The 57344-nt window shown below is 60.2% G+C and carries 52 protein-coding genes, 2 tRNA genes and 1 pseudogene (1 of these 55 running past the window's edge); 16 read left to right on the plus strand and 39 right to left on the minus strand.

Annotated elements, in window-relative coordinates:
- Positions 1-310: 310 nt before the first annotated feature.
- The 4 genes from tuf (ACP15S_RS11010) to rpsL all read right to left on the minus strand — a co-directional run bounded on the left by tuf (ACP15S_RS11010) (position 311) and on the right by rpsL (position 4639).
- A complete protein-coding gene (gene tuf / locus ACP15S_RS11010; protein ID WP_425037267.1) occupies positions 311-1486 on the minus strand; it encodes an elongation factor Tu in 1176 nt (391 codons plus the stop codon).
- A 78-nt stretch (positions 1487-1564) separates the two neighbouring features.
- On the minus strand, positions 1565-3682 hold the full coding sequence (gene fusA / locus ACP15S_RS11015) for an elongation factor G (RefSeq protein WP_425039692.1): 2118 nt from the start codon (positions 3680-3682) through the stop codon (positions 1565-1567).
- Between the two features lie 15 nt (positions 3683-3697).
- Positions 3698-4168: a 30S ribosomal protein S7 gene (rpsG, locus tag ACP15S_RS11020; RefSeq protein ID WP_425039693.1), complete on the minus strand. Its 471-nt coding sequence runs from the start codon at positions 4166-4168 to the stop codon at positions 3698-3700.
- Between the two features lie 99 nt (positions 4169-4267).
- Entirely contained in the window at positions 4268-4639 is a 372-nt protein-coding gene (gene rpsL / locus ACP15S_RS11025) for a 30S ribosomal protein S12 (protein ID WP_024809820.1), read from the minus strand.
- A 333-nt stretch (positions 4640-4972) separates the two neighbouring features.
- On the opposite strand from rpsL, the gene ACP15S_RS11030 reads away from it, so the two are divergent.
- Entirely contained in the window at positions 4973-5803 is an 831-nt protein-coding gene (locus ACP15S_RS11030; RefSeq protein WP_425039694.1) for a putative rhamnosyl transferase, read from the plus strand.
- On the opposite strand, the gene ACP15S_RS11035 is transcribed toward ACP15S_RS11030, so the two are convergent.
- The 17 genes from ACP15S_RS11035 to ACP15S_RS11115 all read right to left on the minus strand — a co-directional run bounded on the left by ACP15S_RS11035 (position 5744) and on the right by ACP15S_RS11115 (position 26713).
- Entirely contained in the window at positions 5744-6628 is an 885-nt protein-coding gene (locus ACP15S_RS11035) for a DMT family transporter (protein ID WP_425039695.1), read from the minus strand. The two genes, ACP15S_RS11030 and ACP15S_RS11035, sit on opposite strands and share 60 nt — an antisense overlap.
- A 140-nt stretch (positions 6629-6768) precedes the next feature.
- Positions 6769-11001 (minus strand): DNA-directed RNA polymerase subunit beta', encoded by a 4233-nt coding sequence (gene rpoC, locus ACP15S_RS11040; protein WP_425039696.1) that lies wholly within the window; start codon positions 10999-11001, stop codon positions 6769-6771.
- 71 nt (positions 11002-11072) lie between these two features.
- A complete protein-coding gene (rpoB, locus tag ACP15S_RS11045) occupies positions 11073-15227 on the minus strand; it encodes a DNA-directed RNA polymerase subunit beta (RefSeq protein ID WP_425039697.1) in 4155 nt (1384 codons plus the stop codon).
- A 245-nt stretch (positions 15228-15472) separates the two neighbouring features.
- Positions 15473-15853 (minus strand): 50S ribosomal protein L7/L12, encoded by a 381-nt coding sequence (gene rplL / locus ACP15S_RS11050; protein ID WP_425039698.1) that lies wholly within the window; start codon positions 15851-15853, stop codon positions 15473-15475.
- Between the two features lie 69 nt (positions 15854-15922).
- Positions 15923-16435: a 50S ribosomal protein L10 gene (rplJ, locus tag ACP15S_RS11055; protein ID WP_425039699.1), complete on the minus strand. Its 513-nt coding sequence runs from the start codon at positions 16433-16435 to the stop codon at positions 15923-15925.
- Between the two features lie 342 nt (positions 16436-16777).
- Complete coding sequence (locus ACP15S_RS11060) at positions 16778-18592, minus strand: ATP-binding protein (RefSeq protein ID WP_425039700.1); 1815 nt, start codon at positions 18590-18592, stop codon at positions 16778-16780.
- 19 nt (positions 18593-18611) lie between these two features.
- Positions 18612-19019, minus strand: a complete 408-nt coding sequence (locus ACP15S_RS11065; protein ID WP_425039701.1) for a molybdopterin-dependent oxidoreductase — start codon at positions 19017-19019, stop codon at positions 18612-18614.
- 271 nt (positions 19020-19290) lie between these two features.
- Positions 19291-19989: a 50S ribosomal protein L1 gene (gene rplA / locus ACP15S_RS11070; protein WP_425039702.1), complete on the minus strand. Its 699-nt coding sequence runs from the start codon at positions 19987-19989 to the stop codon at positions 19291-19293.
- A 1-nt stretch (position 19990) separates the two neighbouring features.
- A complete protein-coding gene (gene rplK / locus ACP15S_RS11075; protein ID WP_425039703.1) occupies positions 19991-20416 on the minus strand; it encodes a 50S ribosomal protein L11 in 426 nt (141 codons plus the stop codon).
- Positions 20417-20684: 268 nt separating this feature from the next.
- Positions 20685-21368 (minus strand): HTTM domain-containing protein, encoded by a 684-nt coding sequence (locus ACP15S_RS11080; RefSeq protein WP_425039704.1) that lies wholly within the window; start codon positions 21366-21368, stop codon positions 20685-20687.
- Positions 21365-21766: a hypothetical protein gene (locus ACP15S_RS11085; protein ID WP_425039705.1), complete on the minus strand. Its 402-nt coding sequence runs from the start codon at positions 21764-21766 to the stop codon at positions 21365-21367. The genes ACP15S_RS11080 and ACP15S_RS11085 overlap by 4 nt, the downstream gene beginning before the upstream one ends.
- 103 nt (positions 21767-21869) lie before the next feature.
- Positions 21870-22841, minus strand: a complete 972-nt coding sequence (locus ACP15S_RS11090) for a hypothetical protein (RefSeq protein WP_425039706.1) — start codon at positions 22839-22841, stop codon at positions 21870-21872.
- Between the two features lie 139 nt (positions 22842-22980).
- Positions 22981-23514 carry a transcription termination/antitermination protein NusG gene (gene nusG / locus ACP15S_RS11095; protein ID WP_425039707.1) on the minus strand — a complete coding sequence of 178 codons (534 nt, stop codon included), beginning with the start codon at positions 23512-23514 and terminating at the stop codon, positions 22981-22983.
- Between the two features lie 135 nt (positions 23515-23649).
- Positions 23650-23850, minus strand: a complete 201-nt coding sequence (gene secE, locus ACP15S_RS11100; protein ID WP_425039708.1) for a preprotein translocase subunit SecE — start codon at positions 23848-23850, stop codon at positions 23650-23652.
- A 28-nt stretch (positions 23851-23878) separates the two neighbouring features.
- Positions 23879-24559, minus strand: a complete 681-nt coding sequence (locus ACP15S_RS11105) for a CatB-related O-acetyltransferase (RefSeq protein WP_425039709.1) — start codon at positions 24557-24559, stop codon at positions 23879-23881.
- Positions 24560-24606: 47 nt separating this feature from the next.
- Positions 24607-26496: an SLC13 family permease gene (locus ACP15S_RS11110; protein ID WP_425039710.1), complete on the minus strand. Its 1890-nt coding sequence runs from the start codon at positions 26494-26496 to the stop codon at positions 24607-24609.
- A gap of 141 nt (positions 26497-26637) precedes the next feature.
- Positions 26638-26713, minus strand: a tRNA-Trp gene (locus tag ACP15S_RS11115).
- 497 nt (positions 26714-27210) lie between these two features.
- Here ACP15S_RS11115 and ACP15S_RS11120 point away from each other — a divergent pair.
- From ACP15S_RS11120 to ACP15S_RS11130, 3 genes are read left to right on the plus strand one after another with little or no spacing between them, the layout of a single operon-like run.
- A complete protein-coding gene (locus ACP15S_RS11120; RefSeq protein WP_425039711.1) occupies positions 27211-27429 on the plus strand; it encodes a hypothetical protein in 219 nt (72 codons plus the stop codon).
- A 50-nt stretch (positions 27430-27479) separates the two neighbouring features.
- Positions 27480-27698: a hypothetical protein gene (locus tag ACP15S_RS11125; protein WP_425039712.1), complete on the plus strand. Its 219-nt coding sequence runs from the start codon at positions 27480-27482 to the stop codon at positions 27696-27698.
- A gap of 47 nt (positions 27699-27745) precedes the next feature.
- Entirely contained in the window at positions 27746-27964 is a 219-nt protein-coding gene (locus ACP15S_RS11130; RefSeq protein WP_425039713.1) for a hypothetical protein, read from the plus strand.
- Positions 27965-28077: 113 nt separating this feature from the next.
- On the opposite strand, the gene ACP15S_RS11135 is transcribed toward ACP15S_RS11130, so the two are convergent.
- From ACP15S_RS11135 to ACP15S_RS11145, 3 genes are all read right to left on the minus strand, one after another.
- Positions 28078-29316 (minus strand): CoA transferase, encoded by a 1239-nt coding sequence (locus tag ACP15S_RS11135; protein WP_425039714.1) that lies wholly within the window; start codon positions 29314-29316, stop codon positions 28078-28080.
- Positions 29313-30167 carry an FAS1-like dehydratase domain-containing protein gene (locus ACP15S_RS11140; protein WP_425039715.1) on the minus strand — a complete coding sequence of 285 codons (855 nt, stop codon included), beginning with the start codon at positions 30165-30167 and terminating at the stop codon, positions 29313-29315. Before ACP15S_RS11140 ends, ACP15S_RS11135 begins: the two co-directional genes overlap by 4 nt.
- Positions 30168-30622: 455 nt before the next feature.
- Positions 30623-31156 carry a hypothetical protein gene (locus ACP15S_RS11145; RefSeq protein ID WP_425039716.1) on the minus strand — a complete coding sequence of 178 codons (534 nt, stop codon included), beginning with the start codon at positions 31154-31156 and terminating at the stop codon, positions 30623-30625.
- A gap of 160 nt (positions 31157-31316) precedes the next feature.
- On the opposite strand from ACP15S_RS11145, the gene ACP15S_RS11150 reads away from it, so the two are divergent.
- Complete coding sequence (locus ACP15S_RS11150; RefSeq protein ID WP_425039717.1) at positions 31317-31850, plus strand: TetR/AcrR family transcriptional regulator; 534 nt, start codon at positions 31317-31319, stop codon at positions 31848-31850.
- A gap of 389 nt (positions 31851-32239) precedes the next feature.
- Here the strand turns inward: ACP15S_RS11150 and tuf (ACP15S_RS11155) are convergent, their stop codons facing one another.
- Entirely contained in the window at positions 32240-33415 is a 1176-nt protein-coding gene (tuf, locus tag ACP15S_RS11155) for an elongation factor Tu (RefSeq protein ID WP_425037267.1), read from the minus strand.
- A gap of 90 nt (positions 33416-33505) precedes the next feature.
- A complete protein-coding gene (locus ACP15S_RS11160; protein WP_425039718.1) occupies positions 33506-34240 on the minus strand; it encodes a hypothetical protein in 735 nt (244 codons plus the stop codon).
- A gap of 133 nt (positions 34241-34373) precedes the next feature.
- Between ACP15S_RS11160 and ACP15S_RS11165 the strand changes: the two genes are divergently transcribed.
- Positions 34374-35744: a cytochrome P450 gene (locus tag ACP15S_RS11165; RefSeq protein ID WP_425039719.1), complete on the plus strand. Its 1371-nt coding sequence runs from the start codon at positions 34374-34376 to the stop codon at positions 35742-35744.
- A gap of 7 nt (positions 35745-35751) precedes the next feature.
- Here the strand turns inward: ACP15S_RS11165 and ACP15S_RS11170 are convergent, their stop codons facing one another.
- From ACP15S_RS11170 to dapF, 3 genes are read right to left on the minus strand one after another with little or no spacing between them, the layout of a single operon-like run.
- Positions 35752-36408, minus strand: a complete 657-nt coding sequence (locus tag ACP15S_RS11170; protein ID WP_425039720.1) for an FMN-binding negative transcriptional regulator — start codon at positions 36406-36408, stop codon at positions 35752-35754.
- Positions 36409-36441: 33 nt separating this feature from the next.
- Positions 36442-37701: a tRNA (N(6)-L-threonylcarbamoyladenosine(37)-C(2))-methylthiotransferase MtaB gene (gene mtaB, locus ACP15S_RS11175; protein WP_425039721.1), complete on the minus strand. Its 1260-nt coding sequence runs from the start codon at positions 37699-37701 to the stop codon at positions 36442-36444.
- Positions 37691-38530 carry a diaminopimelate epimerase gene (dapF, locus tag ACP15S_RS11180; protein ID WP_425040884.1) on the minus strand — a complete coding sequence of 280 codons (840 nt, stop codon included), beginning with the start codon at positions 38528-38530 and terminating at the stop codon, positions 37691-37693. The genes mtaB and dapF overlap by 11 nt, the downstream gene beginning before the upstream one ends.
- A 96-nt stretch (positions 38531-38626) precedes the next feature.
- On the opposite strand from dapF, the gene ACP15S_RS11185 reads away from it, so the two are divergent.
- The 3 genes and pseudogenes from ACP15S_RS11185 to ACP15S_RS11195 all read left to right on the plus strand — a co-directional run bounded on the left by ACP15S_RS11185 (position 38627) and on the right by ACP15S_RS11195 (position 40495).
- Positions 38627-38702 (plus strand) — tRNA-Lys (locus ACP15S_RS11185).
- A 472-nt stretch (positions 38703-39174) separates the two neighbouring features.
- Positions 39175-39542, plus strand: a pseudogene (locus ACP15S_RS11190) (transposase); the annotation flags it as partial.
- 311 nt (positions 39543-39853) lie between these two features.
- Positions 39854-40495, plus strand: a complete 642-nt coding sequence (locus ACP15S_RS11195; protein ID WP_425039722.1) for a sulfotransferase family protein — start codon at positions 39854-39856, stop codon at positions 40493-40495.
- Between the two features lie 36 nt (positions 40496-40531).
- Here ACP15S_RS11195 and ACP15S_RS11200 read toward each other — a convergent pair whose 3' ends face one another.
- Together ACP15S_RS11200 and ACP15S_RS11205 are read right to left on the minus strand one after the other, a co-directional pair.
- Positions 40532-41437: a LysR family transcriptional regulator gene (locus ACP15S_RS11200; RefSeq protein WP_425039723.1), complete on the minus strand. Its 906-nt coding sequence runs from the start codon at positions 41435-41437 to the stop codon at positions 40532-40534.
- A 70-nt stretch (positions 41438-41507) separates the two neighbouring features.
- Positions 41508-41801, minus strand: coding sequence for a Dabb family protein (locus tag ACP15S_RS11205; protein ID WP_425039724.1), 294 nt, complete (start codon positions 41799-41801; stop codon positions 41508-41510).
- An 837-nt stretch (positions 41802-42638) separates the two neighbouring features.
- Here ACP15S_RS11205 and ACP15S_RS11210 point away from each other — a divergent pair.
- The 7 genes from ACP15S_RS11210 to ACP15S_RS11240 all read left to right on the plus strand — a co-directional run bounded on the left by ACP15S_RS11210 (position 42639) and on the right by ACP15S_RS11240 (position 49987).
- Complete coding sequence (locus ACP15S_RS11210) at positions 42639-43727, plus strand: ABC transporter ATP-binding protein (RefSeq protein WP_425039725.1); 1089 nt, start codon at positions 42639-42641, stop codon at positions 43725-43727.
- A gap of 9 nt (positions 43728-43736) precedes the next feature.
- Positions 43737-44831 carry an ABC transporter ATP-binding protein gene (locus ACP15S_RS11215; protein ID WP_425039726.1) on the plus strand — a complete coding sequence of 365 codons (1095 nt, stop codon included), beginning with the start codon at positions 43737-43739 and terminating at the stop codon, positions 44829-44831.
- Positions 44828-45700 carry a carbohydrate ABC transporter permease gene (locus ACP15S_RS11220; protein ID WP_425039727.1) on the plus strand — a complete coding sequence of 291 codons (873 nt, stop codon included), beginning with the start codon at positions 44828-44830 and terminating at the stop codon, positions 45698-45700. The genes ACP15S_RS11215 and ACP15S_RS11220 overlap by 4 nt, the downstream gene beginning before the upstream one ends.
- Complete coding sequence (locus tag ACP15S_RS11225; RefSeq protein WP_425039728.1) at positions 45700-46557, plus strand: carbohydrate ABC transporter permease; 858 nt, start codon at positions 45700-45702, stop codon at positions 46555-46557. Before ACP15S_RS11220 ends, ACP15S_RS11225 begins: the two co-directional genes overlap by 1 nt.
- Before the next feature lie 18 nt (positions 46558-46575).
- Positions 46576-46848 (plus strand): DUF2160 domain-containing protein, encoded by a 273-nt coding sequence (locus tag ACP15S_RS11230; protein WP_425039729.1) that lies wholly within the window; start codon positions 46576-46578, stop codon positions 46846-46848.
- A gap of 76 nt (positions 46849-46924) precedes the next feature.
- Positions 46925-48649 (plus strand): carbohydrate ABC transporter substrate-binding protein, encoded by a 1725-nt coding sequence (locus tag ACP15S_RS11235; protein ID WP_425039730.1) that lies wholly within the window; start codon positions 46925-46927, stop codon positions 48647-48649.
- A 189-nt stretch (positions 48650-48838) separates the two neighbouring features.
- Positions 48839-49987 carry an iron-containing alcohol dehydrogenase gene (locus ACP15S_RS11240; RefSeq protein WP_425039731.1) on the plus strand — a complete coding sequence of 383 codons (1149 nt, stop codon included), beginning with the start codon at positions 48839-48841 and terminating at the stop codon, positions 49985-49987.
- A 13-nt stretch (positions 49988-50000) separates the two neighbouring features.
- Here ACP15S_RS11240 and ACP15S_RS11245 read toward each other — a convergent pair whose 3' ends face one another.
- From ACP15S_RS11245 to hpaD, 8 genes are all read right to left on the minus strand, one after another.
- The gene (locus ACP15S_RS11245) at positions 50001-50789 is read right to left on the minus strand and encodes a carbohydrate ABC transporter permease (protein WP_425039732.1); all 789 of its coding nucleotides are present in this window, start codon (positions 50787-50789) and stop codon (positions 50001-50003) included.
- Positions 50786-51667, minus strand: coding sequence for a carbohydrate ABC transporter permease (locus ACP15S_RS11250; protein ID WP_425039733.1), 882 nt, complete (start codon positions 51665-51667; stop codon positions 50786-50788). The genes ACP15S_RS11245 and ACP15S_RS11250 overlap by 4 nt, the downstream gene beginning before the upstream one ends.
- Before the next feature lie 135 nt (positions 51668-51802).
- Complete coding sequence (locus tag ACP15S_RS11255) at positions 51803-52594, minus strand: aldolase/citrate lyase family protein (RefSeq protein ID WP_425039734.1); 792 nt, start codon at positions 52592-52594, stop codon at positions 51803-51805.
- Positions 52595-52605: 11 nt separating this feature from the next.
- Complete coding sequence (gene hpaH, locus ACP15S_RS11260; RefSeq protein ID WP_425039735.1) at positions 52606-53406, minus strand: 2-oxo-hept-4-ene-1,7-dioate hydratase; 801 nt, start codon at positions 53404-53406, stop codon at positions 52606-52608.
- A complete protein-coding gene (locus ACP15S_RS11265) occupies positions 53403-54257 on the minus strand; it encodes a fumarylacetoacetate hydrolase family protein (RefSeq protein WP_425039736.1) in 855 nt (284 codons plus the stop codon). Before ACP15S_RS11265 ends, hpaH begins: the two co-directional genes overlap by 4 nt.
- Positions 54254-55651: a pyridoxal phosphate-dependent decarboxylase family protein gene (locus ACP15S_RS11270; RefSeq protein ID WP_425039737.1), complete on the minus strand. Its 1398-nt coding sequence runs from the start codon at positions 55649-55651 to the stop codon at positions 54254-54256. Before ACP15S_RS11270 ends, ACP15S_RS11265 begins: the two co-directional genes overlap by 4 nt.
- 3 nt (positions 55652-55654) lie before the next feature.
- The gene (locus ACP15S_RS11275) at positions 55655-57118 is read right to left on the minus strand and encodes an NAD-dependent succinate-semialdehyde dehydrogenase (protein WP_425039738.1); all 1464 of its coding nucleotides are present in this window, start codon (positions 57116-57118) and stop codon (positions 55655-55657) included.
- On the minus strand, positions 57115-57344 hold the 3' end of the coding sequence (gene hpaD, locus ACP15S_RS11280; protein ID WP_425039739.1) for a 3,4-dihydroxyphenylacetate 2,3-dioxygenase. 754 nt of this gene lie beyond the right edge of the window; only the last 230 of its 984 coding nucleotides appear in the window; the start codon falls outside the window, past its right edge; its stop codon occupies positions 57115-57117. The genes ACP15S_RS11275 and hpaD overlap by 4 nt, the downstream gene beginning before the upstream one ends.

Genomic DNA, 57344 nt, shown 5'->3' on the forward strand with positions numbered 1-57344 from the left:
GTGCCGCGCCGGGAGGGGCTGTCTTGTGGGTTTGCATCTCGCTGAAAGTAAAAGCGCGTCCGGACAGGGCGCGTTTTGTTTTGGTTGCTCCCGGGTGGGGCGGGGCTGCGGTCTTGGGCGATTTTTCCCAGAAGCCACTGCCAGCCGCGTGCCAAACAAAGGTGTTGTTTCATACGTGAAAAGGCCGCCCGGGTGGGGCGGCCTTTTTTGGTTTTCCCAGAATGTCGAGTGTGTGGGCTCTCAGGCGCTTTTCTTCGAAAAGCCCTTGCCGCCCACCCTCCGTGTTTGGGCTGACGCCCAAGCCACGGTGTTACTCAATAATCTTCGAGACAACACCCGAACCGACTGTGCGGCCGCCTTCGCGGATGGCGAAGCGGAGCTTCTCTTCCATCGCGATCGGCGCGATCAACTCAACGTTGAACTTCAGGTTGTCGCCCGGCATCACCATCTCGGTGCCCTCAGGCAGAACAACCGTCCCCGTCACGTCCGTCGTACGGAAGTAGAACTGCGGGCGGTAGTTCGCGAAGAACGGCGTGTGACGACCGCCTTCATCCTTCGTCAGGATGTAGGCTTCCGCCTCGAACTTCGTGTGCGGCTTGACCGAACCCGGCTTGCAGAGAACCTGCCCGCGCTCGACGCCTTCACGGTCCACACCGCGCAGCAGCGCGCCGATGTTGTCGCCCGCTTCGCCGCGATCCAGCAGCTTGCGGAACATCTCAACGCCCGTGCAGGTCGTCTTGGATGTGTCACGAATACCAACGATTTCAATCTCATCGCCAACATTGATCACGCCGCGCTCGACACGACCGGTCACAACCGTACCGCGACCAGAGATCGAGAACACGTCTTCGATCGGCATCAGGAAGGGCTCATCAACAGCGCGCGGGGGCTGCGGGATGTACTCATCCACGGCCGCCATCAGCTCTTTGATCTTCTCTTCGCCGATTTCCGGGTTGTTGCCTTCCATCGCCGCCAGAGCGGAGCCCGCGATGACGGGAATGTCGTCGCCGGGGAAGTCGTACTCGGAGAGCAGCTCACGGATTTCCATCTCGACGAGCTCCAGGAGCTCTTCGTCGTCGACCTGGTCCACCTTGTTCATGAAGACAACCATGGCGGGAATACCAACCTGACGGCCGAGCAGGATGTGCTCACGCGTCTGGGGCATCGGGCCGTCGGCCGCGTTCACAACCAGGATCGCGCCGTCCATCTGCGCCGCACCGGTGATCATGTTCTTGACGTAGTCGGCGTGGCCGGGGCAGTCGACGTGGGCGTAGTGACGCGCCTCGGTCTCGTACTCCACGTGCGCCGTCGAGATCGTGATCCCGCGGGCCTTCTCCTCCGGCGCGCCGTCAATCTGGTCATACGCCTTGAAATCACCGAAATACTTCGTGATCGCAGCCGTCAGAGTCGTCTTCCCGTGGTCAACGTGCCCAATCGTCCCGATGTTGCAGTGCGGTTTGGAACGCTCAAACTTTTCCTTTGCCATGATGGCCTCCTTGATGTGTGTTGGCGTGCATTTGCCCGCCAAACGGTTGGGGGCGGGCGGCCCACGCCGCCCCGCCGTTTATGCGAATTTCGCTTGGATCTCTTCAGAGATGTTCTGCGGAACCGGATCGTAATGGTCGAACTGCATCGTAAACTGCGCGCGGCCCGACGACATGGAGCGCAGGTTGTTGATGTAGCCGAACATATTGGCCAGCGGCACGAACGCGTCGATGGCAATGGCATTGCCGCGCGGTTCCTGACCGGAAACCTGCCCACGACGGGAGGTCAGGTCGCCAATGATACCACCGGTGTATTCTTCCGGTGTGATCACTTCCACCTTCATGATCGGCTCGAGCAGCTTGGCGCCGGCTTTCTTCATGCCTTCGCGCATGCCCATGCGGGCAGCGATTTCGAAGGCAAGAACGCTGGAGTCCACATCGTGGAACTTGCCATCGATCAGGGCCACTTTGAAGTCGATCACAGGGAAGCCCGCGAGCGGACCGCTGTCCATGACGGACTGGATGCCCTTCTCAACACCGGGGATGTATTCCTTGGGAACAGCACCACCGACGATGCGGCTCTCGAAGGAATAACCTTCGCCCGGCTCTGTTGGCGTGATGATGAGCTTGACCTCGGCGAACTGACCGGAGCCACCCGATTGCTTCTTGTGGGTATAGGTGTGCTCGACCTCGTGACCAATGGTCTCGCGGTAGGCCACCTGCGGCGCACCAATGTTGGCTTCCACTTTGAACTCACGCTTGAGACGATCCACGAGGATGTCGAGGTGAAGTTCGCCCATGCCTTTCATGATGGTCTGACCGGACTCGATGTCGGTCTCCACACGGAAAGAGGGATCCTCGGCTGCCAGACGCTGCAGACCCTGAGACATTTTCTCCTGGTCGTTTTTCGTCTTGGGTTCGACGGCGATCTCGATCACGGGATCGGGGAAAGTCATCGTCTCGAGGACAACGGGCTCTTTGGGGTCGGACAGCGTGTCACCAGTCGTGGTGTCTTTCAGACCCGCAAGCGCGATGATGTCGCCGGCAAATGCCTCTTCGATCTCTTCGCGGTTGTTGGAGTGCATCATCATCATACGACCGATGCGCTCTTTCTTGCCCTTGGTGGAGTTCAGGATCGTGTCACCCTTGTTCATCGTACCGGAGTAGATGCGGGTAAAGGTGAGCGAGCCCACGAAGGGGTCGTTCATGATCTTGAACGCGAGGCCGGAGAAGGCCATGTCGTCATCCGCGCGGCGCGCGATATCGCGAACTTCGTCCTCATCGCCGGGCGCAAAGCCCATGTAGTCGACAACGTCGAGCGGGCTCGGCAGGTAGTCGATCACAGCGTTGAGCAGCGGCTGAACGCCCTTGTTCTTGAACGCAGAACCGCCCAGAACAGGCACGAAGGACATGTTGAGCGTACCCATCCGCAGCAGCTTGCGCAGCGTCGGGACGTCGGGCTCATTGCCTTCGAGATATTCTTCCATCGCAGCGTCGTCTTGCTCGACGGCGGCTTCGATCATCTTCTCGCGCCATTCGGCGGCCATGTCGGCCAGATCCGCACGGATCGGAGCTTTGATCCAGGACGCGCCCAGATCTTCACCCTGCCAGAGCCATTCTTCCATGGTCACGAGATCGATCAGGCCTTCCAGCTCTGTCTCGGCGCCAATCGGAATGCCAACGGGCACAGCGCGTGCGCCGGTGCGGTCTTCGATCATGTTGACACAGTTGAAGAAATCCGCACCGATCTTGTCCATCTTGTTGACGAACACCATCCGCGGAACCTTGTAACGGTCAGCCTGGCGCCAAACGGTTTCTGTCTGGGGCTCAACACCAGCGTTGGCGTCAAGCACACAAACGGCACCATCGAGAACCGCGAGCGAACGCTCGACTTCAATCGTGAAGTCAACGTGGCCAGGAGTGTCGATGATGTTCAGGCGGTGCTTGGGGGTATCGGCGGTCTGACCGTCCTCGGTGCGCTCCCAGAAGGTGGTCGTCGCAGCGGAGGTAATGGTGATCCCGCGTTCCTGCTCCTGCTCCATCCAGTCCATGGTGGCGGCACCATCGTGCACCTCACCAATGTTGTGGGATTTACCAGTGTAGTACAGGATCCGTTCCGAGCAAGTCGTCTTGCCTGCATCGATGTGGGCCATAATGCCGAAATTGCGGTAAAGTTCGAGGGGATACTCGCGTGCCATTGGGTCTGCTTCCTCTTACCAGCGGTAGTGGCTGAACGCTTTGTTCGCGTCGGCCATCTTGTGTGTATCTTCACGCTTCTTCACGGCTGCACCACGGGATTGCACAGCATCCAGCAGCTCGCCCGCGAGGCGCTCTTCCATCGTGTTCTCGTTGCGCGCGCGCGATGCGTTGATCAGCCAGCGGATGGCCAGAGCCTCGCGGCGTTCAGGGCGCACTTCGACGGGCACCTGATATGTCGCACCACCCACACGGCGCGAGCGGACTTCGACCGAGGGTTTGATGTTGTCCAGAGCTTCGTGGAAGAGCTCGACAGGCGCGCGCTTCACTTTGGTCTCAACGCGGTCCAGCGCGTTGTAGACGATGCGCTCAGCGACGGATTTCTTACCGTCGATCATCAGGTTGTTCATAAATTTCGTCAGAACCTTATCGCCATATTTGGCGTCAGGCAGAACTTCGCGTTTTTCAGCGGCGTGACGGCGTGACATATCGTGTCTTCCTTCAATCTTGTCTCTGCGCGCCTCAGGTCACCCCCGAGGCCTCTGTGAAAGAGGGGCCGGGCAGATGCGCCCGGACAGCGGGGTGAATTACTTGGGACGCTTGGCGCCGTACTTGGAGCGGCGTTGCTTCCGATCCTTGACGCCTTGCGTATCGAGCACGCCGCGCAGGATGTGGTAACGCACACCGGGAAGGTCTTTCACACGGCCGCCACGGATGAGCACAACGGAGTGCTCCTGTAGGTTGTGGCTCTCACCGGGGATATAGGAGATGACCTCGAAGCCATTGGTCAGGCGCACCTTGGCCACTTTCCGCATCGCCGAGTTCGGCTTCTTCGGTGTGGTGGTATAGACGCGCGTACAGACGCCACGCTTCTGCGGGTTCCCCTCGAGGTGAAGGGATTTCGAACGTTTGACTTTGGGCTGACGCGGCTTGCGGATCAGCTGCTGGATCGTTGGCATAGAGGTCTCTTCCTCGTCTCTCACATATGTGGCGCAAGGCGATGCTCGCGCAAATTTCGTTGCTCACTCGCCCTGCGCGTCCGCAAAACGACAAAAATCCGCGACGCTCCCGTACCGAGGTGAGCGTGGCGGGTGAAGTTCAGAGGATCGGGGCGCGCATTGGCCCGGATCATGACCGCTTCAGTTCTGATTTCGGCAGCGGAGATGACCTACCGAGCCGGATGAGCGCGCGTATAGGGGGAGTCGGAGACGGTGTCAACAGCCCGGCCCCGCTTGCAGGGCCAGCACTGCGCTGACATGATGCGGTATTGATATCGCTCCTGGACAGATACCATGCAAGTCATTGGATTATGCCGTTTCTCCTACCCTGCATTTGGCGGCTTTCAAGTCGAACACGCAACCATCGAAGAGCGTCGCGCCTATCTTTATGCCGCGCCCCGCATGGAGGAACGGTTCAGCTTCTTTGAAGCCATCACCCTGCCTTCCATTGCCGCGCAGACGGACGAGGATTTTACCTTCGTCATCGTCATCGGAGACGATCTGCCCGCGCCCTATCACACGCGCCTGATGGACCTTGTCTCAAGCGTGCCGCAGATCAAGGTGCGCGCCTATGAACCGGGCAATCACCGGGACGTCATGCAGCGCGCCATCAACGCCGAGCGCGATATGGAGCAGCTCTGTTTGCAGTTCCGGCATGACGATGACGATGCCGTCGCCGTGACATTCATTCAAAACCTGCGCGAAACCGTGGATGACGTGCGCCCGCTTGTGGCGCGACACCGGCTTGTAGGGTTTGATTTCAACCGGGGATTCGTCGCGCGGCCCGATGCCATCGGGATCAGCGCCGAAGAACAGGTCACGCCCTATTGGGGCGTGGCTCTGGCGATGTCCGTGCGTCCTTTCGTGAAGCAAACGATCATGAATTTCGGGCATGCGCGGCTCAATCGTTTCATGCCGACCGTCACGCTGACGGATGAGCCAATGTATGTCCGCGGACATAACGACCACAACGACTCGCGGCAGAAATCCCATGTGCAACCGGTCGAGCTCTCGCGTCTGGATCGCCTCGGCGAGGACCTGTTCCGCGAGACGTTCAATATCTGCTCAGACAACGTCCGCCGGGTTTTTCGTGCGATGCCGCGTTTCCCGCGTGAGGGTGAATAGGCCCGTCACCACGATCAGCACGGCCCCCATGATGATCATCGGCTCCGGCCAATCACCAAAGACAAACCATCCCAGCACCAAGGCCCAGATCAACGCGGTGTAGCGGAACGGGGCAATGAAGCTTATTTCGCCCACCCGCATGACCATGACGGAGAACAGATATCCTCCGAGAATGAAGACTGCGGAGGCCACGATATAGATCCCGTTGAGCGGAGAAATCTCGGCCCATCCCTGCCCCAGACTTGCAACCCCGGCAAAACAGGTCACAGCGACAGCGGCCGCAAGCGTGACCAGAAGTGACGGAACAGAGCGGCTCATCCGCCGGGTGGCCAGATCGCGGATCGTGACAAACACCACCGCAATCAACGCATAGATGGACCAGACGTTGAAGCCCTCGGTCCCCGGCTGGACGATCAGAACCATGCCCAGAAAGCCAATCCCGATAGCCAACCAACGCCGCCACCCAACAGCTTCCCCAAAAAACATCGCAGCGCCCATGGTCACCGTCAGAGGCAGGACCTGCAAGATCGCCGTGACATTGGCCAGCGGCATATTGAAAAGCGCCGTCAGGAAGAAATAAGCCGCGCCGATTTCCGCGCCGGACCGGATGCCGATCAACGTCCAGTCGTGGCGCGTGACCTGCCCGCGCAGCGCACCCAGAGACCGAGCAAGGCCGTAGAGCAAGAACGAGGCCAGAATGCCGCGTACAAACAGCAGTTGCATCAACGGCACTGCGCCACCCGTCAGCTTCAGCAGCGCATCATTCATCGTAAAAGCGGCCATCGAGGCCATCATCAAACAGGCGCCGCGAACATTCGGTGACATACGCCATTACTGGACCAGTTCGCGCACAAAGAAAAGCACTCGTTAAAGGCGAGTGCTTTTTCGTGCCTGTCCGCTGCCCGCATCTTTGCAACAAAAAAGGCCCGCCGTTGGGCGGGCCTTCTCGAAAGTATTCAGACGTCTTAGCGTTCGTCGTCGATGATCGGCTGGCTGAAGCCGTCTCCGCCCACGATATCGTCGGTCGGCGCGGCCAGGGCTGCTGCCGCCTCCGCTTCCTCGCGACGCGCCTCAATCACGACATTGTCGCGGTCCTGCGCAATGCGGCGCACGCGCTGTGTCGCCCCACCTGTGCCCGCCGGGATCAGGCGACCCACGATGACGTTTTCCTTGAGCCCGACCAGTTTGTCCTTCTTGCCCTGAACAGAGGCCTCTGTGAGCACCCGCGTGGTCTCCTGGAAGGAAGCCGCCGAGATGAAGGACCGCGTTTGCAGCGACGCTTTGGTGATCCCCAGAAGGATCGGCTCGCCTTGCGCCGGACGTCCGCCCTTTGCGATGGACTTCTCATTGGCCGCATCAAACTCGGCCTTGTCCACATGTTCGCCCTTGAGCAGCGTGGTGTCACCGGAATCCTGGATCTCCCACTTCTGCAGCATCTGGCGCACGATCACTTCGACATGCTTGTCGTTGATCTTCACACCCTGCAGGCGATAGACGTCCTGGACCTCGTCGATCATGTAGTTGGCCAAGGCCTCGACACCCATGATGGAAAGAATGTCATGGGGGGCTGGGTTGCCGTCCATGATGTATTCACCCTTCTGGATGAAATCCCCTTCCTGCACAGGAATGTGCTTGCCCTTGGGCACCATGTACTCGACCGCATCCATGGACTCGTCTGCTGGCTGGATCGAGATCCGACGCTTGTTCTTGTAGTCCTTGCCGTAGCGAACGTAGCCGTCGATCTCCGCGATGATCGCGTGATCCTTGGGACGACGCGCCTCGAAGAGCTCGGCCACACGGGGCAGACCCCCGGTAATGTCCTTCGTCTTCGCACCCTCACGCGGGATCCGCGCAAGAATGTCACCGGCCTTGACGTTTTCGCCATCCTCGACCGAGAGGATCGCATCCACAGACATCGGATAGGTGATCGGGTTGCCGTCCTTGTTGCGCACGGGCTCGCCATCGCTATCCACGAGGATAATTTCAGGCTTGAGCTCGTTGCCCTTGGGCGCTGCGCGCCAGTCGGTCACGATCTTCTGGGTCATGCCGGTGGCATCATCCGTCTCTTCGCGCACGGCAATACCGTTCACGAGGTCAACGTGACGGGCCATACCGTCTTTCTCCGCGAGGATCGGCAACGTGTAGGGATCCCACTCAAACAGCTTGTCACCACGCGCGATCTTCTGATCGTTGGTCACAAACAGCTTTGAGCCGTAGCCCAGCTTGAAGCTCGCCCGCTCCGCACCATGCTCATCATTGATGATGAGTTTCATGTTGCGGCCCATGACAAGCGTCTCACCTGTGGAGTTCTGCAGCGTGTTTTCACCCTCAAAGACCACGACACCATCGGTGCCCGCTTCCTGGAAGCTCTGCTGACCACCCTGAGCAACACCGCCGATGTGGAAGGTCCGCATCGTCAGCTGTGTGCCAGGCTCACCGATGGATTGCGCCGCAATAATGCCGACGGCCTCGCCGGTATTGACCATGGTGCCGCGCGCGAGGTCACGCCCGTAGCACATGGCGCAGACGCCTTCTTCGGCCTCACATGTCAGCGGGCTCCGGATGCGCATCTTCGGCACTGCCGCCTCTTCGATGGCATCCGCCATACGCTCGTCAATGAGCTGGCCATGCTTGACCAGCACCTCTTCCGTGCCGGGCTTCAGCACGTCTTCCGCAGCCACACGGCCCAGAACACGCTCGCCGATCGTCGCCACGACCTCACCGTCGTTGACAGCCGCTTCCGCCGTGATCGAACGCTCCGTCCCGCAATCTTTCATGCGCACGATGCAATCCTGCGCCACGTCTACGAGACGACGGGTCAGGTAACCAGAGTTCGCCGTCTTCAGAGCTGTATCCGAGAGACCCTTGCGGGCGCCGTGGGTCGAGTTGAAGTACTCAAGAACGGTGAGGCCTTCTTTAAAGTTCGAGATGATCGGCGTCTCGATGATGTCACCGTTGGGCTTGGCCATCAGGCCGCGCATGCCGCCCAGCTGTTTCATCTGAGTGACCGAGCCACGGGCACCGGAGTGCGCCATCATGTAGACCGAGTTCGGCTCCATCTCGGCGCCCGCATCATCGCGACGCTCCGAGGAGATGGTCGACATCATGGCCTCGGTGACCTTGTCGTTACACTTCGACCAGGCATCGACAACCTTGTTGTACTTTTCGCCCTGAGTGATCAGGCCGTCCATGTACTGTTGTTCGAAATCCTTCACCTGATCACGTGTCTCATCGACAATGCCCCATTTGCTGTCGGGGATGACCATGTCGTCCTTGCCGAAGGAAATGCCCGCGCGGAACGCTTCCTTGAAGCCCATGGACATGATCTGGTCACAGAAGATGACGCTCTCTTTCTGGCCACAGTAGCGATAGACCGTGTCAATCACGCGCTGCACGTCTTTCTTCCGCAAAAGCTGGTTCACCAGTTCAAACGGCGCCTTGGCATTGAGCGGCAGAAGCGCGCCCAGACGGACCCGGCCGGGTGTCGTCTCAAAGCGTGTCATGACTTCCATGCCGGTCTCGTCGATCTGCGGCACGCGGGCCGTGATCTTGGCATGCAGGTGCACTTCCCCCGCGTTCAGCGCGTGCTCCACCTCTTCGATATTGGCAAACGCCATCCCCTCACCTTTCATGCCATCGCGGGCAATCGTGGTGTAGTAGAGGCCCAGGATCATATCCTGTGACGGAACGATAATCGGCGCGCCATTGGCGGGCGAGAGCACGTTGTTCGTGGACATCATCAACACGCGCGCTTCCAGCTGGGCTTCCAGCGAGAGGGGCACGTGCACAGCCATCTGGTCACCGTCGAAGTCGGCGTTGAAAGCCGAACAGACGAGCGGGTGCAGCTGGATGGCCTTGCCTTCGATGAGCACGGGCTCGAACGCCTGAATGCCCAGACGGTGCAGCGTGGGGGCGCGGTTGAGCATGACGGGATGCTCGCGGATGACCTCATCGAGGATATCCCACACTTCGGGGCGCTCTTTTTCCACCAGCTTCTTGGCTTGTTTGACGGTGGAGCTGAGCCCCTTCGCCTCAAGGCGCGAATAGATGAACGGCTTGAACAGCTCGAGCGCCATCTTCTTGGGCAGGCCACATTGATGCAGTTTGAGTTCCGGGCCTGTCACGATGACCGAACGGCCGGAGAAGTCGACGCGTTTCCCCAGAAGGTTCTGGCGGAAACGACCCTGCTTGCCTTTCAGCATATCCGAGAGCGACTTGAGCGGACGCTTGTTAGCTCCGGTGATGACCCGGCCGCGACGACCGTTGTCAAAGAGCGCATCCACGGATTCCTGCAACATCCGCTTTTCGTTCCGCACGATGATGTCCGGCGCGCGCAGCTCGATGAGCCGCTTGAGGCGGTTGTTCCGGTTGATCACACGGCGGTAGAGATCGTTGAGGTCCGACGTCGCAAAGCGACCGCCATCGAGCGGCACCAGCGGGCGCAGCTCTGGCGGGATCACGGGGACCACTGTCAGCACCATCCATTCCGGGCGGTTGCCGGACTCGATGAAGCTCTCGACGACCTTCAGACGCTTGATGATCTTCTTGGGCTTGAGCTCGCCCGTGGCTTCCTTGAGCTCTTCGCGCAGACGTTCTGCTTCGTTCTCAAGGTCGATATTGGCCAGCATCTCGCGGATCGCTTCGGCACCGATATTGGCGGTGAAGGCGTCCATGCCATAGGCATCTTGCGCATCCATATACTCTTCTTCGGACATCAGCTGACCATAGGAGAGGTCCGTGAGGCCCGGCTCGATCACCACGTAATTCTCGAAGTAGAGAATGCGTTCGAGATCGCGCAGCGTCATGTCCAGCATCAGGCCGATGCGCGAGGGCAGCGACTTCAGAAACCAGATGTGGGCACAGGGCGCGGCCAGCTCGATATGGCCCATACGCTCACGGCGGACCTTCTGCAGCGTGACTTCCACACCGCATTTCTCGCAGACAACGCCGCGATATTTCATGCGCTTGTATTTGCCGCAAAGGCATTCGTAATCCTTGATCGGGCCAAAGATCCGCGCGCAGAAGAGGCCATCACGCTCGGGCTTGAACGTCCGGTAGTTGATGGTCTCGGGCTTTTTGATCTCACCGTAGGACCACGAGAGGATCCGCTCCGGCGAGGCGAGCGAGACCTTGATCTCGTCAAACACCTTCGGCGGCGTAAGCGGGTTGAACGGGTTGTTGGTCAGTTCCTGGTTCATTCTCAATTCCTTAAAAGGCTGTGCGGTGGGGCGGGCACATCCCGCCCCGGGCGATGTGAGCGGTGGGCCGGTTACTCAGCCGCGATCCCGCCTTCGTCGTCCTCCGCATCCAGGAGTTCCATGTTGAGGCCGAGGCCGCGGACTTCTTTGACGAGAACGTTGAAGCTCTCCGGCACACCGGCCTCAAAGTTGTCCTCACCTTTGACGATGCTTTCATAGACCTTGGTCCGGCCAGCAACGTCATCCGACTTCACCGTCAGCATTTCCTGCAGGGTGTAGGCGGCGCCGTAAGCTTCCAGAGCCCAGACTTCCATCTCCCCGAAGCGCTGACCACCGAACTGAGCCTTACCACCCAGCGGCTGCTGTGTGACGAGGGAGTACGGGCCCGTGGAGCGGGCGTGGATCTTGTCATCGACAAGGTGGTGCAGCTTGAGCAGGTACTTGACCCCGACAGTCACAGGGCGCGCGAATTGCTCGCCCGAGCGGCCGTCAAACAGGATCGACTGACCCGAGGTGTCAAAGCCCGCACGCACCAGCGCGTCGTTCACATCGGCCTCTTTCGCGCCGTCAAAGACAGGCGTCGCAATCGGCACACCGTGGGAGACATTGCCTGCCGCCTCGATGAGGTCTTCCTCGCCCATGGACTGGAAGCCTTCCTCGTAGACCTCATCTCCATAAGCGATCCGCAGCGCTTCGCGCACAGGGGTCAGATCGCCGGAGCGACGGTAATCCTGCAGCGCCTCGTCGACCTGGATGCCCAAGCCGCGCGCGGCCCAACCCATATGCGTCTCAAGGATCTGACCGACATTCATGCGCGAGGGCACGCCCAACGGGTTCAGACAGAAATCGACCGGGGTGCCATCGGCGAGGAACGGCATGTCCTCCATGGGCACCACTTTCGAGATCACACCCTTGTTGCCGTGACGGCCGGCCATCTTGTCGCCCGGCTGCAGCTTGCGCTTCACGGCGATGAAGACCTTGACCATCTTCATCACACCCGGGGGCAGATCGTCGCCGCGACGGACTTTCTCGACCTTGTCCTCGAAACGGGCATCGAGCGCGCGTTTCTGCACCTCGTATTGCTCGTTGAGGGCTTCGACGATTTGCGCGTCCTGCTCTTCTTCGAGGGCCAGCTGCCACCAATGGCTGCGCGGCAGGCTGTCGAGAAGCTCCTCGGTGATCTCGGAATTCGAGCGCACCCCTTTGGGGCCTTTCACGGCAACCTTGCCCAGCACGAGGCCGCGCAGGCGGGCGTAGATGTTGCGATCCAGAATGGCGAGCTCGTCGTCCCGGTCACGGGCAAGACGCTCGACTTCTTCGCGCTCGATCTGCAGCGCACGTTCATCTTTTTCCACACCGTGGCGGTTAAAGACACGCACTTCCACGACCGTCCCGAAGTCACCCGGCTTCACGCGCAGCGAGGTATCGCGCACGTCGGAGGCTTTCTCACCGAAGATGGCGCGCAGGAGTTTTTCCTCCGGTGTCATCGGGCTCTCGCCCTTCGGTGTGATCTTGCCCACGAGGATATCGCCCGGCTCCACATCGGCACCGATGTAGACGATGCCCGCCTCGTCGAGGTTGCGCAGGGCTTCCTCGCCGACGTTGGGGATATCGCGGGTGATCTCTTCCGGCCCAAGCTTGGTATCACGGGCGGCAACCTCGAATTCCTCGATATGGATCGAGGTAAAGACGTCATCACGCGCGATGCGCTCGGAGATCAGGATCGAGTCCTCATAATTGTAGCCGTTCCAGGGCATGAAGGCGACGACGACGTTCTTGCCGAGCGCCAGCTCACCAAGATCCGTGGACGGACCATCAGCGATGACCTCGCCCTTGGACACGGTCTGACCCACCTTCACCAGCGGACGCTGGTTGATACAGGTGTTCTGGTTGGAACGCTGGAACTTTCGCATGCGGTGGATATCCACGCCTGCATCGCCCAGCTCGAGGTCTTCCGTGGCCCGGATCACGATCCGTGTCGCGTCGACCTGATCGACGATACCGCCGCGCGCCGCTGTGATCGCAGCGCCGGAATCGCGCGCCACAACCTCTTCGATCCCGGTGCCCACAAGGGGCGCCTCGGAGCGAAGCGTCGGCACGGCCTGACGTTGCATGTTCGAGCCCATCAAAGCGCGGTTGGCGTCGTCATTCTCAAGGAAGGGAATGAGCGAGGCCGCGACCGAGACCAGCTGCTTGGGCGAGACATCGATCAGATCGACATTCTCGTTGGGCGCCAGCGTGTAGTCACCATTTTGACGGGTCGAGACCAGATCGTTCACGAACTTGCCGTTCTCATCGAGATTGGCGTTGGCCTGGGCCACCGTGTGCCGCTGTTCTTCCGTGGCGGACATGTAGCTGACCTCATCGGTCACGACACCGTTTTCCACCTTGCGGTAGGGCGTTTCGATGAAGCCGTACTTGTTCACACGCGCGAAGGTCGCGAGCGAGTTGATCAGACCGATGTTCGGGCCTTCCGGCGTTTCAATCGGGCACATGCGGCCGTAATGCGTCGCGTGCACGTCACGAACCTCAAAGCCCGCGCGTTCACGTGTCAGACCGCCCGGCCCAAGCGCCGAGAGACGACGCTTGTGCGTGACTTCCGAGAGCGGGTTGGTCTGGTCCATGAATTGCGACAGCTGCGACGAGCCGAAGAACTCGCGCACCGCAGCAGCGGCAGGCTTTGCGTTGATCAGATCTTGCGGCATGACCGTGTCGATCTCGACAGAGCTCATCCGCTCCTTGATCGCACGTTCCATACGCAGCAGACCCACGCGATACTGGTTCTCCATCAGCTCGCCAACGGAACGAACGCGACGGTTGCCGAGGTGGTCAATATCGTCGATGTCGCCCTTGCCATCGCGCAGCTCGACAAGCGCCTTGATGCACTTGACGATGTCCTCGCGATCCAGCGTGCGCTGAATGTCGCCTTTGTCGAGCGCAAGGCGCATGTTCATCTTCACGCGGCCCACGGCGGAGAGGTCATAGCGCTCCCCATCGAAAAACAGCGTGTCAAAGAGCGCGGAGGCGGCCTCAACGGTGGGCGGCTCGCCCGGGCGCATGACGCGGTAGATATCCATGAGCGCGGTATCGCGGTTCATGTTCTTATCCTGCGCCATGGTGTTGCGCATGTAGGGGCCAACGGAGATGTTATCGATGTCGAGCACCGGGATCTCGGTGATGCCAGCGTCGAGCAGCTCCTTGAGCGTCCCGCCGGTTACTTCGCCATCTTTGTCAACTTCCCATGTCAACTCGTCACCGGCTTCGACATAAATCGCGCCGTTCTCTTCGTTGATCATGTCTTTTGCGGCGAATTTACCGACAATTTGCTCAAACGGGAGCAGCAACTCAGTGACTTTGCCCTCGTCAATCAGCTTCTTGACGGCGCGCGGCGTAACTTTCTTGCCTGCTTCCGCGATCACCTCGCCTGTGCCCGCGTCGACCAGATCATAGGTCGGGCGCGTGCCGCGCACTCGCTCGGGGAAGAACTTGGTCGCCCAGCCTTCGCCTTTGCGCAGCGTGTAGCTTACGGTGTCGTAATACGCATCCATGATCGCTTCCTGGTCGAGACCAAGCGCGTAGAGAAGCGTTGTTACGGGAAGTTTGCGACGACGGTCGATGCGGGCAAAGACGATGTCTTTGGCATCAAATTCAAAGTCGAGCCACGAGCCGCGATAGGGGATAATGCGGCAGGCAAAGAGCAGCTTGCCCGAGCTGTGCGTCTTGCCTTTGTCGTGGTCGAAAAACACGCCCGGCGAGCGATGCATCTGAGACACGATCACGCGCTCCGTGCCGTTCACCACGAAAGTGCCATTCGGCGTCATGAGGGGCATATCCCCCATGAAAACATCCTGTTCCTTGATGTCCTTGACCGATTTCGCGCCTGTGTCTTCATCAACGTCAAACACGATCAACCGCAGCGTCACCTTGAGCGGCGCGGAGTATGTCAGATCGCGTTGCTGACATTCTTCGACATCAAACTTGGGCTTTTCCAGCGCGTAGTCGACAAATTCGAGCACGGCTGTCTCATTGAAATCCTTGATCGGAAAGACCGATTGGAAGACGCCTTTAATGCCTTCGCCATCCATAGGCTGAGGCTGATCGCCGGATTTCAGGAACAAATCATAAGAGCTTTTCTGAACCTCGATGAGGTTCGGCATCTCAAGAACTTCACGGATCTTGCCATAATAACGACGAAGACGTTTTTGACCGAGGAAGCTTTGCGCCATGTGTCTGGACACCTTTCATTTCTCACCGGGCGCGCGCGCAGTTGGGCTGCTGCTCACGCGACCATACGAGACGGCTAAAGAATGCGATCTATTCCTGGCCACCGTCCCACCGGCGGCCTCCCGACCATTGCATCCTCGCCTGAAACAACGCTCCGCCAAGGAGCCCTGTTTAAGACGGGATAGGCCGGGCGCGAGAAATCCCGCACCCAGCCAATATTAAGTAGTCCGGGCGAACCCGGAGGCCATTACTTGAGCTCGACCTCGGCGCCAGCTGCTTCCAGCTTGCCTTTGATCTCTTCGGCTTCGTCCTTGGAAACCTGCTCTTTGACGGCCTTGCCGCCTGCTTCGACCAGCTCTTTGGCTTCTTTCAGGCCGAGACCTGTGATGCCGCGCACTTCCTTGATCACGTTGATCTTGGAGGCACCTGCCGACTTCAGGATGACGTCGAATTCAGTTTGCTCTTCCGCGGCTGCACCGCCTGCGTCGCCTGCAGGACCCGCCATCATCACTGCGCCGCCTGCTGCGGGCTCGATGCCGTATTCGTCCTTCAGGATTGTTTTCAGTTCTTGTGCTTCGAGAAGCGTGAGACCCACGATCTCTTCTGCGAGTTTTTTAAGATCAGCCATTTGACCACTTGTCCTATCTAGATGTGTTCCAACGCGAGAGGTTCAACCCCCACGAAATCCTCAGATTGCTTATGCTGCCTTGTCCTCGACCGTCGACAGGATCGACGCGATATTCGAGGCAGGGGCGCCAATGGCACCGGCGATGTTGGAAGCAGGGGCGCCGAGCATGCCAGCGATGGTAGCAATGAGCTCCTCGCGCGACGGCATTTTCGACACAGCTTCAACACCGGCACGATCCAGTGCGTTCTCACCCATGGCCCCACCAAGGATCTCAAACTTTTTGTTATCCTTGGCGAAATCTTCCGCAACCCGCGCCGCAGCGACGGGATCTTCGGAAAAGGTGAGGACGGTCATGCCCGAGAGGTAGTCCGCGATGCTTTCGCAAGGCTTGTCCTGAAGGGCAATCTTGGCGAGCCTGTTCTTGGCAACACGAACTGACGCTTCCGCTTCACGAGCTTTGGCGCGCAGATCCTGCATTTCAGCAACCGTGAGACCTTCGTAGTGGGCAACCACAACGACGCCAGAGCTTTCAAAGATCTGGCCGAGTTCCTCGACCACTTTCTCTTTCTGGGCTCTATCCACAGTTTCACTCCAAATTGTGGAGGGACGTACCCTCCGGCTCTTTCCGTCAGAACAACATGCTCTGACAACAAGTCCGCACGGGTCGTCGCAATCGTGGTCCGGTCCGCGTGGTCCGGCTGCGAATGTCTCTTCCCATCTCAGGCAGGATTTATGTGACCAAGCCACACCCGCCGTCTCGGACGAAATAAGGGCGCTTACGAATCACGCAAGAGCCCTCACAAGTGGCTGTTAGAGCGAAAAGCCAAAGTTCACAAGGTACGATATGTTCAAGTTGCCCCTGACGCTGCTGTTTTCGATGTTTGTCGTGGCAAATGATATCCGGGTTTCGCTGCAGCGACGAGATCAGGCACAGGCTACACCCTTATCTGGAGGAGGGGTCAATTTTTCTATCAACAGTTTTTTGGACAGAGGCTTCGGCAGAACATCATCCATGCCACTTTCCATGTACTCGTCGATCTGGTGCGTCATGACATTTGCCGTGACTGCCAATATGCGCGCGGGCGGACGGCTCAAACGCTTCTCGAGTTCTCGTATTTTCCTGGTGGCTTCTCGCCCGCACATCTCGGGCATTTGAATGTCCATCAAAATGACATCGAAAGCGCGCTCATGCACGAGATCAACAGCAACTTGTCCACCATCCGCTTCCACCACTTCCGCCTCCACAGTTTTCAGAAACCTTTTGGCAACCAGCCTGTTGGTTGTGTTGTCATCCACAATCAAGATGCGCTCGAGCGTTGCCTCTTGAGACGTGTCGAAGTCAATGACTTCCGCTGGACGCGTATCCATTGACGGGTTTGCCGCGGTCGCCGTTTCCACCAAAGGCAGCTCGAACCAGAAGGTGGAGCCCTTACCCAAATGACTTTTAACCTTCAGATAGCCGCCCATCTCGACGCAGAGATGCCGGGATATCGACAGCCCCAGCCCTGTCCCGCCCTTCTTGCGCGTGACACTGCCATCTGCCTGCGAAAATGGATCGAATATTTTTTCATGCACGGCGTCTGGAATACCGACGCCGGTGTCTTGCACTTCGAAACGAAGGTAGCCGGTTGCTTTTGCTCTGGCGATCCTGAGTGTGACCTCGCCGATGTCCGTGAATTTGACCGCGTTGCCGATTAAATTGTGCATGACCTGACTTATGCGCTGGCCATCCCCGGTCACAAACCGTGGAACATCATCCGCCAAACTCAAGGATAAAGACAAGCCCTTTGCCTCAGCATTTGGCTTATATAGCGCAACGGCAGAGTGAACTATTTCGTGCAGGTTGAATGAGATGATTTCAAGTTCAAGCTGCCCCGACTCCACTTTTGACAAATCGAGCACGTCATTCAAAGTGTGCAACAAAATATCGCCCGCATGCGAAATAATCCTGAGGCATTCCCGCTGGTCCGGCTTGAGATCGCTCTCTGCCAGTTCCGACGCCATCCCAAGGATGCCATTGAGCGGCGTCCGAACTTCATGGCTTACATTTGCTAGAAAACGTGTCTTGGCGGCACTGGCCATCGCCGCGGCCTGCGCTTCGGCTTCCAACTTTGCCTCTTTCTTTTGGGCGTTGACCGCCAGAAAAATCTCGGCGACCAGGTAGACGCCAATCAACCCTACCAACACAGCCAAGATGGTTTGACGTCGCATACCTTCCTGTTGTTCGATGATCTGTAGGGACGCGTCCGCAAATTGCCGGCCGGCAAAGGCGTTCACCCAAGCCACTCGCATCGAATTTGCAAGTTGCGTTACCTCATATGATGCCCCCACCGCGAGCCGCGGCGGGATCAAACCATCTGAATACAGGATGCCATCCATACTGTCATTGAACGTCCTGAAGTCTTCCAACGCTTTTTTGATCGCCAGATCTTGTTCGACATCCGTGCTTTCAACGACATCAACGCGGCTCCACAAGATGTCGAATCGAAGCTGCAAGTCGCTACGCGATGTTTCACCGGTCGCGTGCAGGCGGAGAGACTGACTGAACCGTTGTGCTTCCAAAATCAGTTCGCTGACTTTCCAGCTTGTGGCGGATACCGCAAACATGGCCCGATCTTTGGCGTCCTGCATCTCGCGCTGGTGAAAGCCAAACAGCACCATGAGCGCGATTATGGCGAAAACAGCGGCCAACGCACGCAAGGAGCGTGCGTTGGTGAAAACGGAGTAAGAACGCTGCATGGATCAGGCCGTCAAGCTATCAACCGTCGGCGTGGAGTCGGTTGAGTTGCCAAACCATCTCACCATCAAAGGGGCGCTTTCTGGCTTCGTCCTCGCTCAGCGGATACACGATCCAGATCGGACCCTTGTCACGGACGCGCATCGGGCGGCCGTTGTGATCCATGGCCAATAGAACGCCGTGCGCATTGGCGTGTTCCGCTGGAAGATTGATACTGTAGTCATTGATTGCCGTCGCGCGCAGAGTGCCACCGCTGACGCCAACCGCTTCCAAGACAGACGCCAGCGTCGGCCCCGCAAAGACCTGTGGGCCTTCCGTAAACGACGTGAACGTCTCAATTTCCCGCCAATCCAGCGCTTCCAGCATCGCGCGATCAAACTGGGCCATGCCCTCGGCATTCGTGTGTTCGATGTCACCGGTAAAGGTCAAAACAACGCGATCTGCATTCGCGGGTTTTTCAAGAGACCAAGCAGAAAGACTGCTGCACATCACAAATAGGCATGCGAGAATCCATCTCATCATGTTGTTACTCCTCGTTCGCATTAAGAATGGCTCAGATTTGTGCGAGAGAGGATAATTTTGAGTTACAATCGACGCGCGCGACCCGAACAATTATCGCGCATTTGAAAGAAATACCGGGACCAAAGAAAAAACCCCGACGCGCAGGCCGGGGTTTTCAAACGACTGATTTTTCAGCAGCTTATTCAGTTGTTGCGTTGTCCACATCCACGGACACGCCCGGCCCCATCGTGGACGACAGCGAGACCTTTTTCATATACGCGCCCTTCGCGCCAGCTGGCTTTGCTTTCGCAACGGCCGACACGAATGCCCGCACGTTTTCGACCAGTTTCGCTTCGTCAAACGAAACTTTGCCAACGCCCGCGTGTACAACGCCAGCCTTCTCAACCTTGAACTGAACCTCGCCGCCTTTGGCCGCTTTCACGGCATCGGCCACGTCCATGGTCACTGTGCCAACCTTGGGGTTGGGCATCAGGTTGCGCGGACCCAGCACCTTGCCGAGCCGGCCGACGATCGGCATCATGTCGGGCGTTGCAATGCAGCGATCAAACTCGATCTTGCCGCCTTGCACGGTCTCCATCAGGTCTTCCGCACCGACGATATCAGCGCCAGCGGCCTGTGCTTCTTCGGCCTTGGGGCCACGCGCAAATACCGCGACGCGGACTGTCTTGCCGGTGCCGTTGGGCAGGCCAACCACGCCGCGCACCATCTGGTCCGCATGGCGGGGATCAACCCCAAGATTCACAGAGATTTCAACAGTTTCGTCGAACTTTGCCTTGGCGTTGCCTTTGATCAGCGCAACGGCTTCTTCCACGGAAACATTCTCTTTTCCAGCGAAGGCCTCGCGCGCGGCGCGGGTACGTTTTCCAAGCTTTGCCATCTTACTTCACCTCGATGCCCATGGAGCGGGCGGAGCCCAGGATGATCTGCATTGCAGCGTCGATGTCATTGGCGTTGAGGTCCTTCATCTTGGCCTCAGCGATCTCTTTGACCTGCGCAACAGTGACGGAGCCAACTGTCTCGCGACCGGGCAGGTTCGCACCGGATTTCAGCTTGGCTGCTTTCTTCAGGAAATAAGACGCAGGCGGCGTCTTGATGTCCATTGTGAAGGACTTGTCCTGGTAGTACGTGATCACGGTCGGGCACGGTGCGCCGGGCTCGAGATCAGCCGTCTTCGCATTGAAAGCCTTACAGAATTCCATGATGTTGATGCCGCGCTGACCGAGCGCAGGACCGACGGGGGGGGACGGGTTTGCCTGTCCGGCGGGCACCTGAAGCTTCATGGTGCCGGCAAGTTTCTTGGCCATGGGCCTTCTCCTTTTCAACTCCCGCGCGACGCGTCGTGCGAGATGTGGTTGATGTGGTCCGGTCCGGCCATCGCGATGGCCTCGCCTCCCACATGGGGATTCCCATCAAGGGAACCCGCGCGAATTACAGGCCCGCAGATCAAAACACAAGCTGGAATCTCGCTCCAGCCGAGGGGGCTTTTGTGCGATTTACCCCTCAAATCGCACAAAAGCCCTCGCGACCACGCCGCGCGGCGCACGCTGAGGCAAGAAAACCTTCACCTAAATGTCACAAGACCCCCGCAACGAACCGCCCCTGAAACCAGATCAGCGAGGGAAACGCGGCGAGCCAAGCCCAGAAAAACCGGTTGAGCCCGAGCAGGCAGGCATTGGAGAGATGAAAGAGCGCCGCGATGGCAAGCGCGCCCCACAAGGCGTGCGACGACACAAGAGCGAGGGGAAATAGCACCTCAAATGCAATCACAGACAGCGACGCGGCCCACATCAACCCCGGGTGATCTGCCAGGCCGCGCAAACGCGTGCTCACGGGATAGGCCGAATACCGAAAAACCCGCGCCAAGGCCTCACCAGACCGCCACGGCGGATGGCGCAGCTTGACCCAACCGGAAACGACATAGGAGAGCGTCAGCTGCACCGCAAGGTAAGCCATCGCCATCTCCGCCCAAGGCGGCGGCATGAAATGCGCAAGCATCACACAGGTCAACACAAGGAAGACCATCTTGTCCGCGCCGCCATTGTACGGCCCCTGAAACCGCCAGAGCTGCGCCGCGAGCGCGAGCCAGAGCGCGAGGGTTACAAGCGCGGGCGCCACGCCAACCGTCAGGAGCAACGCGAGAGGGATTTGCGGCAGAAAGACTGCGCGGTCAGGCTGGCCCACATGCTCCAACGCGCGCTGCAAAAGTGCGACGGCGAGCGCGATTTCGCTCAAACGCAGGGCAAGATCAAAGCTCATGGGGAGCCGCTCCCCAAGCGCCTCACCGCGCTTTGATGGGCGACGGCCTCCCCGTCTGCATCACAAAGCAGGATGCGCAGCGCATAGGCCGTGCCGGGAGGCAGCCCATGGGCGACGCGGGCATGTAACTCGGCCTCGACATAAGCTGTGGGCTCGGTGAGCAGGCGCTCGGCCAAGCTCACAAGGTAAAGCCGCTGATTGACCCGGGGATTCCAGACGAGCCGCACGGCCATCAGCGCGGGAGAAACATGCTCCGGGCGCGCGATCACATCTGCCCAGTCTCCCTGCCCATCCCCCTGCCCGATCCGGCGCTGCACGGATATCCCCGGCCCCACTTCGCGGAAAAAGCGCCATGAGGGGAAGAGGACGGGCAAGAGAAGTTGGATGAACCGCAGCATAGGGCACCGAAGACAAGGATCCCCCCGGCTTTAGCGCGAAACGCTTAACGGAATGCTCTTGGCAACCGGCATTCACGATCCGCAGCGCAAAAAGCGGACCCAGCTAGACCCCTCTGCCGAGGCCGAGTTTTGCAAACCATCCTTTCCGCAAAGGGCCGGGCATGGGATCGGGCGCGACATAGGGCAAAGGAAAGAGCGGCTTGCGATCCAGCGTTTCAACCAGCATGTCGATCCCATCGCTCATCGGACAGGCCGGATCCCACAGGACGCGCACGGGCCCGCCCTCGGTTTTGGCATAAATCACGTCGACGCGCCCCGTTATTGGCATGACCTCAAACGGCTCATCCGGCACGTAGAACCGATACATGAAGACAAACAGCATCCGAAAGCCGCGGGCCTCGAATTGTGCCAATTGGTCGTCGGAAAAGCGCATATGCGGCATGGTGTAAGGCTCGACGTCATGGCTGAAGCCAAGCGCACGACCACTTTTGCGATAAATGGCAGACTTGCGAATGCGGTCGACCCAGGCGTCGTTGAAGGCCTCCTCGTCCACAAAGTCGACGCCATATTTCTTTTGGATCAAGCTCAGGATCATCTCTTCGCTGGCATCTGCCTTGTCATAGGCCGCACGCAGCTTGGCGCTGAGCACCGCGAGGTCGGAGGCGGCCTTCTCAGGCGCGTCGAAGGCATAGGTCTGTTCCTGATAGAACTGCTCTATGTCCATGTCCTCTTGCTCCTGAGGCGTCGGCCAATCCGGTTTGAGGCCTGCCTCATGGATTGGAACGCGGCGCGCCAGATCGCTATAACCGCGCCAAAGCCGCGCCAGCTCCGGCTGATCCAAAGTCGCCCAAAAGTCGGCAATCCGGTCTGACCGAAGGGGTGTCACACCTCTGGCCACGTCGCTGGCGTCATACAATAATCCCTCAAGCCCATCGTCGCCGGACGCCGTTGCCTTGCGGAACCTCTCCGCCAACGCCACGGGAATGCGCGCGATCAAGCTCTCCACTTTGAAGACCTTTGGATCAAGGCCCAGCTCAAACGTGTCATTGGCCTCTCGCAAGAATTCAAAGATCATCTTTGAATAAGGCGATTGTCGCGCGGAATGAGGGAGCGGGGTTGTCGTCTGTGGCATTGTGCTGTCTCCATGGCGTGAAGACAAAAAAGCCGCGCGCAGGGGCCTGCACGCGGCATAATTGAGGAAAAACCGGGGTGCTTTACCCTTGTTTGGTGACCTGGGTGTATTCCAGCTCCACGGGTGTTTCGCGGCCGAAGATGGAGACGGAGACCTTGAGGCGCTGGTTGTCGTCGTCGACCTCTTCGATCATGCCATCGAAATCCTCGAACGGGCCGTCGTTGACCTTGACCTTCTCGCCGACCTCGAAGGAGATGAGCAGCTTCGGCGCGTCTTCGCCCTCCGCCACGCGGCCCAGGATCGCCTGCACCTCGGCATCGCGCATGGGCATGGGGCGGCCTTGGGGGCCCAGGAAACCTGTGACGCGGTTGATCGAGTTGATCAGGTGATAGCCCTGATCGGACATCTCCATGCGCACGAGGACATAGCCGGGCATGAAGCGGCGTTCTGTCGTGACTTTCTTGCCGCGACGCACTTCGATGACTTCCTCTGTAGGAACCAGCACCTCTTCGATCTGGTCCTGAAGCTCCTGCTCCTCCACCTTGGTGCGAATTTGCTCTGCGATCTTCTTTTCGAAGTTCGAAAGCACACTGACCGAATACCACCGTTTTGCCATATCTGACCCCGTCTGACCTCGTCTCTCACCCGCCGCTGGCGAGTCCCGGAAATAGAGCGGCGCGCGACATTTCCGTCGCGCGCCCTGAATCAACTGGAGCGATACCGTCTCTGGAACGGCATTGCAAGAGCGCGGTCAGCTTCCGAAGAAGCCCAGCACGCCCTGCAGGCCGGAGCGGATCAGCAAATCCACGATGGCGAAAAAGATCGCCGCGAGCGTGGCCATGATAAAGACCATGATGGTCGTCAGGATTGTCTCGCGCCGCGTTGGCCAGACAATCTTGCCAACCTCCGCGCGGACCTGGTTGATGAACTGAAACGGGTTGGTCTTGGCCATCGGGCACCTCTGAAAGCTTTCCGGCGATCTATCGGCCCGCGGCTTCGATTTCAAGACCTACCGCTTCGAGCGCGTCTATATCCGCGCCGCAGATCAGCGCTTCGTGTTCCACGATCAGCTCGATGGGCCAATCCCACCATGCGATGGCCTGCAGGCGCGCGGCCTCTTGTGGCGTGAGGCGGGCGCGTATGATCTGGCCGGGATTGCCCGCGACCACACTATAAGGTGCGATGTGACCACCCACGACGGCCCCAGCGCCGATGATGACCCCATCGCCAATCTCGGCCCCGGGCAGGATCATCGCGCCCGTCCCGATCCAGACGTCATGTCCGATGATCGTGTCCGGCCCGGGACCCGGCAGGCTCGGGCGCTCCGGCCTGTCGGGATCACGGTCAAAAATCGCGAAGGGGAATGTCGAGAGGCCATCCCTGCGGTGGTTGGCGGATGCGGTGATGATCTGAACCCCGTGCGCGATCTGGCAGAATTTGCCGATGGTGAGCCGCTCTGGTGAGAAGGGATAGAGATAGGGCGCGAGCGCAGCGGCGATGCTGGAGGCCTCCGTCATCGGCGCGTGGCGCGACATATATGTATAGTCTCCGACGGTGATCCGCGGATGATCGAGGATGGCGGAGAGAAAGACTGTGCCGTCATGGCGCGCGCCATCGGCGAGGCGGACGGGGTGCGTTTCATCTGGGAGGGGAAAGGGCATGGGGCCTCTCTTGTGCTTTGCGTAGATTGTCCCGGCCTCGGGCCGCCCTAGAAGAACAGGGCGAGCCCCGTCAGGGACACGACCAGGAACAGGACCGTCATGATCCCGCCGGAGCGGACAAAATCCACCACGCGGTATCCTGCCGGGCCCATGATGAGCGCATTGACCTGATGAGTCGGGATCAGGAAGGAATTCGAGGTGGAGATGGCAACGGTCAGCGCAAAGATCGCCGGATCGCCGCCAGAGGCCAGCGCAATGGAGATGGCCAGCGGCACGAGCAGGACCGTTGCGCCCACATTGGACATGACCAGGGTAAAGACCGTGGCCAGGATGGCCAGGCCCGCCTGCAACGACCAGATCGGCCACCCCTCCAGCAATGTCAGGATCTGCGCCGCGATCCAGGCCGCCGTTCCGGAGTTCTGGACGGCCTGGCCCAGCGGGATCAGAGAGGCCAGCAGGAAGACCGTGCTCCAACTGACCGCAGCATAGGCTTCATCGATGGACAGCACGCGCGACAGGATCATGCCCACGGCGCCCACCAGAAGGCACAGCGAGAGCAGCAGATCCGTCAACAGGATCAAGCCCAAGGTCACGATAAAGAAGGTCAACGCCCAATTGACCTTGTGCGGCCTGAGCTCTTCCTGCGGGAAATCAGACGTCACGACGACGAAGTCCTGATCCGATTTGACCCGCGTGAGCCGCTCCCACTGGACATGAACGACGAGCGTATCGCCCGCTTGCAGAGGCACGACGCCGATATGGGTGGCCACGTGATCCTCCGTCTCGACATGGCTCATCGTGTCCTCGCCCCGGTGAATGGCAAGGATCGAGAGCCCGTGGGTCTGACGCAGGCGTAAATCCATCGGAGAGCGGCCAATGACACTGGAGCCCGGCGGGATGACCACCTCGGCCACACCGGATTCAGTCGCCGCGAAATCATCGGAGAAGACATCCAGAGCGGGCAGGATCTCCAACCCGTAAGGCTCCACAAATTCATCCTGCAACACCCGGCGCAGCCCGAGGATCGCCAGCCGCGCGGGCGCCTCGATCACTGTATCGGCCATCGGCGCGATGACTTTGTGCCCCTTATAGGAGGTGCCCAATATATAGATGTGATGCGCGACCATGATATCGGAGAGCGTCTGGCCGATCAGGATGGACCCCTCCGGCACACGCACTTCAAAGAGATCGGCCCGCAGCCCATAGGTCGTCTCGATATAAGACTGCATGGTGCGCGCCGCGCCACCATCCTCGCCGCGCCCCCGCTGATCCGGCAGGATCCACCGCCCCAGCAGCACGAAATACAGCACACCGCTCAACACGAGCATCACCCCAATCGGCGTGACATCGAAGAGCCCGAAGGTCTCCATTTGTTGATGCGCGGGCAAGGCATGATTGGCGGAGATCAGCAGATCATTCAGCAGGATCAGCGGCGATGATCCGACCATGGTGATCGTGCCACCGAGAATGGCGCAAAAGCCCATCGGCATGGCCAGACGGCTCATGGGGATCTCGGTGCGCGCGGAAATCCGGCTGATCACAGGCAAGAAAAGCGCGGCGGCGCCCACGTTCTGCATGAAAGAGCTGATGACCCCAACCGTGCCCGACACGATGGGAATGACCCGGGCCTCGCTTGCCCCGCCACGCTTGAGAATGAGCGCCGCGACCCGCGACATCAGGCCGGTCTTGTCGAGCCCTGCGCCAATGATCATCACCGCGATGATCGAGATGACCGCATTGGACGAAAACCCGGCGAATAGCTCCGTCCCATTGGCGAGATGTTCAAGACCCGGCTGCGTGCTCAGCCCGCCCAGGATCACCATGACAAGAATTGCGGCCAAATCGATACGGATGATTTCGGAGACGAAGAGAAAAATGGTGAAGACCAGCAGGGCAAGCACCACCATCATTTCAAACGTAAGTACCGTCGCGTCCATGCCTGCCCCCCAACACAATGTGTAGCAATGCTTGGGAGTGGCGCAAAGGCCAATCCCGGGGCTGCCCGGGGGTGATTGCATCGCCCGCGCGCAGGGACAACGCGGCCCAAAGGGCGCATTTGCGTTCAAAAGACAAGAAAATGGCAGGGGCAGCAGGGTTCGAACCCGCGACCTACGGTTTTGGAGACCGTCGCTCTACCAGCTGAGCTATACCCCTATGGCCTGGGCCAAGCGATACCCCGGCGCACAGGCGAAATCAAGGCCAGTCGTCGTCTAATATTTCAATCCGTTTCACGACGCGTGAGGAGGTTCTCACGGGCCGTTGAGCAGAGCCCACACCGTATCTCACGGCGCTGTGTGGCTCTGTTTCAAATTCATGTCGTCACATCTCTGTGACAGAGTTTTTTTCGAGCTTTTTTGAGCCGCAAGCTCACGGTCCCGCGCTGGATTGTAACGATAATCCGGACCGCCAATTTCATTTTTTATAACTTTATTTCAGATGCTTAAATGAAACGCGCCGCCACGCATGGTCCGCCCGAACTCAAATTCAATCCCAAGAAACTGCGAGCGATCTGTGCATTTTTGGTGATTTGAGAAAGTTCGCCCGCCTGCCCAGTTTGTTTGGTGTCGGACAGACAAGCCGACAGCAAGACACACACCGCCTCTCGGGGCACAGACAAAACAAACGACCCTAACACGTAAAGGAACGACACCATGAAAAAAGCATTCATCATCACAGCCCTGATCCTCACAGCTGGCTCAGCCTCCGCTCTCTCCCAATCTGACGTCACTCGCTACAACATTGACGTCAACGCGCTGACCGCGACGGAAAAAGCCACCGCATCCGCCATCATTCACGGCGGCAGCACGCCCGGCGAAGTTCAGGCCTTCATTTCGAACCTGCAAAAACAGTCCAGCACACGCTCGAACTGATCTCTCTCTTCACCTGACCATCTGACCATTCAAACAAGGAAACCAAACCCATGAAAAATCTCGCAATCATCGCCGCTCTCGTCCTTTCCGCAGGCACTGCCTCCGCTCTGACGCAAGCTGACATCACACGCTATGGCATCGACGCCTCCGAGCTGACCAAAGCGCAGAAGCTGACCGCCAAGCAGGTCATCCACGGCGGCGGCACGGCGGGCGAAGTTCAGGCCTTCATCGACAGCCTGCCCAAGAAATCTGACACACGCTCCAACTGATCCCAGCGATCACCTCAAACGAAACACAGACTTAAAGGAACAAACCCATGAAAAATCTCGCAATCATCGCCGCCCTCGTCCTCTCCGCAGGCACCGCATCCGCTCTGACGCAAGCTGACATCACCCGCTATGGCATCGATGCCTCCGAGCTGACCAAGGCGCAGAAGCTGACCGCCAAGCAGGTCATCCACGGCGGCGGCACGGCGGGCGAAGTCCAGGCCTTCATCGACAGCCTGCCCAAGAAATCCGACATGCGCAGCAACTAAGCCTGTCTGGGGCTCAGCGAGCTCTTCGCGCAGGGCAACCTGTGCAGCCAAGGCCTCCGCGAAAGCGGGGGCCTCAAATGTGTCTGGGGTGCTCTTTGGGATGTTCTCTGGCGTTATGCTGCCTGTTCGACAGGATGGGGGCCTTTCACGACGCCCGCATCGAACAATTGGCCGATTTCACCCGAGGCCAAGCCCGCCACATCCGCCAGAACTTCTTCGGTATGCGCGCCCAACATGGGTGCGGCCTGCGGGGTCTCGCGCTCGAAGCGGGCGAAATTCAGGGGAGAGCCAGGAACGGCAAAGGTGCCCAGGCCCGGTTGGTGCAGCTGCGAGAACATGGGATTGTCCGGCGTCAGGTCGGCATCTTCGCGGACCGCTTCGGCGGGCGAGCGGAACTGGCTCCAGGTCAGCCCTGCGGCATCCATCTCTTGCCCTGCTTGTGACGCGGGCCGCGCGGCGAACCAGGGCGTCAGCGCTTGCGTGATCGCGGCGCGGTGGCGCCAGCGCGCGCCTTCATCGCTCAGGCTTTCGCCCGCGCGTGTCTTGATCCCGGCCATGGCCTCGTGCGTTTGCGTGAGCTTCACGATGCCGCGCCATTGGCGGTCGGTCAGGCCAATCACCATAACGCGCTTGCCGTCGGCGCAGAGGAAATCCTGCCCATAAGCGCCGTAGAGCGCATTGCCAGCCTTGCCGCGCGCATCGCCGTTCAACGTGGCGTCCCCGATCATGCCCAGATGGCCAATGGCGGCGGCGGCGGCGTCTTTGAGGGAGAACTCCACCTCTTGCCCCTGCCCTGTGCGCAGCCTGTGGCGCTCAATCGCGAGCATCGCGGAGACCGCCATTTGCCCGGCCATCAAATCCCAGGCGGGCAAGGCATGGGCAACGGGGGCCTCGGAGCCCTCCGGCCCCGTCAGATGCGGGATGCCAAGAGCCGGGTTGACGGTGTAGTCCACCTGAGGGCGACCATGGCGATCGCCCGTCAGCGTCACCATGCACAGATCAGGGCGCGCGGCGCTCAACGTCTCGTAATCCATCCAGCCGCGCACGCGCAGGTTTGTCAGAAACAGGCCCGCATCCTCGCCCGGCGCCGTGATGATCTGGCTGATCAATTCCTTGCCGCGCGGGTGTTTCATGTCCACCGCAACAGACTTCTTGCCCTTGTTCATCCCCGCCCAGAACAGGCTCTGGCCGGAGGGGGCCAATGGCCAGCGCCCGGCATCCAGGCCACCGCCGATCCGATCAAAGCGGATGACCTCCGCGCCCATTTGCGCCAGTGTCATGCCGGCCAAAGGGATGGCCACAAAGGCGGAGCCCTCTACAATGCGCAATCCGTTGAGAATTCCGTCGGTCATGTGCGTGCCTCCCAGCTTGCGGTTGCCTGCATCCCCACATGCCCGCCCCGCGCTGCGGCAGTGCTGAGGCTGAGGGTGTTGGGCGTCTCATAAAGCGCCAACAGGCGCAGATCATCGTCGTGAAACATCGGGTGGATGGAGCGGAACCGAAAGGCACTGGGCGTCTGTCCCGTGAACCGCTCGGCATAGTGCAACAGTGCCGTGGCCTGCATCGGGCCATGCACCACAAGCCCGGGCAGTTTCTCGACGCCTTGCGCATAGGGCAGATCATAGTGGATCCGGTGCGCGTTGAAGGTCACGGCAGAGTAGCGAAAGAGCCGCGGCGTCGAGATCGCAAACCGGGTTTCGCCATCGGGCCGCTCAGGCGCAGGCACCGGTTTGGGCGGCGTGAAGGTCTCGGGGAAGGGCAGATAGACAATGTCCTGCCGCTCGGTGATGGCCACACCGTTATCGCCGGAGATCTCATGATCGACGGTAACAAACACCATCCGGCTGGTGCGTCCTGTCTTCTCCTCAATGGCATGCAGCCGGGAGCGACGCGTCAGACGCTCGCCCACATGGAGGGGCTGTTTGAAGTGCAAAGACCCGCCCGCCCACATGCGACGCGGCAACCCCACAGGCGGGAGGAAATCGCCAAGGCGCGGGTGGCCATCCTCAGCCAGCTCCGCCATCGGCGCTTGGGGATTGAATGCAATCCAATGGGCCAATTGCGGTGCGACCGCGCCCTCGGGCGGGATGTCCGCTTCCCCATCCGAGACCGTGACAAGCCAATCGCCAACGGCACGCGCCGAGACACAGCCTTCGATGACTTCCTCACGTCCGACCCATGCTTGCAGGTTCACCTGATCCATCCCAACGCCTCCCACAACGCATGAAAATAGCGGACGGACCTTCAAAATCAAATGATTTCAATAAGTTAACGGAATACAACGGTATACCGACAGTAGCTGCACACGCAGCATAGACAGGCGAAGTCACGGATGTTTTGAAGGAAATCGGTGCTGCACCTGCGAGATGAGGGGGTGTTCACTTGCTCGGAATGCGTTGGCTTTCAGAGCAAACAGCGTTCCGGCGCTTCAACGCCCAAGGCCCCCACACGACACGGGCGGATCAACCACCGATCCTGCAATAGCTAGCCTCATCCAGACAGCTGATCTTCACCACGACGCCTTTCAGATGCTTTTGATTGCAATAAATCAAACGTGTTCCGGAGGAGGCCAAGGTCTGGTGTGCGCCCATAGTACCTGATGCTGCAAAGTGTTCGAACGGCTGCTTTTCTTTGTAGCAAGACCGCATGCCGCTGCACCTATGCCAAAGCGTATGTAAACCCTAACCAGTTCAGTGCAGCGACGACCACCCAAAAAGCGCCAAAAACGAGGCCGACATTGCGGCCGTGTCTCGTAACTCTGGGATGATGCCCAAGTCCCGGAATACCAGCGTGGTTGGCATTCACCAGCACGAACAAGGCTGCCATGATCCCGAACACGAAATGCAGGGTATGGCGATCAGCCAATGGCAGCGTTAGCCCATAGAGGATGCCAGCGGCCAGAGAGATAAAGGCCAGCGCGCCCTGACGTTGTTCGAACAGCATGACGAAAATGTAATCGGCGCCTGCCGGGGCCTTGTCTGCGGGCGCCGCCTCGATTGCGGCATCAAGCATGGCGATCTCGTCAACATGGGTCAGTGCCTTGGATGGGCGCGGTAATCCAGGCCCGAAAAACGGCAGAACCCAGTTCACAATCCATCGTGCCCAAAGGGGCCGGTAGACTTCGACGGCATGAACAATAGCCGGGGCAAGGCACAGGATAAGTCCGAGGCCGGAAATCGTAAGTTCACTCATGATGTTTCCTCGTTGGATTGGTTACCGATTGGTATTAAATATACGTACACCCTCTGTCAATTATAAAAAACCGTGTGGTATTAAAATGAGTACAAGTAAGAAAAAACCCTCGCGAGGACGGCCAAAGACGTTTGATCGTGACCATGTCGTGAGTGTGGCAATGCAGGCCTACTGGCAGGATGGACAAGCCGCGGTGTCGCTGAACTCGGTATGTCAGCGGGCGGGCGTATCCAAGCCATCGCTTTACAAAGAGTTTGGCAGTGAAGACGGGCTCAAGCAGGCGGTGCTCATCGACTATCACCGGATGACGATGGCACCGCTCTTTGAATTGTTGGCTGTCGATCAACCCTTTGAGACAGCGTTGGAAGCCCTGACCACGTACATCCTACGGGACCATCAAAACCACGGCATGCCAAACGGTTGCCTGTTTGTGGATTTATGTCAGTGCCGTGCCCACCTAGGAGAACTCACCGGCGGGCAAGTCGATGAACTTCGAGAACTAACCATTGAAACCTACGCAAAGTGGATTGATAGGGCGAAAGTGAACGGTCAAATTAACCCAGCCATCCCTACCCAAACGGCTGCTCTGTATATTGATGCGCAGATTGCTTGCGTAATGAACATGCAGAGGCATGGTGTTGCGGCAAATGAAGCGAGCGCGGTCTTCCGGCTTGCATTATCGGTATTTGACTAGAAGCGGTTATTGGAGAGATTGAGCTCAAGGTCGGCTTTGTCCGCTCAGCGATGTTCAGTGGCAATGAGGCATACCGGATGTGCCGCGCCGGGAGGGGCTGTCTTGTGGGTTTGCATCTCGCTGAAAGTAAAAGCGCGTCCGGACAGGGCGCGTTTTGTTTTGGTTGCTCCCGGGTGGGGCGGGGCTGCGGTCTTGGGCGATTTTTCCCAGAAGCCACTGCCAGCCGCGTGCCAAACAAAGGTGTTGTTTCATACGTGAAAAGGCCGCCCGGGTGGGGCGGCCTTTTTTGGTTTTCCCAGAATGTCGAGTGTGTGGGCTCTCAGGCGCTTTTCTTCGAAAAGCCCTTGCCGCCCACCCTCCGTGTTTGGGCTGACGCCCAAGCCACGGTGTTACTCAATAATCTTCGAGACAACACCCGAACCGACTGTGCGGCCGCCTTCGCGGATGGCGAAGCGGAGCTTCTCTTCCATCGCGATCGGCGCGATCAACTCAACGTTGAACTTCAGGTTGTCGCCCGGCATCACCATCTCGGTGCCCTCAGGCAGAACAACCGTCCCCGTCACGTCCGTCGTACGGAAGTAGAACTGCGGGCGGTAGTTCGCGAAGAACGGCGTGTGACGACCGCCTTCATCCTTCGTCAGGATGTAGGCTTCCGCCTCGAACTTCGTGTGCGGCTTGACCGAACCCGGCTTGCAGAGAACCTGCCCGCGCTCGACGCCTTCACGGTCCACACCGCGCAGCAGCGCGCCGATGTTGTCGCCCGCTTCGCCGCGATCCAGCAGCTTGCGGAACATCTCAACGCCCGTGCAGGTCGTCTTGGATGTGTCACGAATACCAACGATTTCAATCTCATCGCCAACATTGATCACGCCGCGCTCGACACGACCGGTCACAACCGTACCGCGACCAGAGATCGAGAACACGTCTTCGATCGGCATCAGGAAGGGCTCATCAACAGCGCGCGGGGGCTGCGGGATGTACTCATCCACGGCCGCCATCAGCTCTTTGATCTTCTCTTCGCCGATTTCCGGGTTGTTGCCTTCCATCGCCGCCAGAGCGGAGCCCGCGATGACGGGAATGTCGTCGCCGGGGAAGTCGTACTCGGAGAGCAGCTCACGGATTTCCATCTCGACGAGCTCCAGGAGCTCTTCGTCGTCGACCTGGTCCACCTTGTTCATGAAGACAACCATGGCGGGAATACCAACCTGACGGCCGAGCAGGATGTGCTCACGCGTCTGGGGCATCGGGCCGTCGGCCGCGTTCACAACCAGGATCGCGCCGTCCATCTGCGCCGCACCGGTGATCATGTTCTTGACGTAGTCGGCGTGGCCGGGGCAGTCGACGTGGGCGTAGTGACGCGCCTCGGTCTCGTACTCCACGTGCGCCGTCGAGATCGTGATCCCGCGGGCCTTCTCCTCCGGCGCGCCGTCAATCTGGTCATACGCCTTGAAATCACCGAAATACTTCGTGATCGCAGCCGTCAGCGTCGTCTTCCCGTGGTCAACGTGCCCAATCGTCCCGATGTTGCAGTGCGGTTTGGAACGCTCAAACTTTTCCTTTGCCATATCCTCAGGCGCCTCGTGGTTAGGTGGGGCCGGAATTGGCCCGTTTCACTTCGCGGGCGAGATATGGCGAATTGCACCGGAAATCAAGCGTCAGTTGGCGGCTTCTTCCGCCTCCGCCGCGATAGCCACCACTTCCGGGTCACTCACGGCCTCCTCCGGCTCCACGACACTGGAGCTTTGGACGTCATCGCTTTGCGACGTCGCTGCGTCGGCCGCGTCTGTCGCCTCCGCAGACGTGGGCATCTCGTCACCCTCCCCCGCCTCATTGCCGGCCTCACCGCCGGGCCGAAACCCCCGGAACCACTTCTCCTGCCGCTTTTGGCGGCCGAGCCAGACCTCGACCTGTTTGGCCGCGTTGATGGCGAGGTTTTCCAGCTGTTCTTCACGGGTCTGCGTCAGGCCGGAGCCCACGACCGTTTCGGCGGAGAAGGTCTCTGTTGCCGTGAACTCCTTGGGTTCGCCGTTCATTTTCTTGCCTTCTGCATCGTCCCAGACGGTGATCCGGTAGATCAGGACGGATTTGGGCTGCAAGACCAGCGGCACGCCGACCTGCGCCACGACATAGCCCTCAACCGAGACACCGAAATGATACAGGCGTTCGCCATCATAGCGACGGAACCGGTCTTCCAGCGCCTTGTCGACCGCGGCGATCCATTCCTCTTGCGAGACCTCCCGGGAGAGCGGACCTTTCACAAGATTTGGCGCCACAACCACCGAATGGCCCAGACGGAAATCGCCCAGCGGTGCGGGGGGCTTATCCAGATCGCGCCCACCGGTACACGCCGCCAATGAAAGCAGCGCAAGACAAAGAACAACAAAACGCACGGGCGTCTCCCCCTCAGACCGGCTTGCCAGACGCAAAGCCTTACTCCCGCGCTAGTTAGCCAAACAGGCGCGCAGGCGCAATTGCCCTGGGCGGCTTGGCGCATATATGCCTAGGAAGTGACGCGAGGACATCATGCCAGACACGACCCTGCCGCAAACCGCTCTGCCCGTTCGGGCGGACTTGGTGACAAAGCCGATGACATTGCTGCAAAGCCTGTCTGCGGCGCGCAACAACCTGCTGCAAATCTTGCCGGAGATCGCCACGCGCCAGCCGATGGTCTCAGGCAAGACGGGCACGCGCTGGCACATGGTCATGGATCCCCCCTCGATCAAGCGCATCGTGTTGGAAAGGCTGGATGATTACCCGAAATCCAAGGTGACGAAGAACCTGTTGCGCCCGGCTATTGGCGACTCGCTCTTTATCGCCGAGGGAGCCCATTGGCGCTGGCAGCGGCGCGCGGCGGCGCCCGTCTTCACCCATCGCAATATCATGAACCTGGCGCCAATGATGACCGGCGCCGCCGCGCGTTGCGCCGAGCGGATTGAGAACGCCGGGCCGCGCGCGGTGAACCTCTTTGACGAGATGGTCACGACGACCTTTGATGTGATCTCCGATGTCACATTTTCGGGAGATGAGGGCTTTGACCGGCAATCGGTTCACACCGCCATCGATGCCTATATCGATCAGGCCGGGCGGATTTCGCTCTTTGACGTGTTGGGCTTTCCCGATTGGGTGCCGCGCCCGGGGCGGATGATCGTGGGCGGCACGGGGCTCAAGGACATGAAGGCCATAGCTGATCAGACCATCGAGGCCCGCGCCAAACGGGGGACCGAGGGCGTGCCCGATCTGCTGGACCTGCTGCTCTCGGGCGAAGACCCGGAAACCAAGCGCAGCATGACCACTTCCGAGGTGCGCGACAACCTGCTGGCCTTCATCGTCGCGGGTCATGAGACGACGGCGCTGGCCCTCTCCTGGGCGCTGTATCTCTGTGCCTTCGATCAGGATGTGCAGGACCGCGCGCGGGCCGAGCTGCAGGGGGTTATAAAGGATGGCGTGGTGCGGGGCGAGGATGTGGCCCAGCTGCCGCTCATTCGCGCGATTGTGGATGAGGCGCTGCGGCTCTATCCGCCTGCGGGCATCGTCTCGCGCACGGCGCAGGTGGCCGACGAGCTCTGCGGGCGCGAGATCCGGCCCGGAGATACGGTCATGATCCCGATCTATGCGCTGCACCGCCATCATATGCTCTGGGAGGAGCCCGACGCCTTCCGGCCTGACCGTTGGCTCACCGGCAAGAAGCCGGATCGCTATTCCTATTTCCCCTTTGGCGACGGGCCGCGCATCTGCATTGGCGCGTCTTTTGCGCTGACAGAGGCTGTGATCATTCTGGGCACGCTTCTGGCGCGTCACAAGTTTACCCCGGTGCCCGGACGCACGCCGGAGCCTGTCATGATCCTGACATTGCGCCCTGATGGCGGTGTCTGGCTGGAAGCTGAGCCGGTTTAAGCCCGGTTCAGGCGCCGCGCATGAGCGCGGCCAGCATGGCCAACTCGCTCCCCTGACCATAGGCTTCCACATGGTCTGCCGCGCTGAGACGCGCGGCAGGCTCTTTGTTTTGGTTGAGCTTCCATGTCCCCGTGATCTCTTCGACATGCAGCACGAAGGGCCGGATGGCGCGCATCATGCGCTCCATGACGCCCTCCGACATTTTATCGGTCTTCCATGGGGCTTTGGGCGCGAGGCGCTCTTCGAAATGCGCGGATTGGCGCTCCAGCAGATCGTGCAGACCGGCCTCGGGCAAGGGCTCGAGCCGCCCTGTCAGATGTACGGCGATGTAGTTCCATGTCGGTACTTGATCGGCGGTCTCGTACCAGTCGGGCGAGATGTAGCTATCGGGGCCTGTGATGGCGATGCGGGCGGCGGCGGGCAGTGCTTTGCAGATCGGGTTTGAACGCACGAGGTGCAGCTCTGCCTTCGTCCCGTCTGCGTTTAGCAGGAAGGGGATATGGGACAGGAGCGGCGGGCCATTCTGCGCAGCAACCTGTGCGCCCTTCGGCGCAGCAACCTGTGCGCCCTTCGGCGCAACGGCCAGCATGCCAAAGCCGCGCTCCCGGGCGAAAGCTGCGTTGCGTTCGGCGCTTTCATGTCGGAAGGCGGGATTGGGGTGCATGGTGGGTTTTGCGTATTTGGGGCCAGAAGAAGATCAGGCTGCGAGATGTTTGGGCGTTGCGCCTTTGATGGCCGCCTGAACAATGCTGCCTTCGGCTTGCGGCGTCTCGAAATGCACTTCTGCGAAATGCGGAGTGCGGCCCATATGGGGGTTTTCCATCAAGACGGGATGCGTCTTGCCGATCTGGGCTGCGAGATGGATCTGCATCTGGCGCTCTCCGGCGGCGCGCAAGCGTTTGGCGCGGTCTTTGATCGTGCGGCCATCGACTGCCGGCATGCGCGCGGCGGGCGTTCCGGGCCGGGGGCTGTAGGGGAACACGTGCAGCCAGGTCAGATCGCAATCCTCGACCAGTTTCAGCGAGTTTTCGAACATGGCTTCAGTCTCGGTGGGGAAGCCCGCGATGATGTCCGCGCCGAAGGTCATGTCCGGGCGCAGGCGGCGCGCCTCTTCGCAGAAGGCAATGGCATCGTCGCGCAGGTGGCGGCGTTTCATACGTTTGAGGATCATGTCATCGCCCGCTTGCAGGCTCAGGTGCAGGTGCGGCATGAGGCGCGGCTCGGTGGCGATGGCCTGTATGAGGTTCGGGTCCACCTCGATGGAATCGATGGAAGAGATCCGCAGGCGGGCCAGATCGGGGACCAGTTTGAGAATGCGCATGACCAGATCGCCGAGTTTGGGCATCTGGGGCAGATCCGCGCCCCAGCTTGTCAGGTCCACCCCCGTCAGTACCACCTCATGATAGCCGCGATCCACCAGCCGTTTGATCTGATCGACAACCACGCCTGCGGGCACCGAGCGGGAATTGCCGCGCCCGTAGGGGATGATGCAGAAGGTGCAGCGGTGATCGCAGCCGTTTTGCACCTGGACATAGGCGCGGCTTCGCGTGCCGAAGCCATCGATCAGGTGGCCTGCGGTCTCTGTCACAGACATGATGTCATCGACCTGCACAGCTTCTGTCTCACCGATGAAATCTGCGGCGAGGCCCGTCCATGTCTTGGGCTGCATCTTCTCGGTATTGCCGATGACGGCATCGACCTCCTCCATGCGGGCGAAGGTCTCGGGTTCGGTCTGCGCAGCGCAGCCTGTTACGATCAGGCGCGCGTCGGGATTGGCGCGGCGCAGCTTGCGGATCTCCTGGCGCGCCTTGCGCACGGCCTCAGACGTCACGGCGCAAGTATTGATCACCACCGCATCTTCAACGCCAGCGGCGCGTGCGAGCTCTTTCATGGCCTCGGTCTCATAGGCGTTGAGGCGGCAGCCCAGCGTGGAGAAGACGGGCGCTCTAGATGTCATCGCGCGCGCTTTGCAGGAAAGCCTCCGTCAGCGTGCCGGTAAAGACATGGGCCGTGGGGCCTGTCATCCAGACGCCATCTTCGCGCCAGTCGACCTCCAGCGTGCCGCCATCAAGCTCAATCCTTACAGCGCGCCCTGTCAGCCCCTTGCGGTGGGCTGCGACGGCGGTGGCGCAGGAGGAGGACCCAGAGGCCAGCGTGATCCCTGTGCCCCGCTCCCACACGCGCATGCGCAGATGGTCCGGGCCGATCAGGCTGGCGACCTGGACATTTGTGCGTTCAGGGTAAAGCGGATGATGCTCATATCGGGGCCCGAATGTCTCGAGGGGCACGGCGGTCGCGTCATCCACAAAGAAGGTGCAATGGGGGTTGCCCATGCCTGTGGCCACGGGGCTGCCTTCGATAGGAAGCTCGAGCGTATCCATGTCTTCGGACAGCGGGATCTCGTGCCACAGAAGCTGCGGCGCGCCCATGTTGACGGAGGTGAGGCCCTTGCCCTGATCACGGGCGTGCAGCACTCCGCGATCTGTCGTGAGTGTGAGCTGGTCGGCCCCGCTCTCGTCGAAGATCATGCGCGCGATACAGCGGGTGGCATTGCCGCAGGCGGCCGAGGGCGAACCGTCGGCGTTCAGAAAGGTCAGATGCGCGTCGGCCTCGCCTTTGGTGATGATGGCCATCTGATCGAAGCCCACGCCGCAATGCCGGTCAGCCAGCGCCAGCGCCAGCGCAGGTGGCATATCCACCGTCCCGTCTCGCGCATCGAAAACGACAAAATCGTTGCCGAGCCCGTGCATTTTATGGAATGTCATCGCTTGCGTCATGTCGGGCATATAGAAGAGCGCCTGCGACGAATCCAGCCTCTGGGCGATTTTCATGATTTTTGCGGTTGACCGCCGGGGATGACCTTTCTAGATAGCCCCCCTAGTGGGCCGTTAGCTCAGTTGGTAGAGCAACTGACTTTTAATCAGTGGGTCGCAGGTTCGAATCCTGCACGGCTCACCACTTTAACATCAATGTGACGACTCATGATCGTTGACCATTTTGATCATGTTCTTGGTCATTTTGGTCACCACCTTTGGTCATTGAATATTTTTCGTAGCCCTCCTCGAACTCCTGCTGTTAAGGGTCGTTGGTGTAGCGGGCGAAAACCGGACCTTCGCTGCGAGTGCTCCTGCATTTGTCCCAGACCTGGGTCAGGACACATTGATTTCCGCTTGGCTGCGTTATTCACGGTTCGAAAACCGAGCGGTGACCATGTCTGATCTTTTCTGGCTGACCACTGCCCGGCAGGGTATTTCCGCAGGAAATGTCCCGAGAGGGGCGCACCAAGGGCGGCATGAACACCAAGTTGCATGCCATCTGCGATAGATGAGCCATGTCGCGCCATTGGTTCGAGCGACAATGGCGAATGGCGTCCGCTCAACCTGGTCGTCACCGCCGGTCCCGCTCTCATCGAAACTTCGGTTCGACTGTCGCGCAACGGGTCAGCGATTACGTTGGCGCGCGGGCATTGCTGAGCAGCCTGCCCGATGTCGATTGGCTGCTCGGGGATCGTGGCAATGACGCCGAGCGGTTCCGAGAAGCGTTGAAAGACAAAGGGATACGGGCGTGTATCCCTGGCCGAAAACAGCGGAAGAAGCCAGTGAAGTACGACCAGCGTCGGTACAAACGGCGCAATCGCCCGTCTCGGGACATTGCTGCACAATACCCTGCCGGGCAGCGATCGAGATCATGTTGGGAAGGTTGAAGGACTGGCGACGGGTGGCCACTCGATACGACAGATGCCCAAAGGACTTCCTTTCAGGCAACGCCCTCGCAGCCCTCGTCATCCATTGGCTATGAGTCCTGACCCTGGGAGTATGCCCTTCTAAGGAGCCCGGAAGCCCCTACAGCTCCCCGGAAGCTCTCACAGCTCAAGGCGTTGGAGCAAAACGTACCCGATGTTCCTGTCCCCAATTGGGTGCAGGCATTTTTGCAATCGGTCTTTGCGATCTTCTGTGGCGCTCCGGCGCTGGCAATCGGGTACGTTCATCTCATCGCAAAATGAAAAGCTTCGCACGGCAGTGTAGCGGCGACGGCCCTTCGGTCTGTCACTGATCAACCGCCTGCGGCCTTTCGATAACGCCTGAACGCCAACACAGAAAGGCATACCCATGCCCCTCAAGATCATCGGAACCGGAATGAGCCGCACTGGCACCCTGTCCACGAAAATGGCGCTGGAAGCCCTCGGACTAGGGCCCTGCCATCACATGATGGAGCTCTTCGCAAACCCCACACAGGTGGAGAGATGGGTTGATGTTGCGCGCTGCGACACAACCGCATGGGAGACTGTTTTCGAAGGCTATGCCTCGCAGGTCGATTTTCCCGGTGGCCGCGTCTGGCAACAGACGATCCACGCTTTTCCCAACGCCAAGGTGCTTCACACCGAGCGCCCCGAAGAGGAATGGTGGGCCAGTTTCAGCAAGACGGTGCTGAAGGTCTGGGCCAATCACGAGAGCCTCACTCAGAACATGCCCCAGCATATCAAGGATATCTTTGTGAAACTGACGCCGTTTTATATCGACGATACCTTTGGCGGCATGCCGGACAAAGAAATGGCGCTCACGGCCTACCGCCGCAACAATCGTCTGGTGCGCGAACTGGTCCCTGCCGACCGGCTGCTGGTCTTCACACCGTCTGACGGCTGGGGGCCGCTTTGCACATTCCTGCAAGTGCCCGTGCCGGACGCACCCTTTCCGCGCAGCAATGGACGGGATGAATTCTGGGACAATTTCGAGGAAGAACCGGCGGATTGAAAAACAGGGCGCAGCACAAGCTGCGTTGCGCCCGGATCACTCCGGCGCGGCAAGACCCGTCAGGGCCGCGCGGCGCGCTTTCAGGAAGGCCACGAGCGCATCCAGCACCACGCGGACCTTGGCCGAGCCACGCGCGGATTCGTGATAGAGCACCCAGCTGTCCATCTGGTCAAAGGGGTCGGGAAACACGCGCTCCAGCCCCGCGCAGGTATCGCCCACCGCGCAGAACAAAGGCCCGATCCCGCCGCCCTGCTCGATCATGACCCGCGCGGAATCCGAGTTTTCGACCCGCGTGGCCGGGCGATCGGGGTCCGCGTATTGCTCGACCCAGCCAAACGCACAGGCATGCAAAAGAGGCGCGCCATAGCGCACGAGCGCATGGGCCCGCAGATCATCTGTCGTCTCTGGTCGCCCGACCCGCGCGAGGTAATCGGGCGAAGCATAGAGGCAGCTGCCCCAGGTAAAGGTATATGCGATAACAAGCCCCGGATCTTTCGGGGCAATCGTGCGCACTGCGATATCTGCCTCGCCTTTGGACAGATCCGCGGCCGAGATCGCACTCATGAGATCCACATGCAGGCCGGGATGAGTCTCGGCGACCTCTTCGACGAGCGGGCGCAGAACATGGGCGGCAGTGGGCACGCAGGCAATCCGCACCGTCCCCACAGGGCGCTCGCGCATGGAGCGAACGGAATTGGTTGTGGCGCTGATCCTGGCGTCCATGTCTTCCGCTGCATCGAGGACCGCGCGCCCTTCGGCCGTAAACTCGAACTTGCCGCCACCACGGATGATCAGCGGCGCGCCAAACACCTCTTCTGCGGCGGCGAGGCGGCGGCTGACCGTCGAGGCATCCACACCCAGCAATTGGGCCGCGCCCGTCACCGAGCCGCCCTTGGCCAGCGCCAGAATGATCCGAAAATCGCTCCAGTTCGGCTCGGCCATCTACTGCGGGCGCCTGATTGGACGCGTCATGTCCGTGGATGTCTTGTCGGTCAGCCGTTTCAGAGGGCACTTAAATCTCATGCTGGATCGCAGCGAGCTTTGCCGTCACATGCCGCGCATGGTCTTCGACATAGGCTTTATGCGCATCGCTGGAGACGTATCGGCGAAAAGCCTCCATCCCTTCGAAATCCGCAACAAGGGCCGCGTCATGGTGGTTCGGGCCGCTGCCCACATTGGTGCCGAGGCTGAACGACACCACATCGTCGCTGGTCTCGCACATCTGCGTCACCGCGTTGCGCCAAGCCGCAAGCTGCGGCTCCGACGCCTCCGACTTGAAAGAGACAAGTACGATGTGTCGCAGCATGCATGATCCTCGCTGTTTCTCGCACCTTGGACATCTCAACTGTCTTTATCAAGTGCGCCCGGGACGAAATGCAGGGCCTTCCCCGGCCGTGTAGGGTGAGATCGGCGAGGCACGCGCGTCTGGAGCCCATCGCGCCCGATGAGACCGACCCTTTTTGGCCCAATCTCGCGGGGCCTGCATCCGGGACGAGCACCTGATCCGGCAAAAACGGCAGCCGTAAACAGCTGATGTTTGTTGTAAATTCGAAGTGGTGGGCGGTTTTGCAACACCTGTGCTTTGGCCCGCATCGTGGGCTGCGTGATGAGCGTTGGCGGCATTAAGGGCGCCCAAGGGTGTCTTGCAGAAACTGCGCAGCGGGGACTGAGCGCCCCAAATGGTGCGCACAGGGACACCTCAGTACGCCCAACTTTGCTACGCAAACAGATGGGTTTCGCGTCGATTTTGCACGCGCGAAAAGCGGTGCGACGATTTCGCCCGGCCATCGACATCCCCTCCGGACCCTTGGAAGGACGTCGAAAAAAACCGCGCATACCCTGTTTGACAAACGAAACGATTTGCGCAACCGTTGAGGTATTGGGAACCTAGACGAATAGTTCGTCGCAAATTTCTGGTGTTTGAGAAGGCAAGGCACATCATTCGTTGACCACTTTAAGACACGGGATTGTCTCGGAGTGGGATTGGGAGGATTTCGCTTGTCTATCAGTCGTTTCGTCTGATCCTGGCGCGGAGGGAGCCGCTCTCGCCCATCAGACGCGGATATCTGGCCGGGCACGCATCGTTGGACGCAGACTTGCAAACGACGGTTGAGTGCGCCGTAGACGTAGTGGGGGAGATCAGATGGGCTTGAAGCTCGAGGGCGTTTCCAAAACAGTCGATGGGGCGACGCATATCTACCCCACAGATCTGACGCTTGAGGCTGGCACGATGAACGTGCTTTTGGGCCCGACGCTCTCTGGCAAAACATCGCTCATGCGGCTGATGGCCGGGCTCGACGCGCCTGCGACGGGCCGCGTCATCTGGAACGACACCGACGTGACCGGCATGCGGGTTCAGGACCGTGGCGTGGCCATGGTCTATCAGCAATTCATCAATTACCCGTCGATGAGCGTCTATGACAATATCGCCTCACCTTTGAAACTGTTGAAAAAATCCGCGTCGGAGATTGACGCGGCCGTGCGCAAGACCGCCGACCTGATGCAGCTGACGCCGATGCTGGAGCGCAAGCCGCTGGAATTGTCGGGCGGACAGCAGCAGCGCTGCGCCCTGGCGCGCGCGCTGGTCAAGGATGCGGGTCTGGTGTTGCTGGATGAGCCGCTGGCCAATCTGGATTACAAGCTGCGGGAAGAATTGCGCGTGGAGATCCCCAAGATCTTCGAGGAATCCGGCGCGATCTTTGTCTACGCCACGACGGAGCCGGAGGAAGCCCTCCTTTTGGGCGGCAACACAGCCACGCTTTGGGAAGGACGCGTCACCCAGTTCGGCCCGACCCCCAGCGTCTATCGCCAGCCCAAAGATGCGACAACTGCACGGGTCTTCTCCGATCCGCCGATGAACTTCCTGCCGCTGACAATATCCGGGGGCGCCTTGAGCTTTGCCGGCGGATTGGAGGCGCCTGCGACGGGGCGCTTCTCCGATTTGCCTGATGGCCGCTACACCGCCGGGTTCCGCCCCAACCACTTGAGTGTTGAGCGCCCGAGTGAGGCCGCGCTTACCTTTACCTGCAAGATCGCCGTGACCGAGATCACAGGGTCGGAAACCTTTATCCACCTCGATCATCACGGAGAACGCTGGGTAGCTTTGGTGCATGGCGTGCGCGATCTGACACTTGGCGAAGAGATCACGGTCTACCTCGATCCTGCCCATGTCTACGCTTTCAACGAAGACGGCGGTCTTGCCGCGGTCGCATCCTACGCCGTGGCAGCCTGAGGCAGGTTTATGGTCCAAATTACACTTTCCAATCTCGCGCATTCCTATCTGCCCCGCCCAAGCGCGCCCGATGATTGGGCGCTCAAGGAGATGAACCACGTCTGGAACGACGGTGAAGCCTATGCGCTTCTGGGCGCGTCGGGATGCGGCAAGTCCACGCTGCTCAACATCATTTCGGGACTTGTGCACCCTTCCGAGGGGCAGGTCTTGTTCGGAGATCAGGACGTCACCTACCGCACCACGGCGGAGCGCAATATCGCGCAGGTTTTTCAGTTTCCCGTGGTCTACGACACGATGACGGTGCGCCAAAACCTCGCGTTTCCTTTGAAGAACCGAGGCGCTGATCCGGCCTATATCAAGGAGCGCGTTCAGGCGATCAGCGCGATGATTGGCATGGATTCCGAGCTTGATCGCAAGGCGCGCGGGCTCACGGCGGATGCGAAACAGAAGATCTCTCTGGGGCGCGGCATGGTGCGCGAGGACGTCAACGCGATCCTCTTTGACGAGCCCCTGACCGTGATCGACCCGCATATGAAATGGGCGCTGCGCACGCAGCTCAAGGAGCTGCACCAGCAGTTCGGCCACACGATGATCTATGTCACCCATGACCAGACCGAAGCGCTGACCTTTGCGGATAAGGTCGTGGTCATGCATGAAGGGCGCGTCGTGCAAATGGGCACGCCGCAAGAGCTTTTCGAGACGCCGGCCCATACGTTCGTGGGCTACTTCATTGGATCGCCCGGGATGAACCTGCTGCCCGTGCGCATCGACGGCGCGCAAGCCGCGCTGGAGAACGGCCAGATCGGGCTGGCTTCGGCCTATCCCGCGCTGGAGGGGAAGGTTGAACTGGGCGTGCGCCCGGAGTTTGTCACCCTGACATCTGACGAGAGCGGCTTGCCTGTGGCCATCGAACGCATCGAGGATGTCGGGCGGCACCGCATCGTGCGCGCCAATCACGCGGGCACCACGCTCAACGCCATTCTGCCTGAAGGCACAGAGGTCGGCCCCGATATGACCCGGGTCCACTTCGCGCCGGACAAGGTCAACATCTACCACAATGACTGGCGCGTGGCGCCCTTGGCTGCGCAGGAGGCCGCGCAATGAACAAAACGGTCAACCAAAAGGCGTGGTTTCTGGTCCTTCCTGTCCTTGTGCTCGTGGCGTTCTCCGCCGTGATCCCCCTGATGACAGTGGTGAATTACTCGGTTCAGGACAGCTTCGGCAACAACCAGTTCTTCTGGGCCGGGCTTTTGTGGTTCGAGGAATTGCTCGCGGATGATCGCATGTGGGACGCGCTGCGCCGACAGCTGATCTTCTCCGGCATCATTCTCGCGATTGAAATTCCACTGGGCATTCTCGTAGCGCTGTCGATGCCGAAGAAGGGCGTTTGGGTCTCTGTGTGCCTCGTCCTGATGGCCCTCCCGCTGCTGATCCCGTGGAATGTCGTGGGCACGATCTGGCAGGTCTTTGGGCGCGTTGATATCGGCCTTTTGGGTGCGACGCTGGCGGCTGTGGGGGTTGATTACAACTACACGCAGGACCCGTTTGATGCCTGGGTCACGGTTATCGTGATGGATGTCTGGCATTGGACGTCGCTGGTGGCGCTGCTGGCTTACGCCGGGCTGCAATCGATCCCGCAGGCCTATTATCAGGCGGCCAAGATCGATCAGGCGAGCCGCTGGGCCGTCTTCCGCTATATCGAGCTGCCCAAAATGATGGGCGTGCTGCTCATTGCCGTGCTGCTGCGCTTCATGGACAGTTTCATGATCTATACCGAGCCTTTCGTCGTCACCGGCGGGGGCCCGGGCTCGTCGACCACGTTCCTCTCCATCGACCTTGTGAAGATGGCGCTGGGGCAGTTTGACCTCGGCCCGGCGGCAGCCTTCTCGATCATGTATTTCCTCGTGATCCTGCTCATCAGCTGGGTGTTCTACACGGTCATGACCAATCTCGACAAAGCGGAGGGCAAGTGATGGCTGACACACCGCTCGCCCCCCCTGCCACGAAACGCCAAGGCCTCGCCCTGCCGCGCGTGAATGGCTCTGTCGTGGTCATGGTGCTCTATCTGCTCTTTCTGTTTCTGCCGATCTATTGGCTGATCAACATGAGCTTCAAGACGAACACCGAGATCGTCTCGTCTTTCTCGCTCTGGCCGCAAGATCCCACGATCCAGAATTATGTGACGATCTTCACCGATCCCGCCTGGTATATGGGCTATATCAACTCGCTGATTTACGTCTGTATCAACACGGTGATTTCGCTCGCCGTGGCCTTGCCTGCGGCCTATGCCTTCTCGCGCTACCACTTCATGGGCGACAAGCACCTGTTTTTCTGGCTGCTGACGAACCGGATGGCGCCGCCTGCGGTCTTTGCCCTGCCGTTCTTTCAGCTCTATTCCTCGGTGGGTCTGTTTGACACCCATCTCGCCGTGGCGCTCGCGCATTGCCTTTTCAATGTGCCGCTCGCGGTGTGGATCCTGGAAGGGTTCATGCGCGGCGTGCCCAAGGAGATCGACGAGACCGCCTATATCGATGGCTATTCCTTCGGGCGGTTCTTCACCCGGATCTTCATGCCGCTGATTGCCAGCGGGATCGGGGTGGCGGCGTTCTTCTGCTTCATGTTCTCCTGGGTCGAGCTTCTGCTGAGCCGGACACTGACGGCGGACGGCGCCAAGCCCATCGCCGCGACCATGAGCCGGACCCAAGGCGCCTCGGGCATTGATTGGGGCGTGCTTGCGGCCGCCGGTGTGCTCACGATCATCCCCGGCGCGCTCGTGATCTATTTCGTCCGCAACTACATCGCCAAGGGCTTTGCCCTGGGCCGCGTTTAACGAAAGGAGACCCCCGATATGGACTGGATGGCATGGACCTGGCCCACGGCGATCTTCTTCATGGTGATTGCCTCGCTTCTCATCACTTTCACCATTCTCGCGATCAAATTCCCAGAGACACCACGGGTGGGCATCCTGCGGATCGAGACGACGCGGGGCGACCGGCTCTTCATCACGCTTCTGGGCTCGGCCTTCATCAATATCGCATGGCTCGGCCTGACCGATCTCGCCCAATGGTGGGCGCTTTTGGTCTGTGCCGTCTACGCTGCACTGGTCTTCAGATACGTCTGAGGCCCCTGCACTCCAACGGGCTACGGCGGTGAGCAACCGCACCGGCTCCAAGATCAAGTCAGATAGGGAGGACTACATGACTATGTCACTTAGATCGACCACGGCGATGGCCGTGGCGGTGAGCCTGCTGGGCGCACCGAGCTTCGCGGATATGGAAGCCGCGATGGAGTTCCTCGACAATGAGATCGGCGGCGTGTCCGTTCTCACGCGCGAGGAACAGGAAGCCGAGATGCAATGGTTTGTCGACGCGGCACAACCGTTCCAGGGCATGGAAATCTCGGTTGTATCCGAGACGATCACGACCCACGAATATGAGGCCCAGGTTCTGGCCCCTGCCTTCACCGCCATCACTGGCATTCAGGTCACCCATGACCTGATCGGCGAGGGCGATGTGGTGGAACGTCTGCAAACACAGATGCAGACGGGCGAGAATATCTATGACGCCTATGTCAACGACAGCGACCTAATCGGTACCCATTGGCGCTACCAGCAGGTGCGCAACCTGACCGACTGGATGGCGGGCGAAGGCGCGGATGTCACGTTGCCGACGCTGGATCTCGAAGACTTCATCGGGCTCAGCTTCACCACAGGCCCCGATGGCAAACTCTACCAGCTGCCCGATCAGCAATTCGCGAACCTCTACTGGTTCCGCTATGACTGGTTCAACGACGAGAAGAACAAGGCCGATTTCCAGGCGAAATACGGCTATGAGCTCGGTGTTCCAGTCAACTGGTCGGCCTATGAGGATATCGCCGAATTCTTCACCGGGCGTGATCTGAGCCATCTGGGTGTCGAGGGCGAGGTCTTTGGCAACATGGACTACGGCAAGAAAGACCCCTCGCTGGGTTGGCGTTACACCGATGCGTGGATGTCCATGGCCGGTATGGGAGACGTGGGTGAGCCCAATGGTCTGCCCGTGGATGAATGGGGCATCCGTGTGAATGAGAACTCACAACCTGTGGGCTCTTGTGTGGCACGCGGTGGCGCTACGAACTCGCCTGCGGCGGTCTATGCCGTGAACAAGGCGATCGAGTGGCTTCAGAAATACTCGCCCCCCGCGGCCGCTGGTATGACCTTCTCTGAGGCCGGCCCGATCCCGGCGCAGGGCAATGTCGCCCAGCAGATGTTCTGGTACACCGCCTTTACCGCGGCCACGGTCGAGCCCGGCCTGCCCGTGATGAATGAGGATGGCACGCCGAAGTGGCGCATGGCCCCCTCGCCCCACGGTGTTTACTGGAAAGAAGGCCAGAAGATCGGCTATCAGGACGCAGGCTCCTGGACGCTGATGCAATCAACCCCGGTGGATCGTGCACAGGCGGCCTGGCTCTATGCCCAGTTCGTCACGTCCAAGACAGTGGATCTCAAGAAATCCGATGTCGGCCTGACCTTCATCCGCGAGAGCACCATCGACAGCGAGCATTTCACCGAGCGCGCCCCGCGTCTCGGCGGGTTGATCGAATTCTACCGCTCCCCCGCGCGCGTTCAGTGGTCGCCGACTGGCACGAACGTGCCAGACTACCCGCGTCTCGCGCAGCTGTGGTGGCAGAATATCGGTGATGCGATGTCTGGCGAAAAGACCGCTCAGGAAGCGCTCGATGCCCTCTGCGAAGCTCAGGAATCCGTGCTGGCACGTCTTGAGCGCGCAGGCGTTCAGGGTGATCTGGGTCCGGTTCTGAACGATGAGCAGGATGCGCAGTACTGGTTCGACCAGCCCGGCGCGCCCTTTGCCAAGCTCGAGAACGAAGACGAGACCCCGGTCACCGTCTCCTACGACGAGCTGATCCAAAGCTGGCAGAACTAAGCATGATCTGTGTCGCACCATCGCGGCACGGCATTTCGAAAGGGGCGGCCTCGGCTGCCCCTTTCCCTTTGATCCAAAGCAGTTCGACGGAAACCTGAAACAACAAGCCTCACGAAAATCGCGGGAAAGCAGATACTTGGCAGTGTTTTCGTGGTTCAGAATTTTCGCGAAATGCTGTAGGGGTTTTCCATGTTCTTTTCCTTCGCCACATCCCCCAGCATCCACTTTGGCCGCAAGGCCGCGCAGCAGGCAGCGCCGAGGATTATTGGGCTCTCAAGCCGGGTTTTGTTGGTGCATGGCAAATCCGCAGAGCGCGCGGCGTGGCTGGTCGAGGATCTGACTTCTCAAGGCGCGACGGTTGAGACCGTATCCTGTCTGGGCGAGCCCGACATCAACGCGGTGAGCGGTGCCCTGCGCACAGCCCGCGCGTGGCGGCCCGGTGTGATCGTCGGTTTGGGGGGCGGAGCGACCATCGATCTTGCCAAGGCGCTCGCGGCGCTGACGCCCTCGACGGGGCCCATTCTGTCCTATCTGGAAATTGTCGGCGATGGCAAAGCGCTGGACGCAGCGCCCCTGCCCTTCGTGGCGATCCCCACGACCGCTGGCACCGGTGCGGAGGTCACAAAGAATTCAGTGATCGGCGTACCCGAGGCGGGCAAGAAGGTCAGCCTGCGCGCGGAGGCCATGATCCCGGATATCGCCATCGTTGATCCCGCCTTGACGGACGGCGCGCCTGCCCAAGTCACCTTGTCCAGCGGGCTGGATGCGGTGACCCAGGTGATCGAGCCCTATCTGAGCCTCAAGGCCTCCCCTCTGACCGATGCGCTCTGTCGTGACGCGATCCCGCGCGGGCTGCGCGCTGTGTTTCGTCTGGCTGAGGGCGAAGATCCACAGGCGCGCGACGATCTCGCGCTCACCAGCCTGTTCGGGGGTATGGCACTGGCCAATGCGGGGTTGGGCGCTGTGCATGGTCTGGCTGGCGTGATCGGCGGGCGCACGGGCGCGCCCCATGGCGAGATATGCGCCACGCTCTTGCCGCATGTTCTGGACCATAACGCGGGGGCTTTGGGCCAAGACAGCCCTGCCGGACAACGCATGGCGGAGGTGCGCAGCTGGATTGCCGAGGCCCTTGGTGTGGCTCCCCAACAGGCTGTGAACGCGCTTCACGCCAAGCTGAAGAGCATCGGCATTCGCAGCATTGGTGAGCTTGGGTTGCGGCATGAGGATATTGCGCGCGTGGCGCAGGAGGCAGCAGGCGCGTCCTCCTCCAAAACCAATCCCGTACCACTGACGCCAGACGATTACGTCGCAATCCTTGAAGGATGCTATCCGCACTAGAACGCATTCGCTTTCAAACGCGAATGGTGAACCCGCGCGAGATATGGGTGCGCACCAACCAGATCACCGCCAGCCCCGGGATCAGCGACAGGACCGTCATCGCCATGACCAGCCCAATATCGGTCTGAAATCCGAACAGGCTGCTGATCGCGGTGGTGATGGGTTTGCCAGCCGTGATCGTCAGCGTTCGCGCGAAGACCACCTCGACCCAGGAAAACATGAAGCAAAAGAACGCCGCCGCCCCGATCCCCGGCGCAATCACGGGGACAAGGTGGCGCAGGATGAAACTCGGCGTCGAATGCCCATCCACAAAGGCAGATTCATCGAGCTCTCGCGGCACCGAGGAGATAAAGCCTTCCAGGATCCAGATCGCAATCGGGATGTTGAAGACGCAATGGGCCAGCGCGACAGCCACCGGTGTGTTGAGGAGATGCACCTCGGAAAAGACCAGAAAGACCGGAAGGGAGAGAACAATCGGGGGCGTCACCCGAAAGATGAGCAACGCCAGAAACGCGGCCCGCGCGCCGCGAAACCGGTAGCGCGAAAAGGCGTAAGCTGCGGGCAAGGCCACCGCGAGGCAGATCACCACGTTGAGCGAGACATAGAGGATCGAATTCGCGAGCGACGCCAACAGACGGTCCGTGCGGACCACATTGGCGTAGTTGAGCAGCGTGAAACTGCCCTTCGCGATCTCGTCACGCGGCAAGGTGGACAGAAAGCTGAGCAGCACGACCTGGGCCAAGGGCAGGAGAATGAAGATCCCGAGCGCTGCAAATCCCAGTATTTGCAAGAGCCGGGTCATGGGCGGTCTTTGCTCTCTGCGTCATTCGCCACCATCGCGCGCCACAGGGCAAAGACGATCAGCAGCGTCATGAGGAAATACACGACCGAGCGCGCCGCCGCTGGCCCGTAGTTGAAGGCTTTGATCTCTTCGCCAAGATCCAGCGACAGGAAAGTCGTCGCGCTGCCCGGCCCGCCCGCATTGATGCCAAAAGCTTCGACGTAGATCATGAAACTGTCCATGAAGCGCAGCAAAAGCGCCATGAGCAAGACAGCCCGAAGCTTCGGCCATTCCACAAACCGAAAGACCTGCCAGCGCGATGCGCGATCAATCGCGGCCGCCTGATATTGCGCGTCGGGGACACTGGCGAGGCCGGAGCTGGCCAGAATGACCACAAGTCCGATCCAATGCCATGTGTCCATGACAACGAGCAAAACCCACGTGTGCAGCGCGTTGAACTTGTGATCAAATCCGATGCCCGCCCAATCCATCGCGCGGCCCAGATAGCCTGTCTCGACGTTCATCAGGCTCAGCCAGATCGACGGGATCATGTTCCACGGCACGACAAGCGGCACGGCGACCAGAACAAGCGCCAAGGATTTGGCCCATCCCGTGCGCGGCAATGCCAGCGCAATCAGAAGCCCGAGCGGGAACTGGACCGCAATCACCAGAGCCGAAAAGGTCAGACTACGCCCAAAGCTCTCATAGAAGCGGCCGGACGTCAGCAGAGCGCTGTACCACTCAAGTCCGACCCAGAACTTGGCCTCAAGCGTGAACACCTCAAACAGCGAATGCCACGCATTGATCGCCAGCGGGATCACACCGACACAGGTCAACACCGCGAAAGCGGGAAGGAGATAGAGCCACGCATGGGGCCGGTGGTACCTCTGTCGCGCCAAATCCCAATCCATCCTAGAGCAACCCTCGCCTGACTATGCCGCAGACAGGGCGTCATTTCGAGGCGTCAAAACAGACGCGCCCCGCTTAGAGAGACACGGCGGCCCAGCAAGCGCGAACAAGGCGCGATATGCGGATCAGGTCGCGTCTGTGCCCTTCAAATGCTCTGAGGCTGCGCGCGCCGCCATCCGCATGTGATGGGCAAAGAGCGTGACATCGATCTCGGTTGCAATGAAGCTCGCCCCAAGCGCGCGGCATTGCTGTTGCAGCGCCTTGTCCAGCGTCAGGATGCCTGCGGCTTTTCCCGAGGCGACGATGCGTTTGATCGCATCGAGGATCGCGTCCTGCACCTCTGCGTCCCCGGGGTTGCCGATAAACCCCATGTCCGCGGCAAGATCCGCGGGACCGATGAAGACACCGTCGAGGCCTTCGACCGCAAGGATCTCATCGAGTTCGGCCATACCTTTGCGGTTTTCAACCTGAGCGATGAGGCAAATCTCCTCACGGGCGGTTGTAAGATAGTCGCTGATCGCGGAGAAATCAGACGCACGCGCCAGCGCCGAGCCCACGCCGCGCACCCCATGCGGCGGATAGGTCACCGCATCCACGAGGTCCCGCGCCTGCGCCGCGCTTTCCACCATCGGGATCAGAAGGGATTGCGCGCCTGCATCCAGCAATTGCTTGATGATCCACGTCTCGCCAACCGGCGGGCGCACCATGGCATGGCTGCCGCGCGCCGCGATGACCTGCAATTGCGCCGTGATGGAGCGCAGGTCATTGGGCGCATGTTCGCTATCCACCAAGAGCCAGTCAAAACCGGCCCCGGCGCTGATCTCGGCAACATAGGGATCAGCCAGACCGAGCCAACAGCCCAGTTGCACGTGACCTCTGGCGATGGCGGCTTTGAAGGGATTGTGGGGCGCGGGCATAGGGGTTCCTCTCAGGCGAAAGCGATATCAACGACGCCAAACGGGCCGAAATCTGCGTGGATCTTTGTCCCGGATGGGCATTCGATCGGTCGGATAAAACTACCCGACAGGATGATCTGGCCCGGTGCGATGCTTTGCCCATATTGCGCCATGCGGCGCGCCAGCCAAACCACACTTTCCACCGGATCGTTCAGCACGCCAGCGCCGAGGCCCGTCTCTTCAACCGCGCCATTGCGCGATGTGATGGCGCCGACCCAGCGCAGATCACATGCCGCAACGGCGTGCTTTTGCGGGCCCAGAACAACACCCGCATTCGCGGCATTGTCGCTGATTGTGTCAAACACTGTGCGGGGCGCGCCGGTCTCGGGATCCACCCTCTGAATGCGAGTATCGAGGATCTCGATCGAGGGGGCGACATAATCGGTGGCTGCGATCACCTCGTCGCGGGTGACGTCCGGCCCACCAAGCGGCGCTTTCATGACAAAGGCTATTTCCGCCTCGATGCGGGGCTGGATGAAACGGCCCGCAGGCACCGTTGTGCCGTGCTCAAAGAGCATATCGTCAAACAGGATGCCGCTGTCTGGAACGTCGATGTTGAGCGCATATTGCATGGCCTTCGACGTCAGCCCGATTTTCCACCCGATGATCCTGCGCCCCTGCTCCAGTTTCGCGCGGGCGATCGCATTCTGGATGGCATAGGCATCATCCATCCCCATTTCCGGGTGACGTTTTGTCAGCAATCCGATCTGCGCGCCCGTGGCCTCGGCCTGCAAGAGATCAGCTGCGGCCTGTGCGTGGTCCTGCGGGGTCATGGCGCTTCATCCGCGACGGTGTTGCGCAGGGTGCCGATGCCGTTCACCTCCACCTCGACCACATCGCCGGGGCGCAGAAACTGCGGCGGATCGAGCCGCGCGCCCGAGCCCGTGGGCGTGCCTGTGACGATAATATCGCCGGGCTCTAAGGTCATGAAGGTGGAGATGTATTCGATCTCCCGGCGGATCGGGTGCATCATGCGAGAGAGCACATCGTCCTGCCGGACCTCGCCATTCACACGCGTGATGATACGGGCATCGTCCAGTTGCGCAGCATCGGTAAAGGGCACGAGCCACGGCCCCATGGCGCCGGATTTGTCCCAGTTCTTGCCCTGTGTGACGTTGAATTTCGCGTGCCGGACCCAATCGCGGATTGTCCCTTCATTGCACAGCGTGAGCGCGGCTATGTGATCATAGGCCTCGGCCTGTGCAATTCGCCGCCCGGACTTCCCGATGACAATCGCAACCTCGCCTTCATAATCGAGCTTGTCGCTCTCGGGCGGGCGGATCAGCGGCTGGTCATGGCCGGTAAACCCTGACGCAAAGCGCGGAAAGAGGGACATGTATTTGGGCTGTTCGGACCCGTCTTTATATTCCGCGTTGCGATCGGGGAAATTCACACCGACGCAGAGGATGCGCCGGGCATTGGGCAGCACCATCTCATATTGAAATGCGCGATGGGTGACAGAGCGTCCCTGAGCAGCGGCAGCCAGATCGCCCAACCCACCGGCTTGCACCGCATCCAGCAATGTGGGCCAGTGAGGAAACGCCTCGTTGAGGGCAATCATGCCTGTATCTGTCACGGCGCCATAATACATGCGGCCTGCGTTCGAAAAGGTTGCGAATTTCATGTGATGGTCTCCCAGACCTCCTGCACGACTTGGGCCACAGCCATAACGTCGTCGCGCGTGGTGTCGAACTGGCCCACCTGAACCCGAATGACCTTGCGCCCGGCAAAAGCCCCTTGGGTCAGGTAAATCCGCCCGTCATCATTGATGGCATCGACGAGCCGCTGCTGGGTGGCATCATCTCCCGGGCAGCGGAAGGAAAAGAGGCTGAGGATTGGGTCGGTTGTGATCTCGAAGCCCTCCAAGGCCCGGATCGCCTCACAGAGCTCTTCTGCCCAGGTGACGTGATTGCGAATGCGGGCCTGAAGGCCTTCCAGCCCATAGGCCCGGATCAGGAACCAGAGCTTCAGAGCGCGGAAGCGGCGGCCCAGCGGAATGGTCCATTCCGAATAATTCGTAACGACCCCGCCGGTTGTTTTCAGGTATTCGGGCTCGATCTTCAGCGTATTGAGCTGCGGGGTTGCATCGCGCAGGAACTGGATCGAGCAATCAAACTGCGCACCAAGCCATTTGTGCGGATTGAACACGATGCTGTCATAGGCATCGACGCCTTGCCAGAAGGCACTGCGGTATTCCGGGCAAATCATGGCGGATCCGGCCCAGGCCGCATCGAGATGCGTGTAGAGGTCATGCGCCTGCGCGACAGCTGCAACAGACGCGAGATCGTCAGACCCGCCAACGCCCGTGCCGCCTGTAATCGCAATGACACCTGCGGGCGTATGGCCTGCCGCAAGATCCGTGCGGATTGCGGCATCAAGAGCGTCCGCCGGCATCCCGTAGCGCGGCCCCCGCCCCGGGATCTTGATCAGATTGTCTTGCCCGATGCCTGCCACCCAGCAGGCCCGGTCAATGGAGGAATGCACCTGATCAGAGCAATAGATCCGCAGCGCGCCTTTGCCTGCCAGCCCCGCACGATTGCCCGTATATCCCGTGGCCCGCTCGCGCATTGTCAGGACCGCAGAGAGCGTCGCGGAAGAGGCGGAATCCTGGATCACCCCCGTGAACCCGTCCGCCAGTTCGAGGGCCTGACGCATCCAATCCACCATACGGCCTTCCAATTCGGTTGCCGCCGGGGAGGTTTGCCAAAGCATGCATTGCGCGGCGACCGTGTTGATCAGCTGTTCGGCCAACATCGAGGGCGGCGCGGCATTGGCAGGGAAATAGGCAAAGAAGCGCGGATGCTGCCAATGGGTCATGCCCGGCATGACGATCTCTTCGAAATCCCGCAAGATCCGGGCCATGTCTTCAGGTTGCTCCGGTGGCGCCGCGGGGAGTTGTGCGGCGATCTCACCGGGTTTGGTCTGTGCCCGAACGGGGCGGTCGCGCAGCGTTTCGTGATACTGCGCGCCCCATTCCGCGATCTGTTTGCTCCATCCCGCGAAATCGCCCCAATCCATGGTTTATGCGTCCTCGATTCCGCCCATGCAGATATACTTTGTCTCCATGAAATCATCGAGGCCGTGGCGCGCGCCTTCGCGGCCGAGACCGGAGAATTTGACGCCGCCGAAAGGCGCTTCTGTCGTCGACACGTGGCCCGTGTTCACACCGACCATCCCGTATTCCAGTGCTTCCGACACACGCCAGACCCGCGCGATATCGCGGCTGTAGAAGTAGGAGGCGAGGCCGAATTCCGTGGCATTGGCCGCATGGATGGCGTCCGCCTCTGTCTCGAACTTGAAGAGCGGTGCGACCGGGCCAAAGGTTTCTTGCGTGGCAACGGCCATTTCGGAAGTCACGCCAGTCAGGATGGTCGGCTCGAAAAACGTGCCGCCCAGACGGTGGGGCGCGCCGCCCAGCGTGACCTTTGCGCCCTTGTCGGTTGCATCCGCGATATGGCCACTGACCTTGGCCATCGCGGCCTCGTTGATCAGCGGGCCAAAGACCGTGCCGTCCTCAGCGCCATTGCCGACCTTGAGGCCCGACACCTTGGCCGCCAGCTTTTCGGCGAACGCGTCATAGACCCCGGCCTGCACGTAGATGCGGTTGGCGCAGACGCAGGTTTGGCCGTTGTTGCGAAACTTCGACAGGATCGCGCCGTCCACAGCCGCGTCGAGATCGGCATCGTCAAAGACGATAAAAGGCGCGTTGCCACCCAGCTCGAGGCCCAGCTTCTTGATTGTCGGCGCGCATTGTTCATAGAGCTTTGCCCCCACTCCGGTCGAGCCCGTGAAGGTCAGCTTGCGCACGACGGGGCTGCTGGTCAGCACGCCGCCGATGGTGGCCGCGTCGCCTGTGATGACCGAGAAGAGCCCATCCGGAAGGCCCGCTTCCTGCGCGAGGATCGCCATGGCAATGGCCGAGAACGGCGTCAGCTCGGAGGGTTTGAGCACCATCGCGCAGCCCGCCGCAAAAGCCGGTGCGGCCTTGCGGGCAATCATCGCATTGGGGAAGTTCCAAGGCGTGATGGCAGCGGTGACCCCGATGGGTTGCTTGATCGTCAGGATACGTTTGTCGGGCGTGTTCGTCGGCGTGACATCGCCATATGCCCGGCGCCCTTCCTCGGCAAACCATTCAATGAAGGAAGCGCCATAGCCGATCTCGCCGCTGGCCTCAGAGAGCGGCTTGCCTTGCTCGGCCGTCAGGATTGCCGCCAGATCAGATTGATGCGCCATCATCAGATCGAACCAGCGCTTCAAGACATCAGACCGGGCTTTTGCGGTCAACTTGGCCCAGGCCTTCTGCGCGGTTTCTGCGGCGGCAATGGCCTCTGTCGTCTCGGCCGCGCCGAGATCGGGCACATGCCCGATTACCTCGCCGGTGGCGGGGTTGGTCACCGCAATGCCGGAGGCGTTCGCATCAATCCAGCGCGCACCTACAAGGGCGGCTTCACGGAGGAGGTCGGGGCGTTTTAGTGTCAGTGTCATGGTGCTATGATCGGGCTTGCATTGATTTCAGATTCTTTGGTGTCCACACCCATAAAGGCTGTGCCGTGCTTGAACCAGCTTTCCGGGGCCGCCGCGCCCCAAAGAGTTTGGCGTTGCGGGTCTTTCAGATCCCATTTGATGGGCTCAAGATCGGGATCCACGGTTTGATAATCCGAGCAGTAGATCTCGATCCGGTGGCCGTCAGGGTCCAGAATGTAGAGGAAAA

This window comes from Primorskyibacter sp. S187A, from assembly GCF_049800955.1.
Lineage (GTDB): Bacteria > Pseudomonadota > Alphaproteobacteria > Rhodobacterales > Rhodobacteraceae > JAKVBH01.

Bases quoted from the DNA above. Each gene is read 5' to 3' on its own strand.
- tuf (WP_425037267.1), bottom strand. From the start codon at position 1,486: ATGGCAAAGGAAAAGTTTGAGCGTTCCAAACCGCACTGCAACATCGGG.
- fusA (WP_425039692.1), bottom strand. From the start codon at position 3,682: ATGGCACGCGAGTATCCCCTCGAACTTTACCGCAATTTCGGCATTATG.
- rpsG (WP_425039693.1), bottom strand. From the start codon at position 4,168: ATGTCACGCCGTCACGCCGCTGAAAAACGCGAAGTTCTGCCTGACGCC.
- rpsL (WP_024809820.1), bottom strand. From the start codon at position 4,639: ATGCCAACGATCCAGCAGCTGATCCGCAAGCCGCGTCAGCCCAAAGTC.
- ACP15S_RS11030 (WP_425039694.1), top strand. From the start codon at position 4,973: ATGCAAGTCATTGGATTATGCCGTTTCTCCTACCCTGCATTTGGCGGC.
- ACP15S_RS11035 (WP_425039695.1), bottom strand. From the start codon at position 6,628: ATGTCACCGAATGTTCGCGGCGCCTGTTTGATGATGGCCTCGATGGCC.
- rpoC (WP_425039696.1), bottom strand. From the start codon at position 11,001: ATGAACCAGGAACTGACCAACAACCCGTTCAACCCGCTTACGCCGCCG.
- rpoB (WP_425039697.1), bottom strand. From the start codon at position 15,227: ATGGCGCAAAGCTTCCTCGGTCAAAAACGTCTTCGTCGTTATTATGGC.
- rplL (WP_425039698.1), bottom strand. From the start codon at position 15,853: ATGGCTGATCTTAAAAAACTCGCAGAAGAGATCGTGGGTCTCACGCTT.
- ACP15S_RS11060 (WP_425039700.1), bottom strand. From the start codon at position 18,592: ATGCAGCGTTCTTACTCCGTTTTCACCAACGCACGCTCCTTGCGTGCG.
- rplA (WP_425039702.1), bottom strand. From the start codon at position 19,989: ATGGCAAAGCTTGGAAAACGTACCCGCGCCGCGCGCGAGGCCTTCGCT.
- rplK (WP_425039703.1), bottom strand. From the start codon at position 20,416: ATGGCCAAGAAACTTGCCGGCACCATGAAGCTTCAGGTGCCCGCCGGA.
- ACP15S_RS11080 (WP_425039704.1), bottom strand. From the start codon at position 21,368: ATGAGCTTTGATCTTGCCCTGCGTTTGAGCGAAATCGCGCTCGCCGTC.
- ACP15S_RS11085 (WP_425039705.1), bottom strand. From the start codon at position 21,766: ATGCTGCGGTTCATCCAACTTCTCTTGCCCGTCCTCTTCCCCTCATGG.
- ACP15S_RS11090 (WP_425039706.1), bottom strand. From the start codon at position 22,841: ATGATCTTTGAATTCTTGCGAGAGGCCAATGACACGTTTGAGCTGGGC.
- nusG (WP_425039707.1), bottom strand. From the start codon at position 23,514: ATGGCAAAACGGTGGTATTCGGTCAGTGTGCTTTCGAACTTCGAAAAG.
- secE (WP_425039708.1), bottom strand. From the start codon at position 23,850: ATGGCCAAGACCAACCCGTTTCAGTTCATCAACCAGGTCCGCGCGGAG.
- ACP15S_RS11105 (WP_425039709.1), bottom strand. From the start codon at position 24,559: ATGCCCTTTCCCCTCCCAGATGAAACGCACCCCGTCCGCCTCGCCGAT.
- ACP15S_RS11110 (WP_425039710.1), bottom strand. From the start codon at position 26,496: ATGGACGCGACGGTACTTACGTTTGAAATGATGGTGGTGCTTGCCCTG.
- ACP15S_RS11120 (WP_425039711.1), top strand. From the start codon at position 27,211: ATGAAAAAAGCATTCATCATCACAGCCCTGATCCTCACAGCTGGCTCA.
- ACP15S_RS11125 (WP_425039712.1), top strand. From the start codon at position 27,480: ATGAAAAATCTCGCAATCATCGCCGCTCTCGTCCTTTCCGCAGGCACT.
- ACP15S_RS11130 (WP_425039713.1), top strand. From the start codon at position 27,746: ATGAAAAATCTCGCAATCATCGCCGCCCTCGTCCTCTCCGCAGGCACC.
- ACP15S_RS11135 (WP_425039714.1), bottom strand. From the start codon at position 29,316: ATGACCGACGGAATTCTCAACGGATTGCGCATTGTAGAGGGCTCCGCC.
- ACP15S_RS11140 (WP_425039715.1), bottom strand. From the start codon at position 30,167: ATGGATCAGGTGAACCTGCAAGCATGGGTCGGACGTGAGGAAGTCATC.
- ACP15S_RS11145 (WP_425039716.1), bottom strand. From the start codon at position 31,156: ATGAGTGAACTTACGATTTCCGGCCTCGGACTTATCCTGTGCCTTGCC.
- ACP15S_RS11150 (WP_425039717.1), top strand. From the start codon at position 31,317: ATGCAGGCCTACTGGCAGGATGGACAAGCCGCGGTGTCGCTGAACTCG.
- tuf (WP_425037267.1), bottom strand. From the start codon at position 33,415: ATGGCAAAGGAAAAGTTTGAGCGTTCCAAACCGCACTGCAACATCGGG.
- ACP15S_RS11165 (WP_425039719.1), top strand. From the start codon at position 34,374: ATGCCAGACACGACCCTGCCGCAAACCGCTCTGCCCGTTCGGGCGGAC.
- ACP15S_RS11170 (WP_425039720.1), bottom strand. From the start codon at position 36,408: ATGCACCCCAATCCCGCCTTCCGACATGAAAGCGCCGAACGCAACGCA.
- mtaB (WP_425039721.1), bottom strand. From the start codon at position 37,701: ATGACATCTAGAGCGCCCGTCTTCTCCACGCTGGGCTGCCGCCTCAAC.
- dapF (WP_425040884.1), bottom strand. From the start codon at position 38,530: ATGCCCGACATGACGCAAGCGATGACATTCCATAAAATGCACGGGCTC.
- ACP15S_RS11195 (WP_425039722.1), top strand. From the start codon at position 39,854: ATGCCCCTCAAGATCATCGGAACCGGAATGAGCCGCACTGGCACCCTG.
- ACP15S_RS11200 (WP_425039723.1), bottom strand. From the start codon at position 41,437: ATGGCCGAGCCGAACTGGAGCGATTTTCGGATCATTCTGGCGCTGGCC.
- ACP15S_RS11205 (WP_425039724.1), bottom strand. From the start codon at position 41,801: ATGCTGCGACACATCGTACTTGTCTCTTTCAAGTCGGAGGCGTCGGAG.
- ACP15S_RS11210 (WP_425039725.1), top strand. From the start codon at position 42,639: ATGGGCTTGAAGCTCGAGGGCGTTTCCAAAACAGTCGATGGGGCGACG.
- ACP15S_RS11215 (WP_425039726.1), top strand. From the start codon at position 43,737: ATGGTCCAAATTACACTTTCCAATCTCGCGCATTCCTATCTGCCCCGC.
- ACP15S_RS11220 (WP_425039727.1), top strand. From the start codon at position 44,828: ATGAACAAAACGGTCAACCAAAAGGCGTGGTTTCTGGTCCTTCCTGTC.
- ACP15S_RS11225 (WP_425039728.1), top strand. From the start codon at position 45,700: ATGGCTGACACACCGCTCGCCCCCCCTGCCACGAAACGCCAAGGCCTC.
- ACP15S_RS11230 (WP_425039729.1), top strand. From the start codon at position 46,576: ATGGACTGGATGGCATGGACCTGGCCCACGGCGATCTTCTTCATGGTG.
- ACP15S_RS11235 (WP_425039730.1), top strand. From the start codon at position 46,925: ATGACTATGTCACTTAGATCGACCACGGCGATGGCCGTGGCGGTGAGC.
- ACP15S_RS11240 (WP_425039731.1), top strand. From the start codon at position 48,839: ATGTTCTTTTCCTTCGCCACATCCCCCAGCATCCACTTTGGCCGCAAG.
- ACP15S_RS11245 (WP_425039732.1), bottom strand. From the start codon at position 50,789: ATGACCCGGCTCTTGCAAATACTGGGATTTGCAGCGCTCGGGATCTTC.
- ACP15S_RS11255 (WP_425039734.1), bottom strand. From the start codon at position 52,594: ATGCCCGCGCCCCACAATCCCTTCAAAGCCGCCATCGCCAGAGGTCAC.
- hpaH (WP_425039735.1), bottom strand. From the start codon at position 53,406: ATGACCCCGCAGGACCACGCACAGGCCGCAGCTGATCTCTTGCAGGCC.
- ACP15S_RS11265 (WP_425039736.1), bottom strand. From the start codon at position 54,257: ATGAAATTCGCAACCTTTTCGAACGCAGGCCGCATGTATTATGGCGCC.
- ACP15S_RS11270 (WP_425039737.1), bottom strand. From the start codon at position 55,651: ATGGATTGGGGCGATTTCGCGGGATGGAGCAAACAGATCGCGGAATGG.
- ACP15S_RS11275 (WP_425039738.1), bottom strand. From the start codon at position 57,118: ATGACACTGACACTAAAACGCCCCGACCTCCTCCGTGAAGCCGCCCTT.